At 74.9% G+C, this 57671-nt stretch carries 43 protein-coding genes (1 of these 43 only partly in view); 31 read left to right on the top strand and 12 right to left on the bottom strand.

What is annotated here, in order from left to right:
- Both AQJ66_RS04805 and AQJ66_RS04800 read left to right on the top strand, forming a co-directional pair.
- Positions 1-139, top strand: partial view of a universal stress protein gene (locus AQJ66_RS04805; RefSeq protein ID WP_061917058.1) — the final stretch only. 764 nt of this gene lie to the left of the window's left edge; the window shows 139 of its 903 coding nt (coding positions 765-903); its start codon lies off the left edge, out of view; it ends in the stop codon at positions 137-139.
- Between the two features lie 72 nt (positions 140-211).
- Entirely contained in the window at positions 212-709 is a 498-nt protein-coding gene (locus AQJ66_RS04800) for a glycosyltransferase family protein (RefSeq protein WP_061917055.1), read from the top strand.
- Positions 710-718: 9 nt separating this feature from the next.
- Here AQJ66_RS04800 and AQJ66_RS04795 read toward each other — a convergent pair whose 3' ends face one another.
- Both AQJ66_RS04795 and AQJ66_RS04790 read right to left on the bottom strand, forming a co-directional pair.
- Positions 719-2689 carry an N-acetylmuramoyl-L-alanine amidase gene (locus AQJ66_RS04795; protein WP_061917052.1) on the bottom strand — a complete coding sequence of 657 codons (1971 nt, stop codon included), beginning with the start codon at positions 2687-2689 and terminating at the stop codon, positions 719-721.
- A 288-nt stretch (positions 2690-2977) separates the two neighbouring features.
- Positions 2978-4123, bottom strand: a complete 1146-nt coding sequence (locus AQJ66_RS04790; protein WP_061917049.1) for an aminoglycoside phosphotransferase family protein — start codon at positions 4121-4123, stop codon at positions 2978-2980.
- A gap of 312 nt (positions 4124-4435) precedes the next feature.
- Between AQJ66_RS04790 and AQJ66_RS04785 the strand changes: the two genes are divergently transcribed.
- The gene (locus AQJ66_RS04785) at positions 4436-5932 is read left to right on the top strand and encodes a DNA-binding protein NsdB (RefSeq protein WP_061917046.1); all 1497 of its coding nucleotides are present in this window, start codon (positions 4436-4438) and stop codon (positions 5930-5932) included.
- Positions 5933-5944: 12 nt separating this feature from the next.
- Here the strand turns inward: AQJ66_RS04785 and AQJ66_RS04780 are convergent, their stop codons facing one another.
- Positions 5945-7378, bottom strand: a complete 1434-nt coding sequence (locus AQJ66_RS04780; RefSeq protein ID WP_061917043.1) for a PP2C family protein-serine/threonine phosphatase — start codon at positions 7376-7378, stop codon at positions 5945-5947.
- Between the two features lie 348 nt (positions 7379-7726).
- On the opposite strand from AQJ66_RS04780, the gene ssgD reads away from it, so the two are divergent.
- A complete protein-coding gene (ssgD, locus tag AQJ66_RS04775) occupies positions 7727-8140 on the top strand; it encodes a spore wall synthesis regulator SsgD (protein ID WP_061917042.1) in 414 nt (137 codons plus the stop codon).
- A gap of 29 nt (positions 8141-8169) precedes the next feature.
- Here ssgD and AQJ66_RS04770 read toward each other — a convergent pair whose 3' ends face one another.
- Both AQJ66_RS04770 and AQJ66_RS04765 read right to left on the bottom strand, forming a co-directional pair.
- The gene (locus AQJ66_RS04770; protein ID WP_061917039.1) at positions 8170-9186 is read right to left on the bottom strand and encodes a Gfo/Idh/MocA family protein; all 1017 of its coding nucleotides are present in this window, start codon (positions 9184-9186) and stop codon (positions 8170-8172) included.
- 92 nt (positions 9187-9278) lie between these two features.
- Positions 9279-10373, bottom strand: a complete 1095-nt coding sequence (locus tag AQJ66_RS04765) for a baeRF3 domain-containing protein (RefSeq protein ID WP_061917036.1) — start codon at positions 10371-10373, stop codon at positions 9279-9281.
- Between the two features lie 434 nt (positions 10374-10807).
- Between AQJ66_RS04765 and AQJ66_RS04760 the strand changes: the two genes are divergently transcribed.
- The 6 genes from AQJ66_RS04760 (at position 10808) to asnB (ending at position 33218) form a co-directional block, all read left to right on the top strand.
- Entirely contained in the window at positions 10808-12532 is a 1725-nt protein-coding gene (locus AQJ66_RS04760) for a fatty acyl-AMP ligase (RefSeq protein ID WP_061917033.1), read from the top strand.
- A gap of 114 nt (positions 12533-12646) precedes the next feature.
- Entirely contained in the window at positions 12647-26371 is a 13725-nt protein-coding gene (locus AQJ66_RS04755; protein ID WP_061917030.1) for a type I polyketide synthase, read from the top strand.
- Between the two features lie 33 nt (positions 26372-26404).
- A complete protein-coding gene (locus tag AQJ66_RS04750) occupies positions 26405-29122 on the top strand; it encodes a thioester reductase domain-containing protein (RefSeq protein ID WP_061917028.1) in 2718 nt (905 codons plus the stop codon).
- Positions 29119-30258 (top strand): alpha/beta hydrolase, encoded by a 1140-nt coding sequence (locus AQJ66_RS04745; protein WP_061917026.1) that lies wholly within the window; start codon positions 29119-29121, stop codon positions 30256-30258. The genes AQJ66_RS04750 and AQJ66_RS04745 overlap by 4 nt, the downstream gene beginning before the upstream one ends.
- 64 nt (positions 30259-30322) lie before the next feature.
- Entirely contained in the window at positions 30323-31102 is a 780-nt protein-coding gene (locus tag AQJ66_RS04740; protein WP_061917024.1) for an alpha/beta fold hydrolase, read from the top strand.
- A 274-nt stretch (positions 31103-31376) separates the two neighbouring features.
- On the top strand, positions 31377-33218 hold the full coding sequence (gene asnB / locus AQJ66_RS04735; RefSeq protein WP_061917021.1) for an asparagine synthase (glutamine-hydrolyzing): 1842 nt from the start codon (positions 31377-31379) through the stop codon (positions 33216-33218).
- Here asnB and AQJ66_RS04730 read toward each other — a convergent pair.
- Together AQJ66_RS04730 and AQJ66_RS04725 are read right to left on the bottom strand one after the other, a co-directional pair.
- Positions 33211-33732, bottom strand: a complete 522-nt coding sequence (locus AQJ66_RS04730) for a DUF4232 domain-containing protein (RefSeq protein WP_061917019.1) — start codon at positions 33730-33732, stop codon at positions 33211-33213. The genes asnB and AQJ66_RS04730 overlap by 8 nt on opposite strands.
- A 166-nt stretch (positions 33733-33898) precedes the next feature.
- A complete protein-coding gene (locus AQJ66_RS04725; protein ID WP_061917016.1) occupies positions 33899-35503 on the bottom strand; it encodes an alpha/beta hydrolase in 1605 nt (534 codons plus the stop codon).
- 313 nt (positions 35504-35816) lie between these two features.
- On the opposite strand from AQJ66_RS04725, the gene AQJ66_RS04720 reads away from it, so the two are divergent.
- The 3 genes from AQJ66_RS04720 (at position 35817) to AQJ66_RS04710 (ending at position 38520) form a co-directional block, all read left to right on the top strand.
- Positions 35817-36476, top strand: coding sequence for a chaplin (locus tag AQJ66_RS04720; protein WP_061917013.1), 660 nt, complete (start codon positions 35817-35819; stop codon positions 36474-36476).
- A 182-nt stretch (positions 36477-36658) separates the two neighbouring features.
- Positions 36659-37513, top strand: a complete 855-nt coding sequence (locus tag AQJ66_RS04715; protein WP_061917011.1) for a GNAT family N-acetyltransferase — start codon at positions 36659-36661, stop codon at positions 37511-37513.
- Positions 37514-37743: 230 nt separating this feature from the next.
- Positions 37744-38520, top strand: a complete 777-nt coding sequence (locus tag AQJ66_RS04710) for a GNAT family N-acetyltransferase (protein ID WP_061917009.1) — start codon at positions 37744-37746, stop codon at positions 38518-38520.
- Between the two features lie 3 nt (positions 38521-38523).
- On the opposite strand, the gene AQJ66_RS04705 is transcribed toward AQJ66_RS04710, so the two are convergent.
- Entirely contained in the window at positions 38524-38787 is a 264-nt protein-coding gene (locus tag AQJ66_RS04705) for a GlsB/YeaQ/YmgE family stress response membrane protein (protein WP_061918261.1), read from the bottom strand.
- A gap of 216 nt (positions 38788-39003) precedes the next feature.
- Between AQJ66_RS04705 and AQJ66_RS04700 the strand changes: the two genes are divergently transcribed.
- The 10 genes from AQJ66_RS04700 (at position 39004) to AQJ66_RS04655 (ending at position 44717) form a co-directional block, all read left to right on the top strand.
- Positions 39004-40461, top strand: a complete 1458-nt coding sequence (locus tag AQJ66_RS04700; RefSeq protein WP_061917007.1) for a hypothetical protein — start codon at positions 39004-39006, stop codon at positions 40459-40461.
- A 139-nt stretch (positions 40462-40600) separates the two neighbouring features.
- A complete protein-coding gene (locus AQJ66_RS04695) occupies positions 40601-40918 on the top strand; it encodes a gas vesicle protein GvpO (RefSeq protein WP_061917004.1) in 318 nt (105 codons plus the stop codon).
- Positions 40919-40954: 36 nt separating this feature from the next.
- Complete coding sequence (locus AQJ66_RS04690; RefSeq protein ID WP_061917001.1) at positions 40955-41476, top strand: gas vesicle structural protein GvpA; 522 nt, start codon at positions 40955-40957, stop codon at positions 41474-41476.
- 2 nt (positions 41477-41478) lie between these two features.
- Positions 41479-42225 carry a GvpL/GvpF family gas vesicle protein gene (locus AQJ66_RS04685; protein ID WP_244162746.1) on the top strand — a complete coding sequence of 249 codons (747 nt, stop codon included), beginning with the start codon at positions 41479-41481 and terminating at the stop codon, positions 42223-42225.
- A 9-nt stretch (positions 42226-42234) separates the two neighbouring features.
- Positions 42235-42486 carry a gas vesicle protein GvpG gene (locus AQJ66_RS04680; RefSeq protein ID WP_061916996.1) on the top strand — a complete coding sequence of 84 codons (252 nt, stop codon included), beginning with the start codon at positions 42235-42237 and terminating at the stop codon, positions 42484-42486.
- A 5-nt stretch (positions 42487-42491) separates the two neighbouring features.
- Complete coding sequence (locus AQJ66_RS38755; RefSeq protein ID WP_061916994.1) at positions 42492-42977, top strand: hypothetical protein; 486 nt, start codon at positions 42492-42494, stop codon at positions 42975-42977.
- Between the two features lie 18 nt (positions 42978-42995).
- Positions 42996-43358, top strand: coding sequence for a gas vesicle protein (locus AQJ66_RS04670; protein WP_061916991.1), 363 nt, complete (start codon positions 42996-42998; stop codon positions 43356-43358).
- Positions 43355-44182: a GvpL/GvpF family gas vesicle protein gene (locus AQJ66_RS04665; protein ID WP_061916988.1), complete on the top strand. Its 828-nt coding sequence runs from the start codon at positions 43355-43357 to the stop codon at positions 44180-44182. Before AQJ66_RS04670 ends, AQJ66_RS04665 begins: the two co-directional genes overlap by 4 nt.
- Complete coding sequence (locus AQJ66_RS04660) at positions 44179-44427, top strand: gas vesicle protein (protein ID WP_208611283.1); 249 nt, start codon at positions 44179-44181, stop codon at positions 44425-44427. The genes AQJ66_RS04665 and AQJ66_RS04660 overlap by 4 nt, the downstream gene beginning before the upstream one ends.
- Positions 44424-44717, top strand: a complete 294-nt coding sequence (locus tag AQJ66_RS04655) for a gas vesicle protein K (RefSeq protein ID WP_061916986.1) — start codon at positions 44424-44426, stop codon at positions 44715-44717. Before AQJ66_RS04660 ends, AQJ66_RS04655 begins: the two co-directional genes overlap by 4 nt.
- Positions 44718-44748: 31 nt before the next feature.
- Here AQJ66_RS04655 and AQJ66_RS04650 read toward each other — a convergent pair whose 3' ends face one another.
- Positions 44749-47472 (bottom strand): glycoside hydrolase family 2 protein, encoded by a 2724-nt coding sequence (locus AQJ66_RS04650; protein WP_061916983.1) that lies wholly within the window; start codon positions 47470-47472, stop codon positions 44749-44751.
- 117 nt (positions 47473-47589) lie between these two features.
- Positions 47590-48801, bottom strand: coding sequence for an ROK family transcriptional regulator (locus tag AQJ66_RS04645; protein WP_061916980.1), 1212 nt, complete (start codon positions 48799-48801; stop codon positions 47590-47592).
- Positions 48802-48885: 84 nt separating this feature from the next.
- Here AQJ66_RS04645 and AQJ66_RS04640 point away from each other — a divergent pair, with 84 nt between their 5' ends.
- Together AQJ66_RS04640 and AQJ66_RS04635 are read left to right on the top strand one after the other, a co-directional pair.
- Positions 48886-50340 (top strand): APC family permease, encoded by a 1455-nt coding sequence (locus AQJ66_RS04640; protein WP_079060074.1) that lies wholly within the window; start codon positions 48886-48888, stop codon positions 50338-50340.
- A gap of 226 nt (positions 50341-50566) precedes the next feature.
- On the top strand, positions 50567-51079 hold the full coding sequence (locus AQJ66_RS04635) for a GNAT family N-acetyltransferase (protein WP_061916978.1): 513 nt from the start codon (positions 50567-50569) through the stop codon (positions 51077-51079).
- An 87-nt stretch (positions 51080-51166) separates the two neighbouring features.
- Here the strand turns inward: AQJ66_RS04635 and AQJ66_RS04630 are convergent, their stop codons facing one another.
- Positions 51167-51601: an SPW repeat protein gene (locus AQJ66_RS04630; RefSeq protein WP_061916974.1), complete on the bottom strand. Its 435-nt coding sequence runs from the start codon at positions 51599-51601 to the stop codon at positions 51167-51169.
- Between the two features lie 99 nt (positions 51602-51700).
- A complete protein-coding gene (locus tag AQJ66_RS04625; RefSeq protein WP_061916971.1) occupies positions 51701-53077 on the bottom strand; it encodes a cryptochrome/photolyase family protein in 1377 nt (458 codons plus the stop codon).
- A 211-nt stretch (positions 53078-53288) separates the two neighbouring features.
- On the opposite strand from AQJ66_RS04625, the gene AQJ66_RS39290 reads away from it, so the two are divergent.
- The 6 genes from AQJ66_RS39290 (at position 53289) to AQJ66_RS04600 (ending at position 57665) form a co-directional block, all read left to right on the top strand.
- Positions 53289-53465, top strand: a complete 177-nt coding sequence (locus AQJ66_RS39290) for a hypothetical protein (RefSeq protein ID WP_167359144.1) — start codon at positions 53289-53291, stop codon at positions 53463-53465.
- Positions 53466-53612: 147 nt separating this feature from the next.
- Entirely contained in the window at positions 53613-53963 is a 351-nt protein-coding gene (locus AQJ66_RS04620) for a YciI family protein (protein WP_061916967.1), read from the top strand.
- A gap of 17 nt (positions 53964-53980) precedes the next feature.
- Positions 53981-55183 carry an RNA polymerase sigma factor gene (locus AQJ66_RS04615; protein WP_061916965.1) on the top strand — a complete coding sequence of 401 codons (1203 nt, stop codon included), beginning with the start codon at positions 53981-53983 and terminating at the stop codon, positions 55181-55183.
- A gap of 186 nt (positions 55184-55369) precedes the next feature.
- Positions 55370-56275, top strand: coding sequence for an aldo/keto reductase (locus tag AQJ66_RS04610; protein ID WP_061916962.1), 906 nt, complete (start codon positions 55370-55372; stop codon positions 56273-56275).
- 92 nt (positions 56276-56367) lie between these two features.
- Positions 56368-56739 (top strand): BlaI/MecI/CopY family transcriptional regulator, encoded by a 372-nt coding sequence (locus tag AQJ66_RS04605; RefSeq protein WP_061916959.1) that lies wholly within the window; start codon positions 56368-56370, stop codon positions 56737-56739.
- A complete protein-coding gene (locus AQJ66_RS04600) occupies positions 56736-57665 on the top strand; it encodes a M48 family metalloprotease (RefSeq protein WP_061916956.1) in 930 nt (309 codons plus the stop codon). The genes AQJ66_RS04605 and AQJ66_RS04600 overlap by 4 nt, the downstream gene beginning before the upstream one ends.
- Positions 57666-57671 lie beyond the last annotated feature (6 nt).

Genomic DNA, 57671 nt, shown 5'->3' with positions numbered 1-57671 from the left:
CGCCGACCTGGTCGTCGTCGGCCGCCACCGCCGCCGCCTGCTCGCCCCCGCCCGCCTCATGGGCTCGGTCACCCAGGCCGTCCTGCTCCACGCCGCCTGCCCGGTCGCCGTCGTCCCCCCGTCACCTCCGGAGGAGTGAGGTTCCCGCCGGGGCGGGACCCGGACGGGCGTCCGGGCGTCGCCGGTCTGTGGGGGCACGTACCATGGCCGCATGTCGTTCCTCCGCCGCCGCAGCGCCACCCCCGCCGGACCCGAATTCGACGTGCTGGCCATGGACCCGGGCGACTGGCCGGGCAACCTCGGCGCGGGTCTGCTGCCCGCCCCCGACGGCACCTGCCAGGGGGTCTTCCTGCGCTACGACCTCTTCGGCGGCCGCGGCCCCGCCATGATCATCGGCAACCTCCCGGAGGGCTCCCCGGCCCGCGAGGTCGCCGACGGCGAGATCCCCTTCGAGGTGGGCCAGCTGCTGCTCGCGCTGGAGAACGACGAGGAGGTCACCGTCGTGGGGGTCGAGGACACCCCCGTGCTGCAGGGCGACAACCTGCTGATCGTGCGCCGCCTCAAGCTCTCCGAGGGCCGGATCTCCTGCGTCCAGTTCGACCGCAGCGACGGCGTCCTCGTCACCATCGCCGCCTGGGACCGCCCCATCACCGACGACCTGTACGCCCTGCTGAAGCCGCTCCCGGCGGAGCTTTTCCAGCAGGGCTGACGGCAGGGCCTAGCCGGCCGATCCCTCCAGCCGGACGTCCGCGGCGCGGACGAACGCCACCCGGTGGCCGTACTGGATCTCGTAGTACAGGTCGTCTCCGATCACGACCCGGTGCGAGTCCGGGGTGAAGGTGACCGCGTAGTAGTACTCGCCGGGCATCACGTCACCGACCACGTACCGCTGGCCGGCCGGGATGGTGTACCGAAGCGGCACCACCGACTGCGCGGGGACCCCTGCCGGGTATGCCGCCTTCTCCGGGTACGCCCTGCCGTAGACCGGGATGCTCGCCAGGCCGTCCTTCGGGGTGACGACCAGGCCGGACGCCGGCACGGCCGTCCGCTGCCCGCGCGGGTTCTCGAACCAGGCCTTCTGGCCGAGGTACCAGATCGCCGTCCAGTCGCCCCAGCGGTCGGCGACCGCGTACTGCTGCCCGGTGGAGACCCGGGAGGACAGGTCGTTGACCCCGTCGGTCGGCGCGGTGCCCAGGCCGATGTCCTGGATCAGCGGGGCACTCTCGTCGTGGTCGGAGTACAGCCGCACCTCGCTCGAGCCGTGCGCCGGGCACGGCTCGCCCTTGGTGGTGCAGCCCGTGTACACCGGCTGGTTCGCCGCGTAGTCCGGCAGGATCGTCACCAGCGCGGAGTGCCGGTCGCCGGTGCGCCGGAAGGGGTGGCCCAGCAGCTCGAAGTAGTGCCGCCAGTCCCAGTAGGGGCCCGGGTCGGTGTGCATGCCGGGGACGGTCGAGGCGGTCGGGCCGGGCACGTTGTCGTGGCCCAGGATGTGCTGCCGGTCCAGCGGGATGCCGTACCGGTGGGCCAGGTACCTCACCAGCCGGGCCGAGGAGCGGTACATCGCCTCGGTGTACCAGGCGTCCGGGGAGGTGAGGAAACCCTCGTGCTCGATGCCGACGGACCGGGCGTTGACGTCCCAGTTGCCCGCGTGCCAGGCCACGTCCTTCGCCTTGACGTGCTGGGCGATCAGGCCGTCGGTGGAGCGGATGGTGTAGTTCCAGGACACGTAGGTCGGGTCCTGGATCAGCTTCATGACCCCGTCCCACGTGCCCTCGGTGTCATGGACCACGATGTACTTGATGCGCTGCGAGACCGGGCGGTCGCCGAGGTCGTGGTTGCCGTAGTCGTCGTTGCCGAACTGGGCGTACGGGGCCGGGATCCACTCGCAGGACACCGACTTCGGGCACTCCGCGCCGTCCGCCGGGACCGTGCGCAGACCGGTGCGCCGCAGATGGGAGGTGTCGGCGGCCAGATCCGGCCGGGCGGCCAGGGTCACCCGCTGGCCGTCGTCCGTGGTGCGCGCCTCGCCCGTGCGCAGGACGTCGTAGACGTCGTTCGCGTACGCCGCCGCCGTCGCCGTGTCGTCGGCGCCGGAGAAGCGGGCCACCGCGCCGTACCACGCGGCCGGGTCGCTGCTGAGCGGCTCGCCCAGGTCCTTCTGCGCGGCGGCCAGCAGTGCCGCGCCGCCCGCGACGTTGGCCGCCGGGTCGGTGCGCAGCTCGGCCGCCGGGATGCCGGTCAGCTCGGCCGCCCGGGGCAGGGTCTTCAGGCGGGCCGGGAGCGCGGAGTCCGCCGGCACCGTGATGCCGGGGTGCCGGGCGGCGCGGGCGCTGTCGCCGCGCGCGTCCTCGGTGCCGTCGGCGAAGTGCTCGGTCGTGGCGAGCGCCGTGTGCGCGTCGGTCAGGTGCATCGGGCCGTAGCCGCCGGACACGCTGGGCGCCCCGGCGTGCGCGTCCCAGCGGGACTGGAGGTAGGAGACGCCGAGCAGGACGCTCTGCGGCACGTGGTACTCGGCGGCCGCGTCGGCGAAGGCGCTCTGCAGCCGGCCGGCCGGGGGCACCGGGGCGCTCTCGGCCGGGGCCGCGGCGAGCAGCGGCAGCAGCAGCGCGGCGGAGGCGAGCGTGCCCGCGGTCCGTCTGAGATGTCTGTGGCCGGGCGTGGACGTGGGGGCGGTGGCGGATCCTCGCAATGCGGCCTCCTGTGACGGGCGGGCGTGGCGGGGCGCGGGGCGCCGGGCTGGGTCAGTGCTACCGGCTTGCCGACGATCCGTCAATGATGCCTCCGCCGAGGCGATTTCCCATGTCACAGAGGGGTTCGGCGAGTTTCGGGGCGGTGGCCCACGGGCCTGCGGGGCGTCAGTGGCATATACCAGTGCATCCGCGGCAGCCATGGGCCCGGACGTCCTCGCGCGCACCCGGACGCACGAGGATCCGCGGTGCGCCGCCGCTTCGGGCGCACCGCGGATCCGTCGTCCCCGTCAGCGAGTGCCGACCGCCGCGCGAACGGCCCGCCGGGCCAGCTGGCAGTCGTCGTGCAACCGCCGGAGCAGCAGCCGCTGTTCCTCGCCGCAGGGCGCGGCGCCCGGGTGGGCCGTGCCCGGTGCCGCCGGGGCCGGGTCGTGCATCGACCGCTGCACGGCCGTCTCGTAGGTGCGGATCTCCCGGGTCAGCAGCAGCATCAGGTTCACCAGGAAGGCGTCCCGGGAGGCCGGGCCCGCCGACTGGGCGATCTGGCTGATCTGGCGCCGGGCCACCGGCGCGTCCCCGAGCACCAGCCACAGCGTCGCCAGGTCGTATCCCGGCAGGTACCAGCCCGCGTGCTCCCAGTCCACCAGCACCGGACCGGCCGGTGAGAGCAGCATGTTGGAGAGCAGGGCGTCGCCGTGGCAGAACTGGCCCATCCCCTGGCGGCCCGCCGCGTGCGCGATGCCGTGCAGCAGCTTCTGCAGGTCGCCCAGGTCCCGGTCGGTCAGCAGACCCAGCTCGTGGTACCGCGAGATGCGGGCCGCGTAGTCCAGCGGGGCGTCGAAGGTGCCCGCGGGGGGACGCCAGGCGTTCAGCCGGCAGATCGCGCCGAGCGCGGCCCGGATGTCCGGCCGGGGCGGCGCCTCCACCGGATGCCGCTGCAGCGCCGCCACCCGCCCCGCCATCCGCTCGATGACCAGGGTGCCGTTGTCGGGGTCCGCCGCGATCAGCCTGGGCACCCGCACCGGCGGCCGGTGCCGGACGAAGGAGCGGTATGCGGCTATTTCGTGGCGGATCCGCTCCGCCCAGGCCGGCGACTGGTCGAGGAGACACTTGGCCACGGCCGTGCTCCGCCCCGTCGTCCCCACCAGGAGGACGGACCGCCCGCTGCGGCGCAGCACCTGGATCGGAGCGAACTCCGGGCAGATGCGGTGCACCGAGGCGATCGCGGTGCGCAGCTGCGCTCCCTGGGGACCGGACAGGTCGAGCCTCCCGCTGAGCGGCTGGGAGCCGGGCTGCCCCGGGGCGCGCCGCGGCCGGCCCGCGCCGAGCACCGGCGCGGCCGCCCGCGCCGCCGGGTCGAGGTACGGTCCGCCGCCCGCGGGGCGGGGTCGCAGCGGCCGGGGCGGAGCGGACACGGAGGATGATGCTGCGTACATGGGAGATACAGATCCCTTCGTGTGCCTGCGGTGCCTGCCTGTACGTCCATGTGCCGAGTGCGGGCGCTGCCGCGCCCGCCGCTCGTTCGTGCCTGCGCCCACCCGGCCCGGCCGCCCGGGCACACCCTGGGGAGTGTGTCCGTCATATGCCGTCACACGAGGGTGGCGACCGGGTCGGGGTGGCGCGTTCCTACTCGACACCCGATGCCCAGTGGCACACCATCTGGCGCACCCTGGCGAACCCTGGCGAATACTCGCTCGGCAACCTCCACGGGGCTACTGTCAACTCAGCCGAGAACCTGGGGGCTTGACGTGAGCGGACAACCCAACACCCGCCTCGCGGACCTGTTCGGCCTGGCCGGCTGGTCCAAGGGCGAACTCGCGAGACTGGTCAACAAGCAGGCGGCGGCCATGGGCCACCCCCAGCTGTCGACCGACACCTCGCGGGTGCGGCGGTGGATCGACATGGGAGAGATCCCGCGCGATCCGGTGCCGCGGGTGCTGGCGGCCCTGTTCACCGAGCGTCTCGGCCGTGTCGTGACCATCGAGGACCTCGGTCTGGTCCGGCACGGGCGCGCGGGGAAACGGCAGGGCGACGGGAATGCGGAACATCCCGACGGCGTGCCGTGGGCGCCCGAACGGACCGCCGCGGTCCTCACCGAATTCACGGGAATGGACCTCATGCTCAACCGACGCGGCTTGGTGGGCGCGGGTGCCGCGCTCGCCGCGGGATCCACACTCAGCAGCGCCATGTACGACTGGCTGCACACCGACCCCACCCTGAAGGCCGACGCCCCCGCTCTCGACGATCCCCTGCACGCCGACCCCGCCGGGTTCGACCGCTACGAGGCCGCCCCCGTCGGGTCGCAGGAGATCGAGGAACTGGAGCGCTCGGTCGAAGTGTTCCGCGCCTGGGACGCCGCCCGTGGCGGCGGGCTCCAGCGCAAGGCGGTCGTGGGCCAGCTCAACGAGGTGGGCGGCATGCTCGCCTACCACCATCCACCCCATCTCCAGCGGCGCCTGTGGGGCGTCGCCGCCAACCTCGCCGTCCTCGCCGGCTGGATGTCCCACGACGTCGGCCTGGAGCCCACGGCACAGAAGTACTTCGTCATCGCCGCCCATGCCGCCCGCGAGGGCGGTGACCGGCCGAGAGCCGGCGAAGCCCTGTCCCGGGCGGCCCGTCAGATGGTCCACCTCGGCCGGCCCGGCGACGCGCTGGACCTGATGAAGCTCGCCCAGTCCGGTGCCGGGGATCGCCTGCAGCCGCGTACGAAGGCCATGTTCCACACCATCGAGGCCTGGGCGCAGGCGTCCATGGGCAAGGGCCAGGCGATGCGCCGCACGCTGGGCCGGGCGGAGGACCTGTTCGTCTCCGACCGGGAGGACGTGGAACCGCCGGACTGGATGCAGACCTTCAAGGACGAGGATCTGTACGGCATGCAGGCCCTGGCCTACCGCACCCTCGCGGAGTTCGACCCGGCCGCGGCCACGCACGCCCAGTACTACGCGGAGAAGGCCCTGGCCCTCCGGGTCGACGGACGGGAGCGGTCGAAGATCTTCGACCATCTCTCCATGGCCTCGGCGTGCTTCATCGCCGACGACCCGGAGCAGGCCGACCGCTACGCCCGGCTCGCCCTGATGTCGATGGGCTCGAACTCCTCCCGCCGCACCTGGGACCGGCTGCGGCAGATGTACCGGCTCACCGCCGAGTACGCCGGCTATCCGAAGATCCACGAACTGCGGGAGGAGATCCGGCTCGTGCTGCCCCCGCAGCGGGGGAAGAGCGAGGGCGGCAGCGCACAGGCCTGAACCCCGCCGGGGTCAGCCGGTGACCCGGGCGACGAGCACGCAGGCGTCGTCCTCGCGGTCCTCTCCGCCGAACTCCTCCACGACCGTGCGCACACAGTCCTGCGCGCCGCGCGCCGCGCCGAAACGCGGGGCGAGGCCGAGCAGGCGGTCCACGGCGTCCGCACCGCTCTGCCCCGACACCAGTCCGTCGGTGTGCAGCAGCAGGAGGTCGCCGGGCTCCAGGGTCACTTCGGCCTGCCCGTAGACGGCACCCGTGGTGGCACCGAGCAGGACACCGTCCGGCGCCTCGAGCGGACGCCCCGTTCCGTCGCGGTACAGCAGCGGGGCGGGGTGACCGGCCTGCGCCCAGACCAGGGTGCGGGACTGGGGCCGGTAGTGGCAGCACACGGCGCTGCCCAGAGCGGGCTGCACGGTGGCGTCGAGTAACTGGTTCAGCAGGTGGAGCAGTTGGCCGGGCGGGGTGCCGGTCATCGCCATGCCGCGCACGGCACCCAGCAGCATCGCCATGCCGGAGGCGACGGCCACCCCGTGCCCGGTGAGGTCGCCGACGCTCAGCAGGGTGGTGCCGTCGGACAGCTCCAGCGCGTCGTACCAGTCGCCGCCGGCCGGCAGTCGCGTCGCGGCCGGGAGGATGCGGTGGGTTGCGAGGTCGAGGGTGGCCGGCCCCTGGTGCGGGAGGCGCAGGGAGCCGCGCCAGGGCGGCAGCACGGCCTCCCGCAGTTCGGCCGCGAGCCGCTGCTCGGTCCGCGCCCGGCCGCGGTCACGCCGCAGCGAGTCTTCGGTCTCGCGCACCGTCCGCCGGTGGCGGCGCAGTTCGCTGACGTCGCGCAGCACCGCCCACATCGAGGCGGTGCTGCCGTCGGCGCCGAGCACGGGCTCGCCCATCATGTGCACGGTCCGTTCGGAGCCGTCCGGGCGCAGGACCCGGAACTCGCCGTCGACGGGCCTCGCGTCGACCAGGCAGTCCGTGACCATCGCGGTCAGCTTCGGCCGGTCCTCCTCCGGTACCAGGGAGGGCAGTTCGTCCAGGGTGAGCGCGGGGGCGGCCGGGTCGAGGCCCAGGATGCCGTACAGCTCGCCCGACCAACTGGCCTCGTCCGTGAGCAGGTTCCACTCCGCGCTGCCGACGCGACTGAGCAGCGAGCCGTGTGCGGGAGCGGCAGGCGTGGCGTGGCCGGCCGGGGCGCCGGGCGGCTCCTCGGGCGCGGGCTCGGGGCCGTCCCTGAGCTGCGCCAAGTGCGCGTCCAGGTCGTCGAGTTGGTGCAGGGCGAGGTCGTACAGGGCCCGCTGCCAGCGCTCCTGGAGGTCCGAACCGTCGTTCCGCGTGTCCCGCCGTACGGCGTCCACGTCGCCCTTGAGCCGCCGCGTCTGCGTGATCAGCGCCTCGACCGAGCCGCGCCCGGGGGGATGGGCGGACGGGCGGTCCGCGGAGACTGGGGACGGCATGACGCACTCCGGAGGGGGACGGTACGGCAAGGGTGACGGAGGGACCGTTACGACTGTTGCACAGCCGGCCACGCCCTGTAAGGGATTCGGCGACACACGATACGGTGGTGCTTTCGGCATATGCCAGAGTCTTGACGGCGTGCTTCCAGGGTACGGGCCCCTTACCCGCGAGACCGCCCAAGTCGTAGTCGGACTACGGGACTTGACGGACGGGGTGAGGGTTCCGGAGGCGCACTCAGCCGCCTGTTCGACGCTCTGGCATTCCCGTGAGGCGGTGACCGTTCGATCCGCGCCAACTCTGACCGGATTTGACGTCCTGGAAACGGCCCCGGCGGACTCCTTAATGGCATGGACACCGTCATCGAGCAGCCCGCCCACGCCCGCCTCATCACCGCCGAGGACCAGGAGGTCCCGGTGCCGGCCACCCTGCGCTACACGCCCGACGATCCGCTCGCCGTCTTCGTGGACTTCCCGTCCGAGGCCACCCTCTCGGGCGACGAGGTCACCTGGACCTTCGCGCGCGCCCTGCTCGAACAGGGCCTGCGCGCCCCGGCCGGCCACGGTGACGTGCAGATATGGCCGTACGACCGCACGCGCACGGTGCTGGAGTTCCACTCGCCCTGCGGCCTCGCCCTGATCCAGTTCCCGAACTCGGCGCTGCGCCGCTTCCTGCTCCACACCTACGCCGTGGTGCCGCCCGGGCAGGAGAACGTGGCGGCGGTGGTGGAGCGGGGGCTGAGCGCGCTGTTCGGCGGGGTGTGAGCCGGTGCGGCACCCGGAGGCCGCGGCCGTCAGCGGCCGTACAGCGCTGGGCGCGGGGCCAGTTCGACCCTCACCCGGCCCCCGGTCTCCAGCGACCCGACCCCCGCCTCGGCGACGACGGAGGCCGCGTAGCCGTCCCAGGCGCCCGGGCCGGTGACCTCGCCGCGCCGGGTGGCGTCCACCCAGGCCCGCACCTCGCGGTCGTAGGCGCCGGCGAAGCGGACCAGGTAGTCCTGGGCCACCTCCTCGGCGGCGCTGCCCCGGGCGGTGACCACCATGGTGTGCTCGTCGCCGATCCGGGCGCTGCCCGCCTCACACACGGCCTCGCAGCGCACCTGGTAGCCGAAGCCGCAGTTGACGAAGACCTCCACGTCGACCAGCACGCCGCCCTCGCTCTCCAGGAGCACGAACTGCGGATCGGCCAGGCCCTCGGGCGCGCCCGACGAGGACGCGGGACGCAGCACGGTCACCGCCGTCAGCTCCTGCCCGAGCAGCCAGCGGGCCGCGTCGATCTCGTGCGACACGGAGCTGTCGACCAGCATGGCGCTGGTGAAGCCGGCGGGGGAGGAGACGTTGCGGTGGGTGCAGTGCAGCATCAGCGGGCGGCCCAGGCTCCCCTCGTCCAGCAGGGACTTCAGGCGCCGGTACTCGCTGTCGTAGCGCCGCATGAAGCCGATCTGGGCCAGCCTGCGGCCGAGCCGCGCCTCGGCCTCCACGACCCGCAGCGCGCCGGCGGAGTCCGGCACCATGGGCTTCTCGCACAGCACCGGCAGACCCCGCGCGAAGGCCGCGAGCAGCGCCTCCTCGTGCGCGGGTCCGGGGGAGGCGACGAGCACCGCCGACACGCCGGGCGCGTCGAGTGCGGCCTCCGGGTCGGTGTGCACGGTGACCCCGGCCAGACCGGCCACCGCGTCCTTCGCGCGCTCGACGTCGGGGTCGGCGACGGCGGCCACCCTGGCGCCGCTCACCACCTGATCGAGGCGCCGTATGTGATCGGCTCCCATGTGGCCGGCACCCAGTACCGCCACACCCAGCAGGTCGGCCATGCGCACGCTCCCTCTCCGCGACGATCACGCCGTAGCGTACGCCGGGGAGGGAGCGCCGGAACCGGGGCTTCCGGGCCCGCGGCTTCTCCGCGTCAGTACCGCAGCACCCCCGCGATCCCGCTCGCGTCGCCGAGCGTGCCGTCCGGGACGAAGCGCACCTCGGCGCCGGTCTCCAGGCACCGCTCGACGATCTCGTCCACGATGTCGTCGCGGGCGCCCGTTTCGCCGGGCTCCGCGGGGAGGAGGTGGCCGCCCTCGTCGCGGACGGTCGCGCGGAAGTTCTCCTCCACCGCCAGGAGCCGGACGCGGCCCTCCCGGACGGTCTGCCACAGCTCGTCCACCCCGGCCGCGAAGGTCTTGTGCCCGCGCGCCGAGATCAGCTCCCGGATCACCTCCGTGGTGTCCCGGTGCGCCTCCGCCGCCAGGACCGGCTCCAGCGCCTGCCACACGGCCTCGGGCCCGGCGTTCGCCAGCCCGCCGTGCGGGACGTGGACGGCGGACCGGGCGACGCTGCCGGCCTCGTCCAGCAGGGACAGCGCGGCCTGCTCCCCGGTGACGTACACCGGACGCGGATGGTCGCGCAGGACCGTGCCGAGGCGGGTGTCCGCCTCGCGCAGGAAGTGGCGCGTGCCCTCGTCGCGGAACGTGCTCGGCATGTCGCCGACCCGCATCTGGCGCTCGGCGTCGAAGTTCGGCCTGCTGCGGATCAGCGGGAAGCCGCCGGCGCGGTCCTCCACCACCCGGCCGTCGCCGCCGCTCCACAGCGTGGCGCGGTCCGCGGACACCGACAGCACCCAGAAGGGCCGCTCGGCGGCCTGCGCGGAGACCAGGTTGCGGGTGAGGAAGGTGTCCGAGAGCACCACCCGCTCGGGGACGCTGCGGGCCAGGGACCAGACCTGGTGCTCTCCCGGCGCGGCGAAGATGACCAGGCCGTCCTCGGCGTGCGTGAGGTCGACCTCGGACAACGCGCGGTCGAGTTGTGCGACGACCTCGGCGCGCCGCTCCCGGGTGACCTCGGGGTCGGATTCCAGCCGCTTCTTGGCCTCGGTCACCACGTTGCGCAGCCGGACCGGATCCTGGCCGTTCTCGGGTTCGCGGCGGTGCGTCGGCGTCAGCACGGACACCGCCGGGTAGGGACGCGGGCGCCGCAGTTCGGCGAGGGTTGCGGGACTCAGTGCGTGCTCCATGACAGCACGATAGGGCGGAATCAGCTGTCCGGCATTCGGGGCGATTCGCCCCACCGGGCAGCGGTGTGTCGTAGATCGCATGCGCTGTGTGAGCGAGTCGGCAGGAGGGGGCGCGAGAGCAATGACGCCCGAGGGCGGAGGCCTTCGTTCACGCGCCTGTCACACACCGTCAGGTTCTTCAACTCCGTTGGATACGAAGCGTTTACGCTCGTTCGTCATTTCGATCAGACGGACTTGCTATGGTCTGGGTGTCGGTGGCGCACGGCTGCCGCGGGGGGAATCACGAGAAGCCGTCGACCCACGGCTTCCCGGTGTGGGGTCGAGCGCGACGACCCGGCGATGGAGCCGGGCCCGCCACGGCTCGGAAGCGTTCGTGCGACGCTTCGCGAACTCCGTCTCCCCGTCCACCCATGCAGACAGGTGAGACTCGTCCCATGGCACGTTCCCTGGTCGACTTACTGACCGCGCACGCCTCGAACCATCCCGACCGCGTCGCCTACCGCTACCTCGTCACGGGCGACTGCGACGGGGAGATCCAGGAACTGACCTACGCCCGGCTGGCCACCCGTTCCCGGGCCGTCGCCGCCTGGCTGCAGGAGCGCGGCCTGACCGGCTCGCGCGCCATGCTGCTCCACCCGCCCGGCCTGGAGTTCATCTCCGCCTACCTGGGCTGCCTCTCGGCCGGCGTGGTCGCCGTACCCGGCGTGCCCCCGCAGGGGCGGTCGCAGAACCACCGCGCGCTGACCCGGATGAAGCGCCTGATGGCCGACGCGGACGCCCGGGTCGTCCTGGGCGGCCGCGAGGTGATCGCCTCGCTCGACGGCCTCGCCGCGCACCTGCCCGAACTCGACGGGATCACCCTGATCGCCACCGAGGACATACCCGACGAGGCGGCCGCCGCCTGGCGCCCGCCCCTGACCGGTCCGGACGACGTCGCGTTCCTGCAGTACACCTCGGGCTCCACCGCCGCCCCGCGCGGCGTCGTCGTCACCCACGGCAACCTGCTGGACAACCAGCGGGTCATCACCGAACGCATGGGCCACACGCCCGAGACGATCGCCGCGTACGACCACGAGCTGTTCGTCAGCTGGCTGCCCGTCTACCACGACATGGGGCTCATCGGCCCGGTCCTGAACACGGTCCACCTCGGCGCCACCGCCACCCTGTTCTCCCCGCTGCACTTCCTGCAGCGGCCCGCCCGCTGGCCGGCCGCCGTCTCCCGCTACCGCCCGCACACCAGCGGCGGCCCCAACTTCGCCTACGAACTCTGCCTGAAGCACGCCGACCCGGACCTCCTCGACGGCCTCGACCTCGGTTCCTGGCGGGTCGCGTTCAACGGGGCCGAGCCGGTGCGCGCCGCCACCCTGCGCCGCTTCGCCGACGTCTTCGCCCCGGCCGGCTTCCGCCGCGAGGCCCTCTACCCCTGCTACGGGCTGGCCGAGGCCACTCTGATGGTCACCGGCGGCACCGTCGGCGCCCCGCCCACCCTGCTCGCCGCCGCGGACGGCACCCCGAACGCGGGGGAGGCCGACGCAGCCGCCGTGAGCTGCGGCCGGCCCGGTCCCGGCGTGAGCGTGGCCGTCGTCCACCCCGAACGCCGCCAGGAACTTCCCGAGGGCGAGGTCGGCGAGATCTGGGTGGGCGGAGCCAGTGTCGCCAAGGGCTACTGGCGCAACGCGCTCGCCACCCGCGAGACCTTCCGGGCGCAACTGCCCGACCGCGAGTGCCGGTTCCTTCGCACCGGCGACCTCGGCCTGCTGCGGGGCGGCGAACTCTTCGTCACCGGCCGGCTCAAGGACCTCATCGTCGTCGACGGCCGCAACCACTACCCGCAGGACCTGGAGCTGACCGCCGAACTCACCCACCCCGCCCTGCGTCCCGGCTGCACCGCGGCGTTCTCCGTGGACTTTGGGGCGGACGGCGAACGGGCCGTCGTGGTCGCCGAGATCGCCCCGGACACCGCCGGCGAGGCCGAGAAGATCACCGACCTGATCCGCAGCGCCGTCGGCGAGGCCCACGGTCTGGCCGTGCACGACGTCGTCCTGGTAGCGGCCGGCACCATCCCCAAGACCTCCAGCGGGAAGATCCAGCGCGGCGCCACCCGGACGGCGTACGTCGACGGCACCCTCTCCGTGGTGACCGCGCCCGCCCTGGACTGACGACGCGTCCGGCCCGTGCGGCCGGACGCGCCCCCTTCCGCTCCGCCGTACCGCGCGCCCGCTCGCGCGGTACGGAATCCAGCCTGCCCCGAACAGCCGAGGACACCTGCCCAGATGCCCGCGCACGAGACCCCGCAGCAGACCCCCGAGCCGTCCTTGACGACCTCCGAGGCGGTCCGGGCCTGGCTGGCGTCGGCCGTCGCCGAGGCGGCCGGGACCGACCCGGCGCACCTCGACCACGACCGGCCGCTCGCCGAATACGGCCTCGGCTCACGCCGGTTGGTCACCCTGGCCGCCGAACTCGGCACGCTGACCGGCCGGACCCTGGAACCGTCCCTCGTCTTCAACCACCCCACCATCGCCGCCGTCGCCGAGGCCGTCCTCGCACCGCCGTCCCGCGCGGTGCCGGCGCCGCCCGCCGCCGCGGCGGACCGCGGCGGCTCCGGTGACGAGGTGGCGATCATCTCCATGGCGTGCCGGTTCCCCGGCGGCGCCGACGACCCCGAGGCCCTGTGGCGGCTGCTGGCCGCGGGGGAGGACGCCATCGGCGAGGTTCCGGCGGGGCGCTGGGACACCGGCGGCCTGTACGACCCCGACCCCGAGGCGGCCGGCAAGGCCTACACCCTGCGCGGCGGTTTCCTCGACGGCGGCATCGACCGCTTCGACGCGTCCTTCTTCGGCATCTCCCCGCGGGAGGCCGCCGCCATGGACCCCCAGCAGCGGCTGCTCCTGCAGACCGCCTGGGAGGCCGTCGAACGCGCCGGGATCCTCCCGGAGTCCCTGAACGGCAGCTCCACGGGCGTCTACCTCGGCCTGTACGACAGCGGCTACCTCGCCGCCGCCCCCCTCGCCCAGCTCGACGGACACGTCGGCACCGGCTCGGCGGCCAGCGTCGCCTCCGGGCGCGTCGCCTACACCCTCGGCCTCCAGGGGCCCGCGGTGACCGTCGACACCGCCTGCTCGTCGTCGCTGGTGGCGCTGCACCTGGCGGCGCGCGCCCTGGCCGGCGGGGAGTGCGACCTGGCGCTCGCGGGCGGGGCCACCCTGCTGGTCACCCCCCGCGGGCACGTCGAGTTCAGCCGGCTGCGCGGACTGTCCCCGTCCGGCCGGTGCAGCCCGTTCTCCGCCGACGCGGACGGGGTCGTGTGGGCCGAGGGCTGCGGTCTCGTCCTGCTCAAGCGGCTCGCGGACGCGCGGCGCGACGGCGACCGGATCCTGGCCGTCGTCAAGGGCTCCGCGATCAACCAGGACGGCCGCAGTCAGGGCCTGTCCGCCCCCAGCGGCCCCGCCCAGGAGCGGGTGGTGCGCGCCGCCCTGGAAGCCGCCGGACTCACCCCCCACGACCTCGACCACGTCGAGGCCCACGGCACCGGCACCCGGCTCGGCGACCCCATCGAACTGCGGGCGCTGGCCGACGTGTTCGGACCCGGCCGCCCCGAGGACCGGCCGCTGCGCATCGGCTCCCTGAAGTCCAACGTCGGCCACACCCAGGCCGCCGCGGGCATCGGCGGCGTCATCAAGACCGTCCTCGCCCTCGGCCACGAGCGGATACCCGCGTCCCTGCACGCCGAGCGGCTCACCGACCACCTCGACTGGACCGGCAGCGGGCTGCGGGTCGCGACCGCCCCACTGGCCTGGCCGCGCGAGGAGGGCCGCACGCGCCGCGCGGGCGTCAGCGCCTTCGGCATCAGCGGCACCAACGCCCATGTGGTCCTGGAGGAACCACCGGCGCCCGCCGCCCCCGCGCAGGAACAGCCCGCCGCCCCCACGCTGTTCCCCCTATCCGCCCGCAGCCTCCCCTCCCTGCACGGCCAGGCCGCCCGGCTGCTGGCCGCCCTCGACGCGGACCCCGAGCCACCGCTCGGCGCGGTCGCCGCCACCCTCGCCCACCACCGCACCCACTTCGGCCACCGCGCCGTCGTCCAGGCCGACGACCGCGACCAGCTCCGCGACGCCCTGCGCGCCCTCGCCGCCGGCCACCCCGACCCCGACCGCACCACGGGCCCCCGGCACGGCGCCCCCGCCGGCAAGCTGGCCTTCGTCTTCCCCGGGCAGGGCAGCCAGTGGGCCGGGATGGCCCGCGACCTGCTCGACCGGGACCCCGTGTTCGCCGACGAACTCGACCGCTGCGACGCCGCGCTGCGCCCGTTCACCGAGTGGTCCGTGGCGGCCGTGCTCCGCGGCGACGCCGGCGCCCCCTCCCTGGACCGCGTGGACGTCGTCCAGCCCGCCCTGTTCGCCGTGATGGTCTCGCTCGCCGCCGTGTGGCGGGCCCGGGGCGTCCGCCCGGACGCGGTGATCGGGCACAGCCAGGGCGAGGTCGCCGCCGCCTGCGTGGCCGGCGCGCTCAGCCTCAACGACGCCGCCGCCGTCGTCGCCCTGCGCAGCCAGGCCCTGACCGGCCTGTCCGGCACCGGCACCATGGCCGTGATCGCCCTGCCCCACACCGACGTGGAGCCGCTCCTCGGCGACGGCGTCTGCGTCGCCGCCGTCAACAGCGGCCGGGCCACCGTGGTCGCGGGCGCCGGGGAACCGCTGGAGGCCCTGCTCGCCGGACTCGAGGCCCGCCAGGTCTTCGTCCGCCGCCTCGACGTCGACTACGCCTCCCACAGCGACCGGGTCGAACCGGTCCGCGACCGGATCGCCGACGAGCTCGACGGCGTCACCACCTGCCCGACCGACGTCGCCTGGTACTCCACCGTCACCGGCGAGCCGGTCACCGGGGAACTCGACGCCGGGTACTGGTACACCAACCTCCGCGAGACCGTCCGCTTCGCGCCCACCGTCACGCGCATGCTCGCCGACGGCTACCGCCACTTCGTGGAACTGAGCCCCCACCCCGCCCTCCTCACCGCGCTGCGCACCGTCGGCGAGGACCAGGGCCACGAACTCACCGCCGTCGGCTCGCTGCGCCGCGACGAGGACGGCCCCGCCTGCCTTGACCGGGCCGCCGCCGAACTCCACGTCCACGGACGCCGGATCGACTGGCGCCGCATGGTCCCCGACACCGGCCCCGCCGACCTCCCGACCTACGCCTGGGACGCGCAGCGCCACTGGACCGAGCCCGACTCCGCCGCCGGCGGCCCCGCCCTGTTCGACCGCGCCGCGCACCCCTTGCTGGGCATCCAGCTCCAGTCCGCCGACGAGACCCGCTGGACCTTCCGCAACGAGTGGTCGACGGCCACCGCCGACTGGCTGCCCGACCACACCGTCTTCGGCCGGACCGTGGTCTCCGGCACCACCGTGATGGAACTGTGCCGGGCCGCGCTCGCCCTGGCCCGGCCGGACGACACGCCCGACGTCACCGACCTGCTCCTGCTCAGCCCCCTGGTGCTGCCCGCCTCCGGCACCGTCGAGGTCTCCGTCGAGGTCGCCGCCGCCGGCGCCGCGCCCGAGATCACCGTGCACAGCCGGCCGCGCGGCGCCGACGCGGCCGGCTGGACCCTGCACGCCACCGCATCGGCCGCCGACCCCGCCCCGCCCACCGCGGACCGCCCCCCGGCGTGGCCCGGCAGCGCCGAGGAGAGCTGGACCGACGGGACGTACGACCGGCTGGCCGCCCTCGGCCTCGGGTACGGGCCCGCCTTCCGGGGCGTGCGGTCGGCGGTCACGACCGAGGACGGCGCACTCCTCGCCCGGCTCTCGCTGCCCGACACCGCCCGGGACCTCACCGACCCCTACCCGGTGCACCCCGCCCTGCTGGACGCCGCCCTGCACGTCGCTGCCGCTCTCGGCCCGGCCGACGGGCGCGCCCTGCTGCCCGTCGCCGTGGGCCGCTGCGTCCTGCCGTACGGCGCCGCGGGCGAGCTGACCGCGCGGATGCGCCGCACCGGCGGCTCCGCCACGGACCTCACCCTGGACGTCACCCTGTGGGACGCCGACGGCCTGCCCGCCGGACGCCTGGACGCCGTACGGCTGCGCGCCGCCGACGCGGCCGACCTCGACGCCGGCTCCGGCAGCGCCCGGCACCTGTACGAGACGGCCTGGACGGCCGTCGAGGAGCCCCCGGCCGCGCCGGACACCGCCTGGACCGTGACCGGCGACCCCGACGACCCCCAGGTCGCCGCCGCCCGGAACGCCCTGGAGCCGCGCGGGACGGCGGCCGGGACCGCCGTACGCTTCTGGCCCCGCCCCGCGGCGGACGACGAACCGGACGTCCTCGCACACCGGTCGGCGGCCACCGCGCTCGCCGACCTGCGGCGGCTGATCGCGCTTCCCGCGGAGCAGGCGCCCACCCGGACCGTCTGGGTGACGCGCGGCGCGGTCGCCGCCACCGACGGGGACCCGGTGTCCGGGTACGCCCAGTCGGTACTGTGGGGACTGGTCCGCAGCGCCCGGGCCGAGCACCCGCACCTCGGGCTGACCCTGCTCGACCTCGACGACTCCGATCCCGCGCCGGCGCTCCGGGCCGCCGCCGCACTCACCGACGAGCCCGAACTCGCCGTGCGGGGCGGCACGTTGCTCGCACCCCGGCTGGTCCGCGCCCGTCCCGCGCCCGCTCCGGCGGAGGACGGGGAGCAGCCCGCCGGCCCGCCGCACGGCATCCCCACGGACGGCACCGTCCTGATCACCGGCGGACTCGGCGCGGTCGGCGGCCACATCGCCCGACTGCTCGCCGAACGCGGGACGCCCAGGCTCCTGCTGACCGCCCGGCAGGGCGCCGAGGACCCCCGGGCCGCCGACGCCGTGGCCGAACTGGCCGCGCTCGGCGCCGAGGCGGAGGTCGTCGCCTGCGACGTCACCGACCCGGACGCCGTCGCCCGCGCCCTCGCCCGGGCCGGTGAGCGGGCACCCCTGCGCGGTGTCGTCCACTGCGCCGGGATCCTCGACGACGGGGTGATCGCCGAGCTGACCCCCGAACGGCTGGAGCGGGTGCTGCGGCCCAAGGTCGACGGCGCCGCCCATCTGCACCGGCTCACCGCCGACGCCGGGCTGGAGCTGTTCCTGCTGGTGTCGTCGGCCGCCGGCGTCGTGGGCAACCCGGGCCAGGGCAACTACGCCGCCGCCAACGCCTTCCTCGACCAGCTCGCCCACCACCGGCGGGCCGGCGGCCTGCCCGGCCTCTCCCTCTCCTTCGGCGCCTGGGCCGGTGAGGGCCTCGCCGCCGCCCACGCCGACCTGGACCGCATGGCCCGGCACGGCCACCGCGCCCTCACCCCGGACCAGGGCCGCGACCTCGTCGCACTGGCCCTGCGGCGCGGCACCCCGCACCTGGTCGCCTGGGCGCTCGACCTGCCCCGGCTGCGCGCCTCCGACGCCGCCGGCACCGCCCTGTGGCGCGCCCTGCTGCCCGCGCCGCGCACCGCCGCCCGGGCGGGCGGGACACTGGCCGACCGCCTGGCCCGGCTGCCGGAGCCCGAGCGGGCCGACCGCGTCCACGCCCTGGTCCGCGACGAGGTCTCCCGCGCCCTCGGCCTGCGCTCCGCCGAGTCCGTGCGGCCCGACCAGCCGCTGCGCGAGCTCGGCATGGACTCCGTCACCGCCGTCGAACTGCGCAACCGCCTGGCCGCCCGCCTCGGCACCCGGCTGCCCGCCACCCTCCTGTTCGACCACCCCACCGCCGGGCGCCTCGCCGGCCACCTGCTGGCCACCGTGCCGGGACGCACCGCGCCCGCGCTCCGGCAGGAACCCGCGCACACGCCCGCCACCGGCGAACCGATCGCGATCGTGGCCACGGCCTGCCGGCTCCCCGGATCGGTGAGCGACCCGGAGGGCCTGTGGCGGATGCTCGCCGAGGGCCGGGACGCGGTCGGCCCGTTCCCGTCCGGCCGCTGGGACGTGGACGCGCTCTACGACCCCGACCCGGACGCCGCCGGCAAGTCCTACGCCCGCGAGGGCGGCTTCCTCGACGACATCGAGTCCTTCGACGCGTCCTTCTTCGGCATCACCCCGAAGGAGGCCGCCGCCATGGACCCCCAGCAGCGGCTGCTGCTGGAGACGGCCTGGGAGGCGCTGGAACGCGCCGGGATCGTGCCCGCCCGGCTCGCCGGAACCGCCACCGGCGTCTACGTCGGCATGTTCGGCAGCGACTACCTGGCCGGCTCCCGCCTCGACCAGCTCGACGGCTACGTCGGCACCGGCTCGGCGCTCAGCGTGGCCTCCGGCCGGCTGGCGTACGCGCTCGGCCTGCACGGGCCCGCCCTGACCGTGGACACCGCCTGCTCCTCCTCCCTGGTGGCCACGCACCTCGCGGCCCAGGCGCTGCGCGCCGGGGAGTGCGACCTGGCGCTGGCCGGCGGGGTGACGCTGATGGTGACCCCGCAGACCTTCGTGGAGTTCAGCCGCCTGCGCGGACTGTCCCCGACCGGCCGCTGCCGCTCCTTCTCCGACGACGCCGACGGCGCCATCTGGGCCGAGGGCGCGGGCATGCTCGTGCTGAAGCGGCTGGGCGACGCCCGGCGCGACGGCGACGACGTGCTGGCCGTCCTGCGCGGCACCGCCGTCGGCCAGGACGGCCGCAGCCAGGGCCTGTCCGCACCCAACGGCCCGGCCCAGGAACAGGTGATCCGCCGCGCGCTGGAACTGTCCGGGCTGGAGCCCGCCGACATCGACCACGTCGAGGCGCACGGCACCGGCACCACCCTCGGCGACCCGATCGAGGCCAACGCCCTCGCCGCGGTCTTCGGCGGCTCGCGGCCCGAGGGCCGGCCGCTGTACCTGGGGTCGCTGAAGTCCAACATCGGTCACGCGCAGGCCGCTTCCGGGGTGGCCGGGCTCATCAAGGTCGTCGAGTCGCTGCGGCACGGGAGCCTGCCGCGCACCCTGCACGCCGGCACGCCCAGCCGGCACGTCGAGTGGGAGCAAAGCGGGCTGCGGCTGCTCCAGGAACGGGTCGCCTGGCCGGCCGACCCGGGACGGGTGCGCCGGGCCGGGGTCAGCGCCTTCGGCATCAGCGGCACCAACGCCCACGTCGTCGTGGAGGAAGCCCCCACCGCGCCGGCCCCGGACGAACGTGAACTACCACACGGAAAGCACCTGTTCGTGCTCTCCGGGCGCAGTGAGGCCGGGCTGCGCGGGCAGGCCGCACGGCTGGCCGCACACCTCCGCGACGACACGGTCCTCCCGGACGTCGCGCACACCCTGGCCCGGCACCGCGGCCACTTCGAGTGGCGCACTGCGGTCGTCGCCGGCGACCGCGAGGAACTGCTGTCCTCTCTCGGGGCGTTGAGCAGCGGCCGCAGGCCCGTGCCCGCGCCCCGCGAGGAGCAGACCGGCAAGGTCGCCTTCGTGTTCTCCGGGCACGGCGGCCAGTGGACCGGCATGGGACTGGAGCTGCTGTCCGGGTCGGAGGTCTTCCGGACGGAACTGACGCGCATCGACGCGGCCGTCGAGCGGCACGCCGGCTGGTCGGTGCTCAACGTCCTGCGCGCACCCGAGGAGTTCTCCCCGCTGGAGCGCACCGAATACCTCCAGCCCGTCCTGTTCGCCGTCAACGCCTCCCTCGCGTCGGCCTGGCGCGCCCTCGGCGTCATCCCGGACGCCGTCGTCGGCCACAGCCTGGGCGAGATCGCCGCCGCCTACAGCGCCGGCGCCCTCACCCTGGACGACGCCGTCACCGCCGTCACCGCGCGCGCCACGGCGGTCGTCCCGCTGGTCGGCCGCGGCGGCATGATGGCCGTCGAACTGCCGCCCGCGGACGTGGCGGAACTGCTCGAACCCTACGCCGGAAAGCTGTTCGTCGCCGCGGTCAACAGCCCCCGCGCCACCGCCGTCTCCGGCGAGAGCGAGGCGCTCACCGCACTGCGCGAGAAGCTCGCGGAACGCGGCGTGCCCACCCGGGTGCTGTCGACGCCGTTCGCCTCGCACACCCCGCTCATGGAACCCCTGCGCGCGCAGCTCCTCGACCGCTTCTCCGGCATCGGGGGCACCCGCTCGGACGTTCCGCTCTACTCCTCGGTGCGCGCCGAACCCGTCGCCGGCGACGGCCTGGACGCCGCCTACTGGTTCGCGAACCTCCGGCAGCCGGTCCGCTTCGCGGACACCGTGCGCCGCATGCTGGACGACGGCTTCCGCTACTTCGTCGAACTCAGCCCGCACCCCTCGCTCCTGCCGGCCGTCGAGGCCGTGGCCGCCGACGCGGGCGTCGACGCGGTCGGCGTCGGCTCCCTGCGCCGCGGCCGGGACGGGCACGACGTGCTCCTCGGCAGGCTGGGGGAGCTGTACGGCGCCGGGTACACGCCCGACTGGACGGCGCTGTTCCCGCACGGCCGCCGCACCGCCCTGCCGACCTACGCCTTCGACCGGGAACGCCACTGGCTGGCCCCCGCCCCGGCCGGCCACGGCGGCGGCTCCCCGCTGCTCGGCACCCACGTCCAGGCCAGCGACGAACCCGGCCGGGACCTCTTCCAGACCGAGATCGACCTCGACGACAGCCGGTTCGCCTACCTGACCGACCACCGCGTCACGGGCGAGGTGTGGCTGCCGGGCGCCGCCTTCCTCGACCTGGCGCTGGAGGCCGCGGCCACCGTCGCCGACGGCGGCGAGGTGCGGCTGGCCGACGTCCGGTTCGTCCAGCCCCTGCGCCTGGACACGGACCGGCCCGTACGGCTGCAGCTGGTGCTGCGCCCCGCCGAAGACGGCTCCCGGGAGTTCACCATCGCCTCCGCCGCGGCCGGCCGGTCCGGGTGGGAGCGGCACGTCACCGGGCGGATCACGCTCACCCCGCCCGAGCCGGACGACGGACCGGGCCTCGCCGAGCTGCGCGAGCGCTGCACCGAGCCGGTCGACCTGCCCGCCGTGTACGCGGGCCTCGCCGCCCTCGGCATCGAATACGGCCCCGCCTTCCGCGGCCTGACGGACGGCCACCGCGACGGCGGCGGCCTGGCGGTCGCCCGCCTGGCCGCCCGGCCCGCCGCCGGGCACCTCCTGCACCCCGCCGTCCTCGACGCCTCCTTCCACACCGCGGCGCTGCCCGCGCACGCGCCGGACGGCCGGGCGTTCGTCCCCGCCGGCGCCGCCCGCGTACGGTTCACCGGACGGCGCACCGCCCCCGCCTGGGCGAGCTGCGCGGTGCGCGCGGTGGACGGCGACACCGCCACCGTGGACCTGCGCCTGTGGGACGAGCAGGGCCGGCTGGTCCTCGCGGCCGACGGGTTCCGGCTCGCCGCCCTCTCCCCGCTGGACGGCGCCCTGTTCGAGACCCGCTGGCAGCCCCGCCCCGACGCCCAGGAGCCGCCCGCCGAGGGCGGCTGGCTGATCCTCGCCGACCGCGGCGGCGTCGCCGACGACCTCGCCGCCCGTCTCGACGGCCTGGCACCGCACGTCGTCGCCCGCCCGGGGGCCGCCTACGGCGTCGAGGGCCCCGGCCGCTACGTCCTCGACCCGGCCGACCCCGACCACCTCTCCCGGCTCCTGGACGAGGCGTTCCCGGACGCGCCGCCCGCACGCGTGGTCCAGCTGTCCGCGCTCGACGCCCCGCCCGTCACGGACGAGACCGGCGCCGGGGAGGCGGCCCGGCTGTGCTGCCTGACCACCCTGCACCTGGTCCGGGCCCTGACCGGGCGGCCGCGGGGCCGGGCGCCGCGCCTGTTCGTCGTCGTCCGCGGCAGCCAGGCCGCCGGGGACAGCACGGCGGTGACGCATCCCCAGCAGGCCCTCGCCTGGGGCTTCGGGCTCTCCGTGGCCCAGGAACACCCGGAACTCGCCACCACGCTCGTCGACCTGCCCGCCGACGGCGGCACCGACGCGCTGTGGGCCCAGCTGCGGCACGCGGACGACGAACGCCTGGTCGCGCTGCGCGACACCGGCCGGTTCGTGCCCCGCCTGGCCCGCACCCGCCCCGACGACGGCGGGCACCCGGAGCGCCCGGACGGCGTCCACCTCATCACCGGCGGCCTCGGCGGCCTCGGCCGGGTCGTCGCCGAGCGCCTGGTACGCCGCGGCGCCCGGCGGATCGCCCTGCTCGGCCGGGGCACGCCCGACGCGGCCGCCACCGCCTGGATCCGGGACCTCGAACAGCGCGGGGCCACCGTGCACCTCGCCCGCGCCGACGTCGCCGACCGCGCGTCGCTCGCCGCGGCCCTGGACGCCGTACGCCGGGAGGCCGGCCCCGTCACCACCGTGGTCCACGCCGCCGGCGTCCTGGACGACGCCACCCTGGCGAACCTCACCGACGACCGCGTCCGGCGGGTCCTCGCGCCCAAGGTGCTCGGCACCGCCCTGCTGACCGAACTGGTCCCGGAGGCGGCCCGCCTGGTCCTGTTCGCCTCGGCGGCCGGCCTGCTCGGATCGGCCGGACAGAGCCCGTACGCGGCCGCCAACGCCTTCCTCGACGCCTGGGCGCACTCCCTGTCCCGCACCGGCCGGCGGGCGCTCAGCCTCGACTGGGGCGCGTGGGCGGGCGTCGGCATGGTCGCCGGATCCGGCACCCGGGCCGCCGAGACCGGCCGCTCCGGGCTCGTCGCCTTCACCCCGCAGGAGGGCGGCGAACTGTTCGAACGGGTGCTGCCCACCGCCCGCCGCCAGCTCGCCCCCCTCGCCCTGGACCCGGACCTGCTCGCCCTGGACCCGGACGCGGCGCGCGGCCGGCCGCTCCTGGCCGACCTGGTGACCGCCCCGGCCGGCGGCGCGGCCGCCGACGACCTCGTGCACAAGGTCTTCGCGGCCACCGGCGCGCAGGAGCGCGCCACCTGGCTGGAGACGTACGTACGGGCCCGGGTCGGCGAGGTGTCCGGCGGTGCCGTGGACGTGTTCGCCACCACGGCGCTGAAGGAACTCGGCCTGGACTCGCTGATGCTGGTCCGGCTGCGCAACACCTTCGCCCGTGAACTCGGCGCCGAACTCCCGGCCGCCGACGTGTTCGCCGCCGCCGACGTCCGCGGCCTCGCCCGCGCCCTCGCCGAGGCCCTGCCCGAACGGCCCGCACCCGCCGGCCCGGCCCCGGCCGGGCCCGCGCCCGAGGTGCCGGAGACCGACCTGCGGCCCGCCACCCGGGACGTCGTACGGCTCCTGCGCAGCGCCCAGCCCGGCATGCCCGACGCGGCCCACGGCGTCGGGCTGGCCGTACGGCTCACCGCACCGACCACCCCTGCGGCCCTCACCGGCATCCTCGACCGGCTCGCCGCCCGGCACGCCGCCCTGCGCACCGCCGTCGTCCCCGGCCCCGACGGCGGACGGCGGTTGCGGGTGGACCGGCGGCCGCCGGGACCGCTGCTGCGGTGGAGCGAGGGCACCGGCGCGGACGCGGCCGAGCGGCTGCGCATGCTGCTGGAACCGCCGTTCGACCTGTCCACCGGGCCGCTGTGGCGGTTCGAACTGGCCGACGGCGGCGAGCGGGGCCAGGTGCTCGTCTTCGGCGCCCACCACGCGGTCGGCGACCTGCAGTCCCTGCTGCTCGTGGCCGCGGAGATCGACGCCGAGCTGTCCGGCACCGTGCTGGACGGGCAGCCCACCAACCGCGACGTCGACCTGCTGATCGAGGCCCAGCGGGGCGACGGCGGCGGACCCGGCGACGACTGGCGGGCGGCCTTCGAGGGCAGTGAGCGGCTCGACCTGACCCTCGCCCGGCCGCGCCCGGACACCCGTTCGTACCGGGCCGGCAGCGTGACCCTGCCGCTGCCCGGCGGGCTCACCGAGCGGGTCTCGGCCGCCGCGAGCGCCCTGTCCGTGACCCCGGCCGCCTTCTGCCTCGGCACCCTCACCGTGCTGCTGGCCAGGAAGCGGCAGCGGGAGCGGTTCGTGCTCGCCGTGCCCGTGGACACCCGTGTCCACGCCGACGCCCACGGCGCGGTGGGCTTCTTCGGCGTCCCGGTGCCCTTCCCGGCCCGGGCGGCGGCGGGGGAGCGGGTCGCCGAGGTGCTGGCCCGCACCGACCACCGGCTGCGGCAGGTGCTGGCGAAGGGCGCGATGTTCTCCGACGTCCTCGCCACGCTCGCCCGGCAGGGACTGCACCGGCCCAACGCGCCGCTGGTCGAGGTGTACTTCAACTACGTACGCTTCGCCGGGCGGTTGAGGAACCTGGAGGTCCTGCCGGCCGGCGTCGGGCACACCGACCTCGACCTCATGGTCACCATGACCCCGGACGCGGGCACCGTCCGCCTCGACCACAACCTCGACATCCTGGACGCCGACACCGCGACCGCACTCGGGGAGGAGTTCCTGCGGCTGCTCGCGGAGACCGCAGAGGACGCGAACGCGCTCGTGCGGGAGACCTCCGTGGACGCGAACGCATGCGTGGGGCAGACGCCTGCGGCGGACGCGGCACCCGGGGTGGACACGGCCCCGGCCCCGGACACGGCCCCTGTGGTCCGGGACGCCGCCGCCGAGGCGCCCCGGCTGGCGCTCGCCGCCACCTTCGCGCTCGGCAACCTGCCCCCGCTGTGCGCGGCGGCGCTGGAGGAGGAGCGGGCGAGGGTGACGGAGGCGCCGTACCACCAGGTTCTCGCCGCGCTCCAGGACCCGTCCGGTGTCCTGTCCGACCCGGCCACCGCGGTCGGTGCCGTCCTGCTGCGCGCCGCCGACCTGGAGCGCTTCGGGCCCGTGGACGACACGGTCCTCGCCGAGCTGGGCACGGCCTACCCGGCCGCGCTCAAGTCCCTCGCCGAGCGCACCCGCAGGCCCCTCGTCGTCGGCGTCCTGCCGACCGCCCGGCCCGCGGACCGCCTCCTCGCCTGGGAGCGGCGCCTCACCGCCGATCTCGCCGAATTCCCCGGCATCGCCGTGCTCGGCCCCGACGACTGGACCCGCCACCACACCGTCGAGGACCGCTTCGACGAACGCACCGAGCGGCTCGCCCACCTGCCCTTCACCCCGGAGTTCCAGGCGGCGGTCGCCCTGTGCCTGGCCGAGGTGGTACGGGCCGTACGGCGCCCCGCGCCCAAGGTGATCGCCGTCGACGGCGACGAGACCCTGTGGGGCGGCGTGGCCGGGGAGACGGGCCCCGAGGCGGTCGACCTCACCGGCCCCCGGTCCCTGCTGGCCCGCAGACTGCTGCAGTGGCGCTCGGCCGGCGCCCTGCTGGCCCTGGTCAGCAACAACGACGAGGCCACCGTCCGGGCCGTCCTCGACCGGCCCGACAGCCTGCTGAAGGCCGAGCACTTCAGCGTGCTCTCCGCCGCCTGGGGGCCCAAACCCGCCCGCCTCGAACAGGCCGCCCGCGACCTGAACCTCGGCCTGGACAGCTTCCTGTTCCTGGACGACAACCCGGCCGAGATCGCCAAGATGCGGTCGGCGCTCCCGCAGGTGCTCTCCGTGACCTGCCCGCCGGCCGACGGACTCGAGGCCTTCCTCGGCCGCCTGTGGCCCGTGGTACCGGCGGCGGCCACGGCCGAGGACGCCCTGCGTGCCCGCTTCTACGCCGAGGAGCGCGAGCGGGACGCCGTGCGCGCGGGCGCCGGTTTCGAGGAGTTCCTGGCCGGTCTGGAACTGGAGGTGGACGTCCGGGAGCTCGGCGCGGCCGACGTCGAGCGCGGTGAGCAACTCGTGCGCCGCACCAACCAGTTCACCCTGCGCGCCCGCTCCGCCGACGGCGGCGACCTCACCCGGTGGCGCGAGAGCGGCGAGGTGTGGACGGCGGCGGCCCGCGACCGGTTCGGCGACTACGGGCAGATCGCGCTGCTCGCTGCCTCGGCGGACGGAGACCGACTGGACGTCCTGGCCTGGCTGATGAGCTGCCGGGCCCTCGGCCGCGGGGTCGAGGAGCGGCTGCTCGCCTGGCTCGCCGACCGCGCCGACGAACTGGGCTGCGCCAAGGTCCGGTTCACCGCGGAGCGCACCCCGCGCAACGCTCCCGCCCGCCGGCTGCTCGCCGCGCTCGGCGGCGCCGACCCCGACGACGCCCGCCTGGACGTCGTGGTGACGCCGGACCGGCTGCGGGCCTTCCGCTCCTGGGCGCAGCAGTGAGGAACACGACCATGCACAACCTGAAAGGCTCTCATGCGTGACGTCAACGAGGAGCCGGAGCACGCCGGCCGACGCGCGGTCGCCGAGGCGATCGAGCGGGGCGGCGGGCTCGGCGTGTCCGAACTGCTCGCCAGGGTGCGGGCGGCGGACACGGCGCCCGGCTCCGCCCCCGCCCCCGCACCGGACCTGGACACCCTGACGGCCGCCGTCGCCGCCGCGGCGGGCCGCCGTCTGCCCTCCGGCCGGCTCGCCCCCGACGCCGACTTCTTCGACGCGGGCGGCACCTCCGTCGACGCGGTCGAGCTGGCCGCCGAGCTCGAGGGCGAACTGGGCATCGAGGTCGACCTGGACGAGATCTTCGCGGACGCCCGCCCGTCAAGCCTGGCCCGCCGCTGGCTGCCGCTGCTGGGGAGCGGGGCGGGGGCGGTGGGGCCGGTCGCGTCTTCGGGGGCTGACGTGTCGGGGCCGCCCGGGGCGGCGGCGTCGACGGCGGCCGGGCCGCCGGGTGTGGCGGAGGCCTCCGCGCCTGCCGGGGGATCGACGGCGGCCGGGCTGCCGGGCGCGGCGGGCGCCTCCGCGCCTGCCGGCGCGTCGACGGCGGCCGGGCCGCCGGGTGTGGCACAAGCCTCCGAGCTTGTCGGGCCACCGACGGCGGCTGGACCGCCGGGTGCAGCGGGCGCCACCACGCCTGCCGGGTCCGCGTCGGCCGAGATACCGGGCCCGGCCGACGCGACGGTCCGGGTCCCTGCGTCGTCCGGCGCCTCAGCAGCCTCCCGCGCGCCGCTGACGGCGCCGACCGCGGGCCGGCCTGCCGCGGCGCCGGCAGGGACGGGAGCACCGGCCCCCGCCCTCGCGCCGGCACCGGCCCCCACCCGATCCACGGCACCGGCACCCGCCCAGCCGCCCGCCGCCCACACCCGCGCCCGCCAGGAGGACCTCGACCAGATCCTCGCCGACCTCGCCCTCGCCGACCGGCTGCCGTTCACCGACGTCCCCGAGCCGCTGCCGCCGCGCCGCGTCCTGCTGACCGGGGCCACCGGCTTCCTCGGCAGCCACCTGCTGCTCGACCTGCTGCGGCACAGCGACGCGCACGTCCACTGCCTGGTCCGCGCGGCCGACGAGGAGGCCGCCACGGCCCGGCTCGGCGAGCAGCTCCGCTCCTACCGGCTGCCCTGGTCAGCGGAGGTCCGCCGCCGGATCACGGTCCTGCCCGGCGACCTGCGCCGCCCGCGCCTCGGCCTCACCGACGAGCAGTGGCACACCCTCTCCCACGAGCTCGACAGCGTCGTCGGCGTCGCGGCCGCCGTGGACTTCCTGCGCGGTTACCAGTCGCTGCGCACCGGCAACGTCCTGGGCACGCTCACCCTCGCCGAACTCGCCGCCACCGGCCGTCCCAAGCCGCTGCACCACATCTCGTCCGTCGCCGTGTTCAACGAGGTCGGCATCACCTCCATGGGCGAGGACGACCCCCTCGCGCACGTCGACCGGCTCGTCTCCGGGTACGACCAGTCGAAGTGGGCCGCCGAGGTGGCCCTGCGCCGCGCCCGCGACCACGGCCTGGTCGTCACCGCGCTGCGTCCCGGCGGGATCGGCGGCCACACGAAGACCGGCGCCTACAACCCGCAGGACCTCAGCAGCGGCCTGATCTCGGCCTTCGGCCGCTTCCGCACCGTACCGGCGTTCCGCTATCTCAACGCGGCCCCGGTCGACTGGGTCAGCCGGGTCGCGGCCGCCGCGATCTGCGAGCCCGACGCCTGGGGCTTCGACTACCACCTCACCGGCGTGCCCAACACCCTCGACGACGTCGTACGGGACATGGCGCTCGGCGGCATGCACGTCCGCGTGCAGGACTGGGACGAGTGGCGCACCGACACCCTCGCCCGCCTGGAGGCCGAACCCGTTCCCGAACTCGCCTTCCTGTCGCGGGTGTTGAGCAGTCCCACCGCGCTCAGACTGTGCGAGGCCACCCTGCAGGGGCCCGCCGCCGGCGGGGAGCGCACCGACGCGCTGGTCGCCGCCCTCGGCCTCGCCCCCGCCGCCCGCTACGACTCCCGGGCCCAGCTGCGGACCTTCGAGAAGCTCGCCGACGACGGCCTGGCCCGGCTCCCGCACAAGGACGACCAGCCCTACCTGTGGTTCTCCGAGACCACCGAGGGCACGGTCGGCCCGGTCGGAGCCGCAGCCCAGGCGCCCTGCTCGATGGCGCTCACCCTCTCCATCGCGAGCATGTACCAGCTCGTCACCGAGCGCCGGGTGGACGTCACCGGTGCGCTGACCTGCCCCGCCCTGCACGCCGAGCCGCTGGCCGTGGAGCGCGGCGACGTCTGGGTGCGCCCCGACGAGGGCATCCCGCAGCGGCACGGCCTGCGCCACCAGCTCCTGCGCTACCGCCTGACCCTGCGCGACGCCGACGGCGGCCGGTGGTGGCTGGAGGGCCGCAAGTACGCGCGGGCCCGCCGGGACCTGTGGCGGCAGACCCGCGCCCTGACCGTGGAGATCGGCCGCGAGGGCGAGGCCGCGAGCCTCATCGGCGAGGTCGTCGTACCCGCCGGGTCCTACGTCCGCGACCAGATCGACGGCATCCGGGTGGACCCGCGCCTGACCGGCCAGGAGAAGCGGGCCGCCAAACTGACCTGGCTCGCCTGGTTCGGCCTGGAGATGGGCCGCGGCCTCGTCGCCCCGTTCGCCCGGGCCGCCGCGGACCTGCTCGACCTGCGCCGCACCCCGACCCTCACGGAGGAGCACCGATGATCTTCCGCACCCGCCCCTCCCGGACGGCCCGCCCGGCGCTGCGCAGGGTCCGCACCACCGCGGCGCCGCGCCCCCTGCGCCACCGCCTCGACCCGGCCCGCGTCGAGGAGATCCCGCTGCGCGCCGGCGACGGCGTCCGCCTCGGCCTGACCCGCGTGGACACCGGGGACCCGGGGCGCCCCGCCGTCCTGCTCCTGCACGGGCACACCGCCTCCGCCGACATGTTCCTGCTGCCCGAGACCCGCAACCTCGTCGACGTCCTGCTCGACGACGGCTACGAGCCCTGGCTGCTGGACTGGCGGGGCAGCTGCCGGCTGCCGTACAACGAGACCGGCCACCGGTACACCTACGACGACGTGGCCCTGCACGACATCCCCGCGGCCGTCCGGTACGTCCGGGAACGCATCGGCGACCGGCCGCTGTTCGTGGTCGCGCACTGCATCGGCGCGCTCACCCTGTCGCTGAGCCTGACCGCCGGCCTGGTCCCGGGCCTGGCGGGCGTGGTGTCCCAGGGGGTGTTCCTCACCCCCAAGCTGGCGGGGCGCACCTCCTTGCGGATGTCCGTCGCGGGCGAGCTGCTGAAGTCCCGGATCGACCACATCCCGGTCGACTTCCGCCGGGTGGGCCTGTGGTCGAAGTACACCCCGCTGTTCGCGCTGGCCTCCCGCGGGGCCGCGTGTCCCGACCCGACCTGCCAGATCCTGCACCACTCGGCCTGGGGCACGGGAGCCTCGCTGTTCGTGCACGAGAACCTCGACCGCGCCACCCACGAACGGCTGGCCGAACTCCTCGGACCCGCCCCGCTGTGGATCCTGCCCCACCTGCGCCGGATCGAGCTGGCCCGCTCCGTCGTGCGCTGGCACGACACCGACCACCGCTACCGCGCGCTGCCGCCCAACGCGCTCGACGCCGCCGACCGCATCGACACCCCCGTCCTGCTGCTCTCGGGCAGCGAGAACGGACTGTGGCTGGACTCGCAGAAGCTCTGCCACGAGGTGCTGGCCCGCCGGCAGCCCCGGCTGGACGTCCGGTACACCGAGATCCCCGGCTACGGCCACCTCGACACCTTCCTGGGCCGGGGCGCCGCGCTCGACGTCTTCGGGCACATCCTCGAGTTCCTCGGGACACGCCGGTGACGGGCGCCCGGCGGGCCGACTAGCCTACCCGGCAGTAACCGGACCGCAGCCCAGGAGGCGCCCCATGCCGCAGCTCGATGTCGACGGCGCGACACTCACGTACGACGACGAGGGCCCCCGCGACGGCGTGGGGGCGCCCCTGGTGTTCGTGCACGGCTGGACGGCCGACCGGCACCGCTGGGACCACCAGCTGGAGCACTTCTCCACCGGGCGCCGGGTGATCCGGCTCGACCTGCGCGGGCACGGCGAGAGCGGCGGCGCGGGGTCGCGGACGATCGAGGACCTGGCCCGGGACGTGCTGGCCCTGCTGGACCACCTGGAGGTCGACCGGTGTGTGCTGGTCGGGCACTCCATGGGCGGGATGATCGCCCAGACGATCGCCCTGTCCCACCCCGGGCGCGTCGAGCGCCTGGTGCTGGTCAACTCCATCGGCCGGATGACCTACAGCCGGGGCCGGGGCCTGCTCATGGCGGTGTCCACCCTCGTGCCGTTCAAGGTGTTCGTCGCCGCCAACATCCAGCGCGCCTTCGCTCCCGGGTACCCCCGCGAGGAGATCCGCGCCTTCGTCCGGGCCTCCGCCACCACCCCGCGCGAGGTCGTCATGACCTGCTACTCCGCCATGCGTGCCTTCGACGTCCTCGACCGCGCCGCGGAGATCCGCGTCCCCGTCCTGCTGGTGCACGGCTACCACGACGTCCAGCTGCCGGTGCGGCAGATGCTGCGCCTGGCGAAGGCCTGCCCCGACGCGACGGTCCGCATCATCGACGCCGGCCACGAGCTGCCCGTGGAGAAGCCCGCCGAGCTGACCGCCGCCCTGGACGCCTTCCTGACCCCGAAGCAGTAACCGCCGGGACCTTGGCGAAGTCTTTGCCCGTGGCCGGTTCCCGGCGGACCCGGCCCGGTGCGGCGGCGCCCGCCCCGCCTCGCCCAGGCAAAACGCGGCCGAAACCGTGGGGGAGCGGGGGCCGGGCGGGACGCCGCCGCGTTGACCGGCGCGGGTGCCTGACGGAGGCTCGTCATATAAGTGCTTGATGCAACTGGTTCACGACCGGCTCGGCGGCCGACTCCCGTCCACCCGGACGGCCCGGGCCGGCCGCCGTCAGGGCAGGAGGCAGCGCATGTGCGGCATCACCGGATGGGTCTCCTTCGACCGCGAACTGACCGCCGAGGACACCGCGCTGCGGGCGATGACCGAGACCATGGCCTGCCGGGGACCCGACGACCGCGGCACCTGGGCGCAGGGACCGGCCGCCCTGGGGCACCGCCGGCTCGCGATCATCGACCTCCCCGGCGGCCGCCAGCCGATGACCGTGCGGACGCCCGGGGGGACCGTCGCCCTGGTCTACTCCGGCGAGACGTACAACTTCACCGAGCTGCGCCGCGAACTCGCCGACCGCGGCCACCGGTTCACCACCGACTCCGACACCGAGGTCGTCCTGCACGGCTACCTGGAGTGGGGTGACGCCGTCGCCGAGCGGCTCAACGGCATGTACGCCTTCGCCGTGTGGGACGGCCGCCACGACAAGCTGGTGATGGTCCGCGACCGCATGGGCATCAAGCCCTTCTACTACCACCCGACCGCCGACGGCGTCCTGTTCGGCTCCGAGCCCAAGGCGATCCTCGCCCACCCGCTGGTCCGCCCCCGTGTCCGCCTGGACGGGCTGCGCGAGCTGTTCACCCTGATCAAGACGCCCGGCCACGCCGTGTGGGACGGCATGCGCGAGGTCGAACCCGGCACCGTGGTCACCGTCGGCCGCACCGGCGCCGCCACGCGCGTCTACTGGCGGCTGGCCACCCGCCCGCACGCCGACGACCGCGACACCACCGTCGCCACCGTACGCACGCTCCTCGACGACATCGTGCGCCGCCAGCTGGTCGCCGACGTCCCGCGCTGCACCCTGCTCTCCGGCGGCCTCGACTCCTCCGCGATGACCGCGCTCGCCGCCCGGCAGCTGGCCGAGCGGGGCGAGAAGGTGCGCAGCTTCGCCGTCGACTTCGTCGGCCAGAGCGACCACTTCGTCGCCGACGAACTGCGCGGCACCCCGGACACGCCCTTCGTGCACGACGTGGCCCGGCTGGCCCGGACCGACCACCAGGACATCGTCCTGGACGCCCAGTCCCTCGCCGACCCCGCCGTACGGCGCAGGGTGATCCGCGCCCGGGACCTGCCGGCCGGGTTCGGCGACATGGACGCCTCCCTGCTGCTGCTCTTCCACGCCATCCGCGACCAGTCCACGGTCGCCCTGTCCGGCGAGTCCGCCGACGAGGTGTTCGGCGGCTACCTGCAGTTCTTCGACGAGGAGGCCCGCCGCGCCGACACCTTCCCCTGGCTGGTCCGCTTCGGCCGCCACTTCGGCGACGACACCGACGTGCTGCGCCCCGACCTGGCCAAGGCCCTCGACCTGGAGGGCTACGTCGCCGACGGCTACCGCTCGGCCGTCGCCGGCATCGAACGCCTGGCCGGGGAGAGCGACTTCGAGTACCGGATGCGGCAGATCTGCCACCTGCACCTGACCCGCTTCGTCCGCGCCCTGCTGGACCGCAAGGACCGGATGAGCATGGCCGTCGGCCTGGAGGTCCGGGTGCCGTTCTGCGACCACCGGCTCGTGGAGTACGTCTACAACACGCCCTGGTCGCTGAAGTCCTTCGACGGCCGGGAGAAGAGCCTGCTGCGGGAGGCCACCGCGGACGTCCTGCCCCGCTCGGTGTACGAGCGGGTCAAGAGCCCCTACCCGTCCACCCAGGACCCGCGGTACGCCCGCGCGCTCCAGGACCAGGCCGGGGACCTCCTCGCCCGGCCCTCCCACCGCGTCTTCGACCTGGTCGACCGGGACCGGGTGCGGCAGGCCGCCGAGCGGGAGACCCCCGTCGGCAGCCAGGTCGCCCGGCGCGGCCTGGAGCGCGTCCTCGACCTCGCCCACTGGCTGGACCTGTACTCCCCGGAGCTGGTCCTCAGCTGAGCCCGAGCGCCCGGTCCGCGGCGGCCGCCGTCGGCTGCCACCAGGTCGTCACCGGCTCCCACACCACGACCTCACGGCCGGTGCCGAGCCGGGCGGCGGTGAAGGAGCGGCCCCACTGGTACGCCGACGCGCTCACCCCGATGCCCGGCACCCGGCGGGCCTCGGGGTCCTTCGGGTCGGCGACGGTGCGCACGTCCGCGTACGCCGTCCTGCCCGCGTGCAGCGGGTACGTGCCGCCGGACGTCGCCGGCACCGGCAGCGCGACCCCGTCCAGGTCGCCGAAGGTGACGGTGGGGACCCGGTCGACGAGACAGGCGCGGGTGCCGTGGTTGGTCACGCTGACGCGCACCACGGTGGGTTCACCGGCCGCGGCCTTCGCCCGCACGGTCAGCACCTTCCGGGCGCAGGTCGCGGGCTGGGCGGGCCCCGCGGCCTGGCTCGGCGGCGCGGTCAGCAGCAGGGCCGCGGCGGCGGCCGGGACGGCGGATACGGCGAAGGCGGTGCGGATGCGCATGGCGGGTTCCCCTGTCGCGGTCACTTGCGGATACGGCGTGCCGAGGCACGCCTGCCCGGTTGACGGCCGTGATGCCCACGAGGTTGTGCCGATTCGGGCCTGTTACCCGGTTGCCCTGCTTCTGTCATCCCTTGGTGGAGTTCGCGGCGGAGTTCGCGGCCGGACGTCAGGGCTTCCGGTCCGCCGGACAGGAACTGCCGCTCGCCGGGAGATCGCCGTACAGCAGGAAGTCGTCCACCTTGCGGTGCACGCACGTGGAGGACGAGTACCCGGTGTGCCCGTCGCCCCGGTTGTCGAGCACCACGGCCGCGGGCCCCAGCCGCCGGGCCGTCTCCTCGGTCCAGCGGTACGGCGTCGCCGGGTCGCCGCGCGTGCCCACCAGCAGCATCCTGGCCGAGTGGACGTCCTTGACCCGGTGGCGGATGAAGTCGGTGCCCCGGGGCCGCCCGTAGCACATCAGCAGCTGGTTGAGCCGGAAGCGGCCGAAGACCGGTGACGCCTGCTCGTAGACGGCCGCCAGGCCCTGCAGTTCTCCGGTGATCTGGGCGTCGGTGGGCCGGTCGGGGTCGTCCGCGCAGTTGATCGCCATGAGCGCGGCCGGCAGGTTGTCCGGCGGCACGTCCTGGGCGCCCACGAGCCCGCCGTCCTGCCTCCTGCCCTCGGCGGCCGCCGGGCCCCGCCCGTCCTGCCGCACCGGCAGGGATCCGCCGCCGGAGGCGAAGGCCAGCACCCGCCGGGTGTCGCCGTCCTCGGTCAGCGAGCCCAGCGCCCGTTCCAGCGAGGGCCACTCCTCCCTGCTGTAGAGGGCCTGCCCGATGGCCGCCACCAGGTCCTGCCCGGTGAAGGCGCCGCCGAAGTCCGTGGGCACGGGGTTCTCGTCGAGGGAGCGCACCAGCCGTACGACCTGCTCCCCGGCCGCACGCCGGTCCTGCCCGAACGGGCAGGCGAGATCGGTCGTACACCAGTCCAGGAAGTCGTCCAGTGCCGTCTGCTGCCCCTCGGCCCCCGCCACCCCCTGCTCGGGCAGCGGCTCGGTCAGGGTGTCCACCCCGTCCAGCGTCATCCGGCCCACCTTGTGCGGGAACTGCGCCGCGTACACGGCACCGAGCCGGCTGCCGTAGGAGAAGCCCAGGTAGTTGAGCTTCCCGTCGCCGAGGGCCTGGCGCATCACGTCCAGGTCCCGGGCGGCGTTCACCGTCCCGATGTGCCGCAGCACCGGGCCGGAACGGGCGGCGCACCGGGCGGCGACCTGCCGCAACTGCTTCATCAGGGCCTCGGGGCGGCCGATGTCCGCCGTCACGGCGGAGAGCGGATCGCCGTCCTCGCCGCAGCTGACGGGGGAGGACCGGCCGACGCCGCGCGGATCGAAGGAGACCACGTCGTAGCCGTTCGTCAGGTCCATGAACTGCTTGCCGTCGGCGGCCAGCCGGCTGACGCCGGCACCGCCGGGCCCGCCGAAGTTCAGCAGCACCGAGCCCCGGGAGTGGCCGGTCGCCCGGTAGCGGGCCACGGCCAGGTCGAGCGTGCCGGCGCCGGGGTGCGCGTAGTCCAGCGGGACGGTCACCTTCCCGCACTGCAGGTCCTTGGGCATGTCCGGGCCCTGGCAGGACCCCCACGCCACCCGCTGCCGGTAGAAGCGGGACAGGTCGGGCTGCGGCCGGGCGGCCGCGCCGGCGGTCGCGGGCAGCCCGGCCCCGAGCAGTGCCAGGGCGAGGGCGCCGGCACCCGCCACGCGCCGCACGGCGGGCCGTGTGGTCAGCTTGGCCAGCATCGATCGCCTCCCGGGACACACCCGCCGCGGACCGGGGCTGCGCCCTCGATCACCATAAGCGGGCCCCGCGCGGGCCGCCTCCGGGCGAGCGGGACCCCGCCCGATGATCTAGGCTTCGCCGCCTCCGGCACGATCGATGATCATTCGACGGCTTTACGTGCGGTTCGAATGATCATGCCACTCGATGGGGTGAAAGGCCGATAAGCCATAACTCGGATGGTTCGTCTGCGTTTTAGGTGGTGCAGTGCGGGTGAGCGCCCGCCACGAAGTCTGGAAGGCAGGGAAACCTATGAGACGGGCTACCCGAAACGGTGTGATCGCCGTCGCCGCCGCCTCCGGCGCGATGGCCGTGGCGATGCCGGTGTCCGGCGCCTTCGCGGCCGACGGGGCCGGCGCCGCGGGCTCGGCGGCCGGCTCGGCCGGTCTGCTCTCGGGCAACACGATCCAGTTGCCGGTGCACGTTCCGGTGAACGTGTGCGGCAACACCGTGAACGTGGTGGGGCTGCTGAACCCCGCCGCCGGCAACACCTGCCGGAACGGGGACGACAGGGCCGGCCAGGGCGGCTCGGCCGCCTCCGGCGGTGCGGCGAGCGGTATCGCGGCCGGCGGCTCGGCGCAAGGAGCCGCCGAGGACTCGCCGGGTCTGCTCTCGGGCAACACGATCCAGTTGCCGGTGCACGCTCCGGTGAACGTCACCGGCAACTCCGTGAACGTGGTCGGCGTGGGCAACCCGGCCGTGGGCAACCACTCCGAGAACACGTCCGGTGACGAGCCCAGCCCGCCCGTGACCCGGACGCCGAAACCGCCCGCCCCGGTCAGGTCCCACCCGGCACCGCGCACCCCGGAGCCCCCGGCGGCGTCCCTGGCCCACACCGGGGCGGACATGACCGCGCCCGCGATCGCCGGCAGCGCCGCCCTCCTCCTCACCGGCGCCACCCTCTACCGCCGATTCCGCCCGGGCCGCACCCGCTGACGCCCGCCCCTCCGGCAGCCGTCGCGGGACGGCTGCGGGAGGGGAACCGGCCGAGGCCGGGAAACGGCTGATCCCGTCGTGGTGCGGGCCCGGCCGATCGGGAAGGATGCTGCGGGTGCGCGGCCCCGTGCCGTGCCGACCGCAGCCCGCACCCCCGCCCTCACCGGAAACGGAGCGCACCGATGACCTCACCGGCACCCCAGGACCTCGTCGTCACCCAGGCCGGCCTCGCCGACTGGCCGGTGATCAGCGAGTGGGCGGCCGCGGAGGGCTGGAACCCCGGGCTGTCGGACGGTCCCGCCTTCTTCGCCCAGGACCCCGCGGGGTTCTTCCTCGGCCGGATCGACGGGGAACCGGTGTCGGCCGTCTCCGTGGTCACCTACGGGCCCCACTACGCCTTCCTCGGCTGCTACCTCGTCCGCCCCGACCTGCGCGGCCAGGGCCACGGCCTGACCACCTGGAAGACCGCCCTGGCCCACGCCGGGAACCGCACCGTCGGCCTGGACGGAGTCGTCGCCCAGCAGGACAACTACCGCCAGTCCGGCTTCGAACTCGCCTACCGCACCATCCGGTTCAGCGGCCCGGCCCCCGAGACCCGCACGCCCACCGGGGTCCGGCCCGCCACCCCGGACGACCTGCCCGCCCTGACCGCCTACGACAGCGCCTGCTTCCCGGCCGACCGCCCCCGCTTCCTGGCCGAGTGGCTCACCGGCCCGGGCCATCGCGCCGTCGTCCGCCACGACGGCGACCGCGTCACCGGCTACGGCGTGATCCGCCCCGGCCTCGACAGCCTGCGGATCGGCCCCCTCTTCGCCGACACCCCCACCGACGCCCACGCCCTGTTCGCCGCCCTCACCACCGGCCTCACCGGCTGCCAACTCGCCCTGGACGTCCCCGAACCGAACTCCGCCGCCGTCGCCCTGGCCGAAGAGGCGGGCCTCACCCCCTCCTTCGAGACGGCCCGCATGTACACGGGCCCGGTCCGCGCCCACGCCCGGGAGCGGGTGTTCGGCGTGACGACACTGGAACTGGGCTGACAGCGGGCCGACTTGGCGGGAGGCGCTCCTCGGGGCCGCGCGGGGCGGCACGGCGGCCCCTCCCGCGCTCCACCGCCCGCCGCGCCGGCCAGGGCCCCGTCCCGGGGAGACGTGACCACACCCCGGAGACGATGCGGAGCAACCACGCAGCGACCGGCGCCGGCTCGCGCCGACCACCCCGCCGCATAATTCCGTTGCCCCGCCACCGTGGGAATGCTGAAGTCGGGCCCATGGATCACGCCGCCGTACTGGCCCTCTACGACCGTGACATGCGCGAAGGCGCGCGACCTGACGGGCCCGGGGTCCGGGTCGAGCGGGCCGGGGCCGTCGTGCGCCAGGTCGCGGACGTGAACGGGTGGAACGGCGTTCTGTGGTCGGACCTGGACGCGGGGAGCGCGGACCGGGTGATCGGTGAGCAGATCGCCCACTTCACCGGACTGGGGCTCGGCTTCGAGTGGAAGCTGTACGGCCACGACCGGCCCGCCGACCTGGGCGACCGGCTCCTCGCCGCGGGGTTCCGGGCCGAGCCCGAGGAGACGCTGCTGGCCGGTGAGGTCGCGCGGCTGGCCCTGGACGCGGAGCCGCCCGCCGGCGTCCGCCTCGTCGAGGCCACCGACGCGGCCGGTGTGGACCTCGTCGTGGACGTGCACGAGCGGGCGTTCGGGACCGACGGCACCCGGCTGCGCCACCGGCTGCTCGCCCGGCTGGCCGCCCACCCCGGCACCGTGGTCGCCGTCGTGGCCCTCGCCGGCGAGCAGCCCGTCTCCGCGGCCCGTATGGAGCTGGTCCCCGGCACCCGCTTCGCCGGCCTGTGGGGCGGCGGCACCGTCGAGGACTGGCGGGGCCGGGGCATCTACCGCGCCCTGGTCGCCCACCGGGCCCGGGTCGCCGCCGCCCACGGCTACCGCTACCTCCAGGTGGACGCCACACCCATGAGCCGCCCGATCCTGCAACGCCTCGGCTTCCACGCGCTCAGCACCACGACGCCCTACCTGTACGAGGTGTGACCCTCAGCGGTGGACGCGCGTCCGGTCCAGCGCGGCCACGCCCACGGCCGCCAGGGCGATCTGGATGAGCCACTCGATCCAGTCCGGCCCGCTGGTGTTCGCGACACCGAGCCCGGCGGCGATGGCCGAGCCCAGCAGCGCCGCCACGATGCCGACGACGATGATCCACAGGATGCCGATGTGCTGCCGTCCGGGAACGACCAGCCGGCCCAGCACCCCGATGACGATGCCGATGACGATCGCACTGAGGACGCCTGAGATCTCCATGTCCACCCCTCTGTGTCCGGTCCCCGCTGCTGCGCCGTCTGCCCGCTGGGAGCGGACGCACGCCGTTCCGCTTATTGCCGGGACTTTCTGTTCACCGAGCAGTCATGCCATGTACCTTTCAACAGATCGACGCGTGTAGAACCCTCAAGCTCGTTCTACGCGCGCAGACTTGGCGCCCCCATCGCCAACTCCCCACCCCTCATGGAGGTTCGCCGGATGCCCGGAACCACGAGATTCCGCCGCAGACTGACCACCGCCCTCACCGGACTCGGGCTGCTCGCCGCCTCGGCGGCCCTGCAGATCGGCACCGCGCCCACCCCTGCGCACGCCGCCACCACGCACCGCGTCCTGTTCGACAACGCCCACGCCGAGACGGCCGGCAACGCCGACTGGATCATCTCCACCAGCCAGCCCGACCCGCTCGGCCAGGACTCCACCCCGTCCGCCGAGACGGACTGGACCGGCGCCCTGTCCTCGTGGGGCGTGGCCCTGCAGAAGACCGGCGCCTACAGCCTGAAGACGCTGCCGTCCGGCTCGAGCCTCAGCTACGGCGGCTCCTCCGCCACCGACCTGTCGAACTTCGACACCCTGGTCCTGCCCGAGCCCAACACGATGTTCACGGCCGCCGAGAAGACGGCGATCATGAACTTCGTGAAGAACGGCGGCGGCCTGTTCATGATCTCCGACCACACCGGCGCCGACCGCAACAACGACGGCTACGACGCGGTCGAGATCCTCAACGACCTGATGACGAACAACAGCGTCGACTCCACCGACCCGTTCGGCTTCTCCATCGACTCGCTGAGCATCAGCTCCGACCACCCGGCCGCCATCAGCGACAGCACCGACCCGGTGCTGCACGGCTCCTTCGGCACCGTCACCAAGAGCCTCATCGCCAGCGGCACCACCGCCACCCTCAAGCCGGCCGACAACCCCGGCGTCAAGGGGCTGCTCTACCGCACCGGCTACTCCGGCAACACCGGCGCCTTCTTCCTGACGTCCACCTTCGGCAGCGGCCGGGTCGCCTTCTGGGGCGACAGCTCGCCGATCGACGACGGCACCGGCCAGTCCGGCAACACCCTGTACGACGGCTGGAACGACTCCACCGCCACCAACGCGCCCCTCGCCCTCAACGCCACCGCCTGGCTCGCCGGTTCCGGCACCACCAGCGGAGGCGGAGGCGGAGGCGGTGGCGGCACCTGCACCGCCGCCCAGCTGCTCGGCAACGCCGGCTTCGAGTCCGGCGCCACCACCTGGAACGCCTCCAGCGGGACCATCACCAACGACACCGGTGAGGCCGCCCACTCCGGCTCCTACAAGGCCTGGCTGGACGGCTACGGCTCGGCCCACACCGACACGGTCGCGCAGACGGTGACCATCCCGGCCGGCTGCACCAGCGCGAACCTCAGCTTCTACCTCCACGTGGACACCGCCGAGACGAGCACCTCGACGGCCTACGACACCCTCAAGGCGCAGGTGCTGAACAGCAGCGGAACGGTGCTGTCGACCCTCGCCACCTACTCGAACCTGAACGCGGCCGCCGGCTATACCCAGCGCAGCTTCAACCTGGCGGCCTACGCGGGCCAGACGGTCACGATCAAGTTCACCGGCACCGAGGGCTCGCAGTACCAGACGTCGTTCGTCGTCGACGACACGGCGCTCGACGTCAGCTGACGCACACGGAGCACGACGGCGGGCCCGGCACCTGTGCCGGGCCCGCCGTCGTCGTCCCGCGCGCGTGCCGGCGCGTGGTCCGGCCCGGACGGCGTAACAACGCACGCGCTCCCCGGCTCCGGCGTCCAGAGTGGGCAGCATGACAGGACCTGGCGACCGACCGCGGGGCACGGCCTCCCCGCCCACGCGCAGGCGTGCCGTGCACGGCGCGGGGGAAGCGGCCGAGCGCGCCGCCGACGGACTGTGCCGGCTCGTCTCACACCGCCTGGAAGGGGTCTCCGCGGTGTACCGCGGCGAGGACGGCGACTGGATCGTCAACGTCGACGTGGTGGAGCTCGCACGCATCCCGGACACCACCAGCCTGCTCGCCACCTACGAAGTCGTCCTCGACCCGGCGGGGGAACTGCTGCAGTACCGCCGCGTCGCCCGCTACCGCCGCGGCGCCCAGGACCAGTGACCGGCCCGTCGGGCCCTACCCCGGAAGGACCGCCGCGTGATCACCTACGACGACGAGATCGTCTGCGCGCCCCGTGCCGGCACCCTCTACGACGTCCTCGAACTCATCCTCGACCGCGGCATGGTGATCGACGTCTTCGCCCGCGTCTCGCTGGTCGGCATCGAGATCCTCAAGGTCGACGCCCGGATCGTGATCGCCAGCGTCGACACCTACCTGCGCTTCGCCGAGGCCTGCAACCGCCTCGACCTGGAGCACGACGTGCGGTCCAAGACCGTGCCCGAACTCTTCGGCGGGCCGGCCGCCAAGACCATGGCCAAGGCGGGCGCCAGACGCACCGCCCGCTCGCTGACCTCGAAGGTCCGGGACATCCTCAGCCCGGAAGCCGCCGAAGAGGACGAGATCCGGACCCGCGCCCCGGCCCGGCGCCGGCGCGAACCGGAGGAGGAGCCGCCGCGCCGCCGCCCCGCCCCGGAGCGCCGCCGCCCCGCCGCCCGCCCCCGCGGTGACGAGGACGAACGCACCCGTCCGCGCGCACGCCGCCCCGCCAGAGAGGACTGACCGTGACGGGCACCGCCACCACAGTCGACACCCTGTACGTCTACGGCATCGCCCCTGCCGGTGTCCGGCCCCCGGACACCCCCGGGGTGGGTGGCGCTCCCGTCCGGCTGCTCACCGCACCGGAGCTGTGCGCGGCGGTCTCCGGCGCACCCGAACGCGTCCGCGCCCGCCGCCGCGACCTCGCGGCCCACCAGGCCGTGCTGGACGAACTGCTCGCCCAGGGCCCCGTCCTCCCCATGCGGTTCGGGGTCCTCAGCACCGACCCGGCCGCGCTCCGAACACAACTGCGCGCGGACAGGGACGACTTGACGGCACAACTCGACTCGGTCCGGGACTGCCTGGAGATGAACGTGAAGGGCACGGCCGTGCCCGGTCACTTCGCCGACCTCGTGCGCCGGGACGAGAAACTGCGCGTCCTGGCCCGGCGGACCCGGCAGAGACCGGACTACGAGGCCAACGTGCGGCTGGGCGAGGCACTGGCCCGGGGCGTCCGGCGCGAGGCACGGCGTGCGGCGGGCGAGGTCCTCGCCCGCCTGACCCCCCTCGCGGTGCGCGTGGCCGGGGGACCGCTCGACGAGGAACGGGTGCTGAGCGCGTCGTTCCTGCTGCGCTGCGGCGACGAGCAGCGGTTCCGCGAGGAGGTCGCCGCGCTGGCCGGCCGCCTCGGGGACCGCCTCGCGCTCAGCGTGACCGGACCTCTGCCGTGCTACAGCTTCGTCGCGGCGCGTCCCGCCGGCACCGGGCGGTGAGGGGACGGGATGGGCATCGTCACGGAACTGCTGCTGCTCCCCCTCGCCCCGCTGCGCGGCACGCTCTGGGTCACGGACCGCCTGGTCGAGGAGGCCGAACGGCGGACGTCCGGCCCGCACACGGTGCTGGCCCGGCTGGCAGCGCTCAACCGCGCCCTGGACGAGGGCGCCATCGACGAGTCGGCCTTCGAGCAGGAGGAGGAGCGGTTGCTCGACCTCCTCGAAGGTCCCGCCCGCAGCCCGCGAGGACGGGAGGTATGACAGGCATGAGAAGCAGCACGGCGGCCCTGGCGGCCGCGGTGGCGGCCGGGTACGTCATGGGCCGCACGAAGAAGACCAAGCTCGCCGTCGCGCTCGGCACCTGCCTCGCGGGCGCCCGGGGATCCGGTGGCCCTCACCCGTCCCCGCTCCAGGACACGGTGGACCGCCTGCGCGGTGAACTGCTGACCGCCGGACAGGCGGCCGTCCTCGCCGCCGACCGCTGGCTGACGGGCGTGGCCGACCGCCGGAACGCGGACCTCTACGACGAGGACGCCTACGAGGACGACGCCTACGAGGACGACTACGAGGACGACTATGACGCCGCCTACGAGGACGACGACTACGAGGACGACGCCAACGAGGACGCCGCCTACGAGTACGGGGAAGGCGATCCGGTCGAGGACGCCTACGCCGACGTCTACGCGGACGACGCCGACGACGACCCCCGCGACGCCGCATCCGACCACGAGCGCGTCCTCCGGCGCCGCTGAACGCCACGGGAGCCCCTGGTGACCGACGTCTCCCCCTGGACCACGAACCCGGACCCGCACGCCTACCCGCCGGCCAACGGCAGCCTCGCGGACCTCCTCGAACGCGTCCTCGACAAGGGGATCGTGATCGCGGGCGACATCAAGATCGATCTGCTGGACATCGAACTGCTCACCATCCGGCTGCGGCTGTTCATCGCCTCGGTCGACACCGCGCGCAGGGCCGGCATCGACTGGTGGGAGACCGATCCGGCGCTGTCCTCGCGGGCCGCCCGGGACGCGCTGGCCGAGGAGAACGCGCGCCTGCGCGCCGAACTCGACACCCTGAGGGACGCCGACGCGGCCACCGACCCGGCCACCGACGTTCCGGAGCGGGTCGGATGAGCGGCACACGGCGGGACACCGTCACCTACGCCTTCGCCGTCACCCGCGCGTGCCCGCCCGCCGACGCACTGGCCGCGGAGGCGGGACACGACGGCGGCGGCCCCCTGCGCGCGCTGCCCGCCGGCCGGCTCTGGCTGGTCGTCCAGGACGTCCCCGCCCAGGCCTTCGGCGGGGACCGCCTCACGGCCCGGCTCAATAGCCCCGACGAACTGGAGAGCTGCGCCCGCGCGCATCACCGGGGCGTCGAGGCGGCCGCCCGGCAGGGCGCCGTCGTCCCCTTCCCGATGGCGACCATGTACCTCGACGACCGCAACGCGGTCCAGGCCGTCACCGACCGGGAGCCGTCGTTGTGCGCCCTGCTCGACCGGCTCCGCGACCGCACGGAGTGGGCGGTGAAGGTGCACGCCGCCGAGGCCTCCGCCGCTTCCGGCGGCGCGGGCGACGCCGCCGGCGCCGGCGCCACGGGCGGGCGGGACTACCTCAGCCGGGTCAGCGCACGGCGCCGCACGGTGCGGGAGGAGCACGAGAAGGCCCTGGCCGCCGCCCAGGCCGTCGACCACGAGCTTCGGCGGTACGCCGTCGCCGCCACGCGGCACCGACGGCAGAGCGAGCAGCTCACCGGTACAAGAGCGCCCCAACTGCTCAATGCCGCCTATCTCGTCGAGGACGGGAGGCGCGCCGACTTCGCCCGGGCGCTGGCCCGGCTCGCCGCCGACCGCCGTCACCCGGCCGTGGAGATCAGCGCGTCCGGGCCCTGGATCCCGTACTCCTTCGCCCGGCCGGAGCGGGAGTGGCACGGCTCGTGCCAGGAGGCCCGCGCATGACCGCACCGACTGCCCGCGACCTCGACCTGGCGGGTGTGCCCTGGGAGGAGCCGGAACCGTACGCGCCGATCGGCGTGCCGCTCGTCGACCTGCTGGACCGGGTGCTGGCGACCGGCGTGGTGGTCAGCGGTGACCTGGTCCTGGCGGTCGCGGACGTGCCCCTGGTGCGGATCTCGCTGCACGCCCTGCTGGCGTCGGTCAGCGACCGGGTGCCGGCGCCCTGGCCGGACAGCGGGCCGCTGTGACCGCGCCGCGCGCCCACTCCCTGGACCTCGACCCCGAGCGGGTCGCGAACGACCTGGCCGCGCTGGTCCTGGCGGTCGTGGAACTGCTGCGGCAGCTGATGGAGCGCCAGGCCGTCCGCCGCTTCGACGAGGGCACGCTGAGCGCCGAGCAGCAGGACCGGCTCGGTACCGCCCTGATGCTGCTCGACCGGCGGATGGACGACCTGTGCGCGCAGCACGGGCTGAGCCGCGCCGACCTCAACCTCGACCTGGGCCCGCTGGGGCCGCTCCTGGCCGACCCCGAGCCGTGACTCACGCGGCCGGGACTCATGAGGCAGTGACTCACGGGGCAGGGACCGTCCGCTCCGGCGTGTTCCAGCCCGAGACCCGCACCCGCGGTGCCGACCCGTGCAGATCGGCGGTGCGGTAGGTGGCGGTCAGCGTCACGGACTCGCCCGGCCACAGGCCGACCTCGTTGTCCGACCACCGCACCGGCAGCACCGGCCTGCCGTGCGCGTCGACCAGGTGGACGTCCGTCAGCAGCGACGGTGTCCGGCCGGTCCCGGCGTTGCGCACGGTCACCGTCGTGGTGGACGTGCCGCCCGACGACCGGGTCGACGCCGTCGCCGCGACCGGCACCCGTGCCATCGACGACAGCCCCCTGAGGTCCGCGTACGACGTCGTCGGCGTGTAGTACCAGTCGGTGTGGGCCCAGTCGAGTGCGTCGGCCCGGGTGGAGAGCCAGTACACGTTGCGGCTCACCTCCCGGCCGCCGGCGTCGGTCAGGGTCAGCCGCAGCAGGTACGTCGAGGACCGTCCGGGCACCGTGGACGGCAGGGTGAGCGCGGTGCCGTGGGCGCCGTCGCCGCGCACCGCGAGTCCGGCGACGGTCCGGTCGTACGTCTGCCGGCCGTCGGGGTCGAACAGCGTGGCGCGCGCGGTGAGCCCGCTCGCCGCGGCGTGCCGGCGGTTGACGACGACGACCGACCGGTTGTCGTAGGAGTACTGCACGTGCAGCGGCTCGTTGGCCTTCTTCGCGCCGAAGTAGGCGCCGCCCTGGTCGAGGTAGCGGTCCGTCAGCTGCCAGTGCAGGGAGGTCCAGCCGCTGTTGAACATCCAGTAGACCACCCCGGTGGCGGGCCGGTCGGCGTCCGTGGCGTTGCGGGCGTAGGCCTCGAACTGGGCCCGCACGTTCTCGTACTGGGCCAGCTGCGCCTTGCGGACGTAGTCGGTGAGCCCCGTCGGGGCGCCGTAGCGGCCGGTGAGGGCGTGGTCGTAGATCTTCAGGGTGCCGAAGACGGGGGACGGCGAGCGGTGGTACTGCCGGTCGTCCGGGTTCTTCCAGAGCGTGTCGAGTTCGGCGGGCGTCATCATCCGGCGCAGGGTGTCCAGGGTGGGGATGTCCGGGCCCGCGCTGGTCTCGGAGTTGAAGCCGGTGGCCCCGCCCTCCCGCTTGGCGTACCAGTAGCCCGGCGGCACCCAGTCGTACGGGCCGGTCATCTTCATGCCCGAACGGCCCATCTGCGGCGAGGAGTTGTCGGAGGCGGCGGCGACCACCGGGGTCGGCCAGTCGGCGGCACGCAGGGCGTCCAGGTAGGTCTTCTCGATCCGCGCGTCGGGCGCGAAGTCGCTGCCGATGAGGAACGAGATGACGCTCGGGTGGTCGCGCAGGCGGGCGGCCTCGGCGGCCATGGAGGCCTTCGCGACCGGATAGTCGGCCTCGGTCCACCGGTCCCCGGTCTCGCTGCCGTTGACGTTGCCCTCCCACTTGTCGCAGCACTCCCAGCCCGGCAGCGTGAGCACGCCGTAGCGGTCGGCGAGGTCGAAGAACTCGTCGGGCTCGATGTGGCCCTCCAGGCGGATCGTGTTCAGGCCCAGGTCGAGCGCGTACCGCAGCCGGTCCGCCGCGTAGGCGGTGTCCCAGCGCAGGAACTCGTCGGGGGACCAGCCGCCGCCCCTGATCAGGAGCTTGCGGCCGTTGATCCGGTACTGGCGTGCGCCGTGGGCGTCGAGGGGGGCCCGGACGTCGCGGATGCCGAAGGTCTCCTCGGCGGTGTCCGACGTCGCTCCGGAGACGGACGCGGTGAGCCGGAGCCGGTACAGCGGCTGACCGCCCATGCCGGCCGGCCACCACACCCGGGGGGAGGCGATACGCAGGCCGGGGACGTCGCCGGGGGAGAACGCGACGGTCCTCGTCTCGTGCGCGGCGAGCGGCACGGCCCGGGAGAAGCGCGTACCGCCGACGCTGCCGGTGACGCCGGCCGTGACCGGCGCGCCGCTGTCGTTGCGCACCCGGGCCCGGACGGTCAGGCCGGCAGTGGCGAGCGACGGCACGGCGAGTTCGGTGACCACGTGCGCGTCGTCCAGCGCCACCGGGCCGCCCCGGTGGACGACGACGTCCCGGACGAGGCCCATGTCGCGGTCGGGCGGGGGCTGGAGCCAGTCGATCCAGCCCATGGTGAGGTTCTTGTTCGGGTCGTTCGGCCGGACCCGGAAGGCGACCGTGTTCGTGCCCGGCCGCACCAGCGGGGTGATGTCCAGCTCGTGGCGGGTGTAGGCGCCGGTGACGTCGGCGGCCGCGGCGACCCGGTGGCCGTTGACGTACACGTCGGCCGCCGACATGACGCCGCTGAAGTCCAGCCGGGTGCGCCGGCCGGTGTCCGCGACGGTGAAGTCGGACCGGTACCACCAGGGGACCTGGAAGTCGGCGCGCGGGATGCGCTGCTGGTTGGTGGAGCGGAACGGGTCGGCGTAGACGCCGTTGGCGAGCAGCGCGGCCAGGACGGTGGAGCGGGGCCCGGCCGGGTACCAGCCCGCCGCCGGATAGCCGGGGGAGGAGACCGCCGCCGCGGAGTCGCCCACCTTCGCCGTGGACTGGATCGCGTACCCGGCGAGCGGTGTCGCGGAGCCGGCCGCCGACGGGACGTGGGTGACCCGTGGGGGCCGCGGCGGTGCCGGGTCCGGGTTCCGGGCTTCGGCGCCGGCACCGGTGGTGAGCGCGCCGAGCAGGCTCAGCAGCACGGCGACCAGGGTGAGGCGGCGTCCGGGGGCGGGGCGAGGGAACACGGCGGTCTCCAGCCTCGTAAAGTTAGGAAACTTTACTAACCCGGCTCAAGGTAGGGCGCGGCGGGAACCGTGTCAACGACCGTAACCGCCACCGTCCCCGGTACCGCCTACGACCCGTCAGGCGTCCCCCGTCCGGCGCTCGAAGACCAGGTTCCGCGCCGTGTCCAGCGCCGTGGCCGTCGCGCCGAGCAGTACCGCGTCCTCGCCGAGCCGGCTCGGGGCGATCACCGGCCGCAGCGGGGTGAGGGCGCGCAGGTGCTCGCGGACCGGCCCGAGCAGCAGGTCCACGCTGTGGCCCACCCCGCCCCCGAGCACCACGAGGTCCGGGTCGAGCACGGCGGCGGCGGCCGCCACGGTGTGCGCGATCCGCTCACCCTCCAGCTCCACCGCCCGCACCGCGGCCGCGTCGCCCTGCCGGGCCGCGTCGAAGACCGTCTTCGCGGAGAGCTGGCCGCTCATCCCGAAGGACCGGGCGGCCTCCACCACCGCCGTCCCCGACACCGCGTCCTCCAGCCGCTCCGGCTCACGGGCCCGCGCGGTACCCGCCTCCGCCGTCTTCGGCCCGCGCCGCCCCGGCCAGGGCAGGAACCCGATCTCACCGGCGAGTCCCCGAGCCCCCGTGAACAGCCGCCCTCCGCTGACGATCCCCATGCCGAGGCCGGGGCCTATCAGGATGTACGCGAAGAGCCGGCTGCCCGCGCCGACGCCGTACGTGTACTCGCCGAGCGCCGCCAGATTGGCGTCGTTGTGCACCTCCAGCGGCACGCCCAGCTCCTCGCACATCCGGTCGACGAGCCCCGCACGCCCCCAGCCCGGCAGATGCATCGCGTACCGCACCCGCCGCTGCCTCTCGTCGTAGACACCGGGGGTGCCGATCACCCCGTGCACCACCCGCGCCGGGTCCACACCCGAGTCGCCGATCACCCGCCGGGCCGTGTCCACCACCAGTCCGGTCAGGGCGGCGGAGGCGCGGGCCCGGTTGCGCACGTCCGCCCGGGCGACGACCCTGCCGTCGAGATCGACCACCGCCACCCGCAGCCAGCCCCGGCCGATGTCCACGCCCAGCGCGTACCCGGCGGCCGGGTCCGGGGCGTAGAGCACGGCGGTGCGCCCGCGCTCGGGGGCGCGGGTGCCGACCTCGTGCACCAGGCCCGCCGCCTCCAGTGAGGCCAGCGCGCTGGACACCGTCGGCTTCGACAGGCCGGTCTCCCGGGCCAGTTGGGCGCGCGACGCGGTGCCGAGCGTGCGCAGCCGGTCCAGCAGCAGCCGCTCGTTGCCGGCGCGCAGGCGCTGCCGGTTCCACGGCTCCACGGTGTCACGGGCGGGCATCGCACCATTCTCACGTATGGCCGCCGCCTACTTGACGGCTCTAGTAAGGCTCCTTAACTTTATCGGCCAATCAAAGGAGTCGCCATGTCCGGTAGCCCGCCGCCCCCGGGTGGCTTCGTGCGCCGTGTCGGCCTGTTCCAGGCCACGGCCATCAACATGAGCCAGATGTGCGGCATCGGCCCGTTCGTCACCATCCCGCTGATGGTCGCCGCGTTCGGCGGCCCGCAGGCGGTCATCGGATTCGTGGCGGGCGCCGTGCTCGCCCTCTGCGACGGCCTGGTCTGGGCCGAGCTGGGCGCCGCCCTGCCCGGCTCCGGCGGCAGTTACGTCTACCTCCGCCAGGCCTTCCAGTACCGCACCGGGCGGCTCGTGCCGTTCCTGTTCGTCTGGACGGCGATGCTCTTCATCCCGCTGATCATGTCCACGGGCGTGGTCGGCTTCGTCCAGTACCTCGGCTACCTCGCCCCGGGCCTCGGGCAGACTTCCGGCGACCTCGTCGGCCTCGGCGTGATCGCCCTCGTCGTGCTGCTGCTGTGGCGCGGCATCGAGCACATCGCCCGCATCACCGCCGTGATGTGGACGGTGATGATCGCCTCCGTCCTGCTGGTGATCGCCGCCGCGGCCGGCGACTTCAGCCCCCACCTGGCCTTCGGCTACCCCGCGCACGCCTTCGACCTGACGAGCGACCACTTCTGGCTCGGCTTCGCCGCCGGACTGACCATCGGCATCTACGACTACCTCGGGTACAACACCACCGCCTACATGGGCGCCGAGATCAAGGACCCCGGCCGCACCCTGCCGCGCTCCATCCTGCTCTCGATCGTCGGCATCATGACGATCTACCTGCTGCTCCAGATCGGCACCCTCGGTGTCGTCGACTGGCACCGGATGGCCGACCCGCACGACATCGCCTCCACCTCCGTGGCCTCCGCCGTGCTGGAGGAGACCTGGGGCCGGGGCGCCGCCGACACCGTCACCGTCCTCATCCTGATCACCGCCTTCGCCTCGGTGTTCACCGGCCTGCTCGGCGGTTCCCGGGTGCCCTACGACGCCGCACGCGACCGCGTGTTCTTCCGCCCGTACGGGAAGCTGCACCCCCGGCACCGCTTCCCGGTGCTGGGACTCGCCACCATGGGCGTGATCACGGCGGTCGGTTTCCTGATCGGCCGCCACACCGACCTCGCCACCCTGATCCAGTTGCTGACCACGGTGATGGTGATCGTGCAGGCCCTCGCGCAGATCGTCGCGCTGACGGTCCTGCGCAGACGGCAGCCGGCCCTGCCCCGCCCGTACCGGATGTGGCTCTACCCGCTGCCCAGCGTCCTGGCCTTCGCCGGCTGGTGCGCGATCTACGGGTACGCCGACCGCAACTCCCCGGGCCGCCACCCCATCGAGTGGTCCCTGGCCTGGCTCGCCCTCGGCTGCGTCGCCTTCCTCGTCTGGGCGCGGCTGGAGAAGGTCTGGCCGTTCGGGCCGAGGGAGATCGTCGAGGAGTACGCGGCCGGCCGGGACCCCGACACCGAGCCTGCCGCCCGCTGAGTCCGGCTTTCCGCTCCGGCCGGGGAGCCCCGGCCCTCCCCGGCCCCGGTGCGGGCGCGTCGGGAAGACTGCCGCCCATGACCGAGACGGAGATCGTCGAGGAGTACGCGGCCGGCCGGGACCCCGACACCGAGCCTGCCGCCCGCTGAGTCCGGCTTTCCGCTCCGGCCGGGGAGCCCCGGCCCTCCCCGGCCCCGGTGCGGGCGCGTCGGGAAGACTGCCGCCCATGACCGAGACCAGCGTGCCGGCCGCGTCCGTGCGCCCCGCGACCCCCGAGGACCGTCCCGTCGTCGACCGGCTGTGGCTGATGTTCCGCCACGACATGTCCGAGTTCGCTCAGGCCCTGCCCGCCCCCGACGGCACCTTCCGCGCCGACCGGGTCGAGCACGCCTTCACCGGGCCCGGCTGGGCGCCGTACCTGCTGGCCTGCGGCGGGTGCCCCGCCGGTCTGGCGTTCGTGCGCGGGCTCGACGGCCCGGTGCGGGTGCTCAACAGCTTCTTCGTGGTCCGCGGGGCCCGGCGCCGGGGCCTCGGGCTGTGGTTCGCGCGCGAGGTGCTGTCCCGGCACCCCGGCCCGTGGGAGATCGCCCACCAGCAGGACAATCAGGGCGCCGCGTGTTTCTGGGAGCGCGTCGCCACGGACGTCGCGCCGGGCGCCTGGACCCGGGAGCCGCGCCCCGTGCCGGACCGGCCGGACCTGCCCCCGGACGTGTGGATCTCCTTCAGCGTCCCGGCCTGAGGCCGGTCCGCCCGGGCGGACCGGCCCCGCCTTCTTCGTCGGCCTTCGCTTGCTTTCGCCTGGTCCTCCCTTCCTCGTGTCCTGTCCTTATGGCCTGGGTACGCTCTTCGCCGCCGTACCGGCGCAGACCAGCCCGAGCAGGACCGCCAGCGCGCCGATGACGACGTTGTTGACGATCACGCCGGCGTCGGGGTTCGTGCCCACGATCCAGGGCGCGATGATCATCCAGACGCCCAGGGCGCACATGGCCCAGCTCAGGCCGTACATCCGCGCGGGCGCCCTGGTGAAGCCCAGCGCCAGCAGGCCGATCGCGATGCCCATGATCAGGTTGTGGACCGCGAGCGACGGCTGGCCCGCCGAGTAGTGGACGATCCAGGGAGACGCCGCGCAGTACAGGCCGAGCAGGAACACCGGCCCGTCCACCAGCGCCACATCACGACCGCCGAGCATGCGGGCGTACCGCGCCTGCATCTCGGAGACATCGGGGTGGGTCGTCATGTCACCCCTGTGCAAGTGGGCCATGGCTGTCTCCTTCGCGACTTCTGGCCTGACCGCGTGCGGTGTGAAGGATGCGCCGCCTCCCCAGTTTGCTCTTATTTGTCCCTTATGTGTAGGGGTGTGTCAGTCGAGCCCGCGACCCTGCCGGAAGCGGGCCAGCCCGTCGGACAGGGCGACGACCGGGTCCGGATAGTCGCCGGCGACGGCCCGCTCCAGGCCCGCGAGCTTCCACGGCTCGTGCACCGCGCCGCCCTCGACGCCCCGCAGCTCGGGCACCCAGCGCCGGACGTAGCCGCCGTCCGGGTCGTACCTCCTGGCCTGGGCGACCGGATTGAGGATGCGGTTGGGGCGGGTGTCGGTGCCGGTTCCGGCCACCCACTGCCAGTTCAGCTGGTTGTTGGCCAGGTCGCCGTCGACGAGCAGCGCCAGGAAGTGCCGGGCGCCCACCCGCCAGTCGACGTACAGCGTCTTGGCGAGGAAGCTCGCGGTCAGCAGGCGGCCGCGGTTGTGCATCCAGCCCTCGTGCCGCAGCTGCCGCATGGCCGCGTCGACCACCGGATAGCCGGTGCGGCCCTCCCGCCACGCCTCGACGTCCGCCCGGGCCGCCTCCTCGGAGCGCCAGCGGTCGTGCTTCGTGCGGTAGTCGGCCCGGGCCGCGGCGGGCCGCGCCGCCAGCACCTGGCGGTGGAAGTCGCGCCAGGCGAGCTGCCGTACGAATGCCTCCGCACCGGCACCGCCCGCCCGGCGGGCCCGGTGGACCAGCTCGACGGGGGACAGCGTGCCGAAGTGCAGGTGGGGGGAGAGGCGGGAGGTCGCGTCACCCGCCAGGTCGTCGTGGCGGTCCTCGTACGCGGCCAGCCCCGAGCGCAGCCAGGAGGCCAGCCGGGCGCGGCCCTCCCGCTCGCCCCCGGCCGCCAGCCCCGGGGACACGTCCGCGATCGCCGCCCGGGACGGCAGTTCCTCGGAGCCGACGCCCTCGGGTACGTGCACCGTGCGCGGCGGCGCCAGCGGCTCGCGCAGCCGGAGCCCGTTCCAGTGCCGGAAGTACGGTGTGAACACCGCGAAGTGGTCCGAGGCGGTCGGGGTCAGCTCGCCGGGGGCGATCGCGGTGGTGACCGTGTCGTGCACGTGCAGCCGCCGCCCGTCCGCCTCCAGGGCGCTGCGCAGCCGGCGTTCGCGCTGGTGCGCGTAGGCGCTCACGTCGGCCGCCAGGTGCACCTCGTCGGCGTCCGTCTCGGCGGCCACCTTGCACACCTCCTCCACCACGTCGCCCGAGCGCAGCACGAGCCGTCCGCCGCGCTCGCGCAGACCCGCGTCCAGGTCGTGCAGGCAGTCGGCGAGGAACGCCAGGCGGTTGGGTGCGGCGAAGCCGGCGTCCGTCACACCCCGGTCCCGCACGAAGAGGGGGACCACCTGGCGGGCGCCCTCCAGCGCGGCGCGCAGGGGAGGGTGGTCGTGCAGGCGCAGGTCGGCGGTGAACAGGACGACCGAGACGTTCATCGAGCGGCTCCAGACGAGAAGGTGCGGACGCCCGGCAGTACCGTGCCGACGGGCCGGGTGGATGCGGGGACACTCCCTCCTCACCCTTCCCGCCCGCCGCTCCCGCCGGATGCGGGCCACCCGGATGACATGTCCGCACCGGTCCCGGGCAGCCGGAGAAGTACGGCACGCCCGTTCCGTTCGTTGTCGTCGCTGGAGGTGACCGGCTGTCATGAGTGAGAAGGTTCTGGAGCGGTTCCCCGCAGGCGCCCCGCGTGGCTCGTGGCCCGCGGAGGAGTACGCCGCCGCCCGTCGGGCCGAGGGCGAACCCGCCACCGTGGTGATGGACCTGGAGTCCGACGCGTTCCTCGTCGTGGTGCAGGGACAGGAGGACGCCGTCCGGGCCTGACCCGGCCGCCCCGCCGGCGCGCGGGCGAGTCCTTCTTCTTCTTTTCTTCCGGATTCCCGGGCCGGGATGTCGATCCCGGCCCCCGCCGTTCGTGTAGGAGGTGACAGCAGGCCCGGACACGGGTCCGACGAACCTCTTGGAGAAGCCATGAAGCACTACCTGCTCAGCGTGGTCCAGCCGGCCGGCGGCACCCCACCGGCCGCGGACGAGCTCGCGGAGATCATGCGCAGGGTCGAGGCCTTCAACGACGAACTGCGCGCGGCCGGAGCCTGGGTCTTCGCGGGCGGGCTGCACGGCCCGGAGACCGCCACCGTGCTCCGGCCCCGGGGCGACGACGTGCTCGTCACCGACGGCCCCTACGCCGAGGGCAAGGAGTACCTGGGCGGGCTGTGCCTGATCCGGGCCGCCGACCTGGACGAGGCCCTGGAGTGGGGGCGCAAGGCCGCCCTCGCCACCACCCTGCCCGTCGAGGTACGGCCCTTCGCGGACCGGCACTGAGGACGAAGGCCGCACCGATGGCCGAAGCTCCCGGCATCGAGGCCGTGTTCCGCGCCGAGTACGGGCGCGCGGTCTCCGTCCTCGTCCGCTTCCTCGGCGACATCGACCTCGCCGAGGAGGCGGTGCAGGACGCCTTCACCACCGCCGTGCGGACGTGGCCGCGGACCGGCGTCCCGCCGAGCCCGGCCGGCTGGATCATCACCACCGCGCGCAACCGTGCCGTCGACCGCCTGCGCCGCGAGTCCTCCCGGGACGCCCGGCAGGCGGAGGCCGCCCGGCTGCACGCGCCCGCCGCACCGCCCGAGGAGGGCCCCGTGCGCGACGACCGGCTCCGTCTGATCTTCACCTGCTGCCACCCGGCGCTCGCCCCGCAGGCCCGGGTCGCCCTCACCCTGCGCCTGCTCGGCGGGCTCGGCACGGCGCAGATCGCCCGCGCCTTCCTGGTGCCGGAGTCCACTCTCGCCCAGCGGCTGGTGCGGGCCAAGGCCAAGATCCGGGACGCGGGCATCCCGTACCGGGTGCCCCGCGACGCCGACCTGCCCGACCGGCTCGGCGGGGTCCTCGCGGTGATCTACCTGATCTTCAACGAGGGCTACACCGGCGACCCCGCCCTGTGCGCGGAGGCCGTGCGCCTCGGCCGGCTCCTGGCCGGGCTGATGCCGGACGAGCCCGAGGTGACCGGCCTGCTCGCGCTGATGCTGCTGACCGAGGCGCGGCGGCCGGCCCGGCAGGACGCGGACGGCACCCTCGTACCGCTTCCCTGCCAGGACCGCACCCGCTGGGACCGGGGCCTGATCGCCGAGGGCCAGGACCTGGTCCGCCGCTGCCTGCGCCGGGGCCGGCCCGGCCCTTACCAGATCCAGGCCGCCGTCCAGGCCGTGCACGGCGACGCGCCCACCGCCGACGCCACCGACTGGGGGCAGATCCTGCGCCTGTACGACCAGTTGACGGCCGTCGCGCCCTCGCCCGTGGTCGCCCTGAACCGGGCGGTCGCGGTGGCCGAGGTGCAGGGCCCGGCCGCCGCCCTGGACCTGGTCGACGCGCTCGGCCTCGACCGCTACCACGTGCTGCACGCCGTCCGCGCCGACCTGCTGCGCCGCCTGGGCCGCACGGCCGAGGCGGCCCGGGCCTACCGGACGGCCGCCGAACTGGCCCCCGGCGCGGCCGAACGGGCCTACCTGGAGCGGCGCCGGCGGGAGCTGGACCCCGGGCGGAGCTGACAGGCACCGGCGCCAGGGCCGCGGCCTCGGATCAGTCGGCCCCCGGCCGGGCCGCCGAGCCGTGGCGGCCGTGCCCGCGCGTCCCGACGGCCCACCGGCCGGGAACGCCGGTCACCGTCCGGAACGTCCGATCACCGGCCCGAAACACCGAGGCAGCGGCACGCCGCCGTGTGCCACACTCCGCCGATGACCTCCGAAACGATCACCGCGGACGCCTCCGGCACCTGGACGCTCGGCGACCTCCCCGTGCACCGCGTCGGCTTCGGTGCGATGCGGCTGACCGGCAGTGCCGCCTTCCACCTCGGCACCCCGGGCGACCGGGAACGCTCCCTCGCCGTGCTGCGCGGGGCCGTCGAACTCGGCGTCGACCACATCGACACGGCGGCCTTCTACTTCTCCTCACTGCGCTCCGCCAACGAACTCATCAACAGCGCGCTCGCCCCGTACCCCGAGCATCTGGTCGTCGTCACCAAGGTCGGCCCCTTCCGCGACTACCGGGGCGAGTGGGGCACCGCCGCCCGCCCCGACGAGCTGCGCGGCCACGTCGAGGAGAACCTGCGGCAGCTCGGCCGCGACCACCTCGACGTCGTCAACTTCCGCCGCCAGAACCAGGACTCCATAGCCGAGCACTTCGGCGCCCTCGCCGAGCTGCGGGAGGCAGGCCTGATCCGGCACCTCGGGATCTCCGGCGTCCAGCCCCGGCACCTCGCCGAGGCGCTGGAGATCGCCCCGGTGGTGTGCGTGCAGAACCGGTACGCCGTGGACCGGCCCGACCCCGTCGACGACGAGGTGCTGCGCCTGTGCGGCGAGCGCGGCATCGCCTTCGTCCCCTTCTACGCCGTCGCCGGCGCCGCCGGTCCGGGCGGCGCGACCACCGCCCACGACGAGGCGGTGCTCTCCGTGGCCCGGGCGCACGGGGCGAGCCCCGCCCAGATCCGGATCGCCTGGACGCTGCACCAGGGCCCGCACGTCCTCGCCATCCCCGGCACGGGCGACCCCGACCACCTCGCCGAGAACGTCGCCGCGGGCGCGCTGCGGCTCACCGGCGAGGAGCTGGCCCTGCTCGACGCCGCCCGCGCCCGGACGGCCTGACGGCAGCCGGGCCGCACGGCGCCACCCGCTGCCTACAATGCGGGGGACGCTTCGCGGCAGCCGCGGACCAGGACGGGGTGAGGAACGGATCCATGACCGACGCCAGGGACGAACGCCGGCCGGCCGGCGAGCTCGAAGCGAGCGTGATGGCCGCCCTCTGGGCCGCCGGCGCGCCCCAGACCCCCGGCCAGGTGCAGCTCAGCCTCGGCGGCGGGCTGGCCCGCACGACCGTGACCACGATCCTCACCCGCCTGCACGACAAGGGCGTGGTCGCCCGGCAGCGCCAGGGCCGCGGCTACGCCTACGTCCCGGTGCAGGACGCCCAGGGCCTCACCGCCCGCCGCATGCACAGCGAACTGGACCGGGACAGCGACCGCGAGGCGGTCCTGGCCCGGTTCGTCGCCCAGCTCAGCCCCGACGACGAACGCATCCTGCGGGACCTGCTCGAATCCGGCGACCGATGACCGCGCTCCTGCTGCTGCCGCTGCTGCTGCCGTTCGCCCTCCCGGCGCTGGCCCGGCGGGTGCTCGACCGGCTCGCCCCCGTCGCCGCGCTGCGGGCGCTGACCGCCTGCGCGGTGATCCTCGCGGGCTGCTCGCTCGCCGCGCTCGGCGCGTTCGTCCTGACCGGACTGCTCAAGCTGCCGTCGTTCGCCGCGCTCGGCGAACTGGTCCACCCGCTGCGCACCGCCTCCGACCTCGTCGTCGCCCCGGCCGCCGCCGTCTCCGTCGGCGCCCTCGCGGTGTGCGCCTGGACCCTCATCCGCTCGGTGCTGCACCAGAGCCGCGCCTTCCGCGCCGCGCGCACGGAGGCCGGGCGCGGGCCGGCCGCGGGCGACCTGTGCGTGGTCGACTCGCCCCGGCCGGACGCCTACGCCCTGCCCGGGCGCCCGCACCGCATCGTCGTCACCACCGCCATGCTGCGCAGCCTCGACGGACCCGAGCGGGAGGCGCTGTTCGCGCACGAGCGGGCGCACAACGCGGGCGGCCACCACTACTTCCTGGCCGCCGCCGAACTCGCGGCGCACTGCCACCCCGCCCTGCGCCCGGTCCGCGAGACGATCCGGCTGGCCGCCGAGCGCGCGGCCGACGAGGCCGCGGCGGCCCTGACCGGCGACCGGCGCCTGACCGCCCGCGCCATCGCCCGGGCGGCCCTCGCCGGCCAGGCGGTCCGCTCCGCGCGGCCCGGTTTCGCGGCCGCCGCGACGACGGGCCCCGTCCCGCACCGCGTCCAGGCGCTCCTGGCCGCCCCGCGCCCCGCCCACCGGGCGCGCCGCCGGGTCGCCGCCGCTCTCCTCGCCGGCTGCACCGCCGTCTCCTGCCTGTCCGCCGTGACCGGCATGGCCGACTTCCACCACCGGGTGGAGGTCGCCCAGGGCGAGCGGCCCTGACACCTG

The organism is Streptomyces bungoensis (assembly GCF_001514215.1).
Taxonomy (GTDB): domain Bacteria; phylum Actinomycetota; class Actinomycetes; order Streptomycetales; family Streptomycetaceae; genus Streptomyces; species Streptomyces bungoensis.
This window is presented reverse-complemented; position numbering and strand designations above follow the sequence as displayed.

Excerpts from the sequence above, each read along its gene's own strand:
- AQJ66_RS04800 (WP_061917055.1), top strand. The coding sequence starts at position 212 with ATGTCGTTCCTCCGCCGCCGCAGCGCCACCCCCGCCGGACCCGAATTC.
- AQJ66_RS04790 (WP_061917049.1), bottom strand. The coding sequence starts at position 4,123 with ATGTACGCAGCATCATCCTCCGTGTCCGCTCCGCCCCGGCCGCTGCGA.
- AQJ66_RS04780 (WP_061917043.1), bottom strand. The coding sequence starts at position 7,378 with ATGCCGTCCCCAGTCTCCGCGGACCGCCCGTCCGCCCATCCCCCCGGG.
- ssgD (WP_061917042.1), top strand. The coding sequence starts at position 7,727 with ATGGACACCGTCATCGAGCAGCCCGCCCACGCCCGCCTCATCACCGCC.
- AQJ66_RS04770 (WP_061917039.1), bottom strand. The coding sequence starts at position 9,186 with ATGGCCGACCTGCTGGGTGTGGCGGTACTGGGTGCCGGCCACATGGGA.
- AQJ66_RS04765 (WP_061917036.1), bottom strand. The coding sequence starts at position 10,373 with ATGGAGCACGCACTGAGTCCCGCAACCCTCGCCGAACTGCGGCGCCCG.
- AQJ66_RS04760 (WP_061917033.1), top strand. The coding sequence starts at position 10,808 with ATGGCACGTTCCCTGGTCGACTTACTGACCGCGCACGCCTCGAACCAT.
- AQJ66_RS04755 (WP_061917030.1), top strand. The coding sequence starts at position 12,647 with ATGCCCGCGCACGAGACCCCGCAGCAGACCCCCGAGCCGTCCTTGACG.
- AQJ66_RS04750 (WP_061917028.1), top strand. The coding sequence starts at position 26,405 with ATGCGTGACGTCAACGAGGAGCCGGAGCACGCCGGCCGACGCGCGGTC.
- AQJ66_RS04745 (WP_061917026.1), top strand. The coding sequence starts at position 29,119 with ATGATCTTCCGCACCCGCCCCTCCCGGACGGCCCGCCCGGCGCTGCGC.
- AQJ66_RS04740 (WP_061917024.1), top strand. The coding sequence starts at position 30,323 with ATGCCGCAGCTCGATGTCGACGGCGCGACACTCACGTACGACGACGAG.
- asnB (WP_061917021.1), top strand. The coding sequence starts at position 31,377 with ATGTGCGGCATCACCGGATGGGTCTCCTTCGACCGCGAACTGACCGCC.
- AQJ66_RS04730 (WP_061917019.1), bottom strand. The coding sequence starts at position 33,732 with ATGCGCATCCGCACCGCCTTCGCCGTATCCGCCGTCCCGGCCGCCGCC.
- AQJ66_RS04725 (WP_061917016.1), bottom strand. The coding sequence starts at position 35,503 with ATGCTGGCCAAGCTGACCACACGGCCCGCCGTGCGGCGCGTGGCGGGT.
- AQJ66_RS04715 (WP_061917011.1), top strand. The coding sequence starts at position 36,659 with ATGACCTCACCGGCACCCCAGGACCTCGTCGTCACCCAGGCCGGCCTC.
- AQJ66_RS04710 (WP_061917009.1), top strand. The coding sequence starts at position 37,744 with ATGGATCACGCCGCCGTACTGGCCCTCTACGACCGTGACATGCGCGAA.
- AQJ66_RS04705 (WP_061918261.1), bottom strand. The coding sequence starts at position 38,787 with ATGGAGATCTCAGGCGTCCTCAGTGCGATCGTCATCGGCATCGTCATC.
- AQJ66_RS04700 (WP_061917007.1), top strand. The coding sequence starts at position 39,004 with ATGCCCGGAACCACGAGATTCCGCCGCAGACTGACCACCGCCCTCACC.
- AQJ66_RS04695 (WP_061917004.1), top strand. The coding sequence starts at position 40,601 with ATGACAGGACCTGGCGACCGACCGCGGGGCACGGCCTCCCCGCCCACG.
- AQJ66_RS04680 (WP_061916996.1), top strand. The coding sequence starts at position 42,235 with ATGGGCATCGTCACGGAACTGCTGCTGCTCCCCCTCGCCCCGCTGCGC.
- AQJ66_RS38755 (WP_061916994.1), top strand. The coding sequence starts at position 42,492 with ATGAGAAGCAGCACGGCGGCCCTGGCGGCCGCGGTGGCGGCCGGGTAC.
- AQJ66_RS04665 (WP_061916988.1), top strand. The coding sequence starts at position 43,355 with ATGAGCGGCACACGGCGGGACACCGTCACCTACGCCTTCGCCGTCACC.
- AQJ66_RS04660 (WP_208611283.1), top strand. The coding sequence starts at position 44,179 with ATGACCGCACCGACTGCCCGCGACCTCGACCTGGCGGGTGTGCCCTGG.
- AQJ66_RS04645 (WP_061916980.1), bottom strand. The coding sequence starts at position 48,801 with ATGCCCGCCCGTGACACCGTGGAGCCGTGGAACCGGCAGCGCCTGCGC.
- AQJ66_RS04640 (WP_079060074.1), top strand. The coding sequence starts at position 48,886 with ATGTCCGGTAGCCCGCCGCCCCCGGGTGGCTTCGTGCGCCGTGTCGGC.
- AQJ66_RS04635 (WP_061916978.1), top strand. The coding sequence starts at position 50,567 with ATGACCGAGACCAGCGTGCCGGCCGCGTCCGTGCGCCCCGCGACCCCC.
- AQJ66_RS04630 (WP_061916974.1), bottom strand. The coding sequence starts at position 51,601 with ATGGCCCACTTGCACAGGGGTGACATGACGACCCACCCCGATGTCTCC.
- AQJ66_RS04625 (WP_061916971.1), bottom strand. The coding sequence starts at position 53,077 with ATGAACGTCTCGGTCGTCCTGTTCACCGCCGACCTGCGCCTGCACGAC.
- AQJ66_RS39290 (WP_167359144.1), top strand. The coding sequence starts at position 53,289 with ATGAGTGAGAAGGTTCTGGAGCGGTTCCCCGCAGGCGCCCCGCGTGGC.
- AQJ66_RS04620 (WP_061916967.1), top strand. The coding sequence starts at position 53,613 with ATGAAGCACTACCTGCTCAGCGTGGTCCAGCCGGCCGGCGGCACCCCA.
- AQJ66_RS04615 (WP_061916965.1), top strand. The coding sequence starts at position 53,981 with ATGGCCGAAGCTCCCGGCATCGAGGCCGTGTTCCGCGCCGAGTACGGG.
- AQJ66_RS04610 (WP_061916962.1), top strand. The coding sequence starts at position 55,370 with ATGACCTCCGAAACGATCACCGCGGACGCCTCCGGCACCTGGACGCTC.
- AQJ66_RS04605 (WP_061916959.1), top strand. The coding sequence starts at position 56,368 with ATGACCGACGCCAGGGACGAACGCCGGCCGGCCGGCGAGCTCGAAGCG.
- AQJ66_RS04600 (WP_061916956.1), top strand. The coding sequence starts at position 56,736 with ATGACCGCGCTCCTGCTGCTGCCGCTGCTGCTGCCGTTCGCCCTCCCG.